55 protein-coding genes (1 of these 55 running past the window's edge) are annotated in these 56572 nt (G+C 68.7%); 36 read left to right on the top strand and 19 right to left on the bottom strand.

Features of this window, described 5'->3' with window-relative positions; all coding sequences use genetic code 11:
• Positions 1–70 precede the first annotated feature (70 nt).
• Positions 71–445, top strand: coding sequence for a hypothetical protein (locus BKH33_RS12435; protein WP_003781507.1), 375 nt, complete (start codon positions 71–73; stop codon positions 443–445).
• Between the two features lie 362 nt (positions 446–807).
• The gene (gene ftsY / locus BKH33_RS12430; RefSeq protein WP_003781525.1) at positions 808–1977 is read left to right on the top strand and encodes a signal recognition particle-docking protein FtsY; all 1170 of its coding nucleotides are present in this window, start codon (positions 808–810) and stop codon (positions 1975–1977) included.
• A gap of 131 nt (positions 1978–2108) precedes the next feature.
• Here the strand turns inward: ftsY and BKH33_RS12425 are convergent, their stop codons facing one another.
• From BKH33_RS12425 to BKH33_RS12410, 4 genes are all read right to left on the bottom strand, one after another.
• On the bottom strand, positions 2109–2720 hold the full coding sequence (locus tag BKH33_RS12425) for a response regulator transcription factor (protein ID WP_003781497.1): 612 nt from the start codon (positions 2718–2720) through the stop codon (positions 2109–2111).
• Between the two features lie 78 nt (positions 2721–2798).
• Positions 2799–3956, bottom strand: coding sequence for a sensor histidine kinase (locus BKH33_RS12420; protein WP_003781532.1), 1158 nt, complete (start codon positions 3954–3956; stop codon positions 2799–2801).
• A 22-nt stretch (positions 3957–3978) separates the two neighbouring features.
• Entirely contained in the window at positions 3979–4707 is a 729-nt protein-coding gene (locus BKH33_RS12415) for an ABC transporter permease (protein ID WP_081391560.1), read from the bottom strand.
• Positions 4708–4847: 140 nt separating this feature from the next.
• On the bottom strand, positions 4848–5852 hold the full coding sequence (locus BKH33_RS12410) for an ABC transporter ATP-binding protein (RefSeq protein WP_043538973.1): 1005 nt from the start codon (positions 5850–5852) through the stop codon (positions 4848–4850).
• A 362-nt stretch (positions 5853–6214) separates the two neighbouring features.
• Between BKH33_RS12410 and ffh the strand changes: the two genes are divergently transcribed.
• Positions 6215–7903, top strand: a complete 1689-nt coding sequence (gene ffh, locus BKH33_RS12400; protein WP_003781494.1) for a signal recognition particle protein — start codon at positions 6215–6217, stop codon at positions 7901–7903.
• Between the two features lie 68 nt (positions 7904–7971).
• On the opposite strand, the gene BKH33_RS12395 is transcribed toward ffh, so the two are convergent.
• From BKH33_RS12395 to BKH33_RS13760, 6 genes are all read right to left on the bottom strand, one after another.
• The gene (locus BKH33_RS12395) at positions 7972–8373 is read right to left on the bottom strand and encodes a nuclear transport factor 2 family protein (RefSeq protein WP_003781523.1); all 402 of its coding nucleotides are present in this window, start codon (positions 8371–8373) and stop codon (positions 7972–7974) included.
• A gap of 44 nt (positions 8374–8417) precedes the next feature.
• On the bottom strand, positions 8418–9029 hold the full coding sequence (locus tag BKH33_RS12390) for a response regulator transcription factor (protein ID WP_003781477.1): 612 nt from the start codon (positions 9027–9029) through the stop codon (positions 8418–8420).
• The gene (locus BKH33_RS12385) at positions 9026–10120 is read right to left on the bottom strand and encodes a sensor histidine kinase (protein WP_076142782.1); all 1095 of its coding nucleotides are present in this window, start codon (positions 10118–10120) and stop codon (positions 9026–9028) included. The genes BKH33_RS12390 and BKH33_RS12385 overlap by 4 nt, the downstream gene beginning before the upstream one ends.
• A gap of 143 nt (positions 10121–10263) precedes the next feature.
• Complete coding sequence (locus BKH33_RS12380) at positions 10264–11148, bottom strand: hypothetical protein (protein WP_003781534.1); 885 nt, start codon at positions 11146–11148, stop codon at positions 10264–10266.
• Between the two features lie 50 nt (positions 11149–11198).
• Entirely contained in the window at positions 11199–12218 is a 1020-nt protein-coding gene (locus BKH33_RS12375) for an ABC transporter ATP-binding protein (protein WP_003781475.1), read from the bottom strand.
• Between the two features lie 100 nt (positions 12219–12318).
• Positions 12319–12918 carry a hypothetical protein gene (locus BKH33_RS13760; RefSeq protein WP_143228577.1) on the bottom strand — a complete coding sequence of 200 codons (600 nt, stop codon included), beginning with the start codon at positions 12916–12918 and terminating at the stop codon, positions 12319–12321.
• Between the two features lie 1082 nt (positions 12919–14000).
• Here BKH33_RS13760 and rpsP point away from each other — a divergent pair.
• The 12 genes from rpsP to BKH33_RS12310 all read left to right on the top strand — a co-directional run bounded on the left by rpsP (position 14001) and on the right by BKH33_RS12310 (position 24574).
• The gene (gene rpsP / locus BKH33_RS12365) at positions 14001–14474 is read left to right on the top strand and encodes a 30S ribosomal protein S16 (protein ID WP_003781530.1); all 474 of its coding nucleotides are present in this window, start codon (positions 14001–14003) and stop codon (positions 14472–14474) included.
• A 1-nt stretch (position 14475) separates the two neighbouring features.
• On the top strand, positions 14476–14712 hold the full coding sequence (locus BKH33_RS12360; protein ID WP_003781480.1) for an RNA-binding protein: 237 nt from the start codon (positions 14476–14478) through the stop codon (positions 14710–14712).
• 318 nt (positions 14713–15030) lie between these two features.
• Positions 15031–15579, top strand: a complete 549-nt coding sequence (gene rimM, locus BKH33_RS12355; RefSeq protein ID WP_003781528.1) for a ribosome maturation factor RimM — start codon at positions 15031–15033, stop codon at positions 15577–15579.
• Positions 15576–16997 carry a tRNA (guanosine(37)-N1)-methyltransferase TrmD gene (gene trmD / locus BKH33_RS12350; protein WP_003781498.1) on the top strand — a complete coding sequence of 474 codons (1422 nt, stop codon included), beginning with the start codon at positions 15576–15578 and terminating at the stop codon, positions 16995–16997. Before rimM ends, trmD begins: the two co-directional genes overlap by 4 nt.
• The gene (gene lepB / locus BKH33_RS12345) at positions 16994–17899 is read left to right on the top strand and encodes a signal peptidase I (protein ID WP_003781484.1); all 906 of its coding nucleotides are present in this window, start codon (positions 16994–16996) and stop codon (positions 17897–17899) included. The genes trmD and lepB (BKH33_RS12345) overlap by 4 nt, the downstream gene beginning before the upstream one ends.
• 241 nt (positions 17900–18140) lie before the next feature.
• Positions 18141–18488: a 50S ribosomal protein L19 gene (gene rplS, locus BKH33_RS12340; RefSeq protein ID WP_003781493.1), complete on the top strand. Its 348-nt coding sequence runs from the start codon at positions 18141–18143 to the stop codon at positions 18486–18488.
• A 120-nt stretch (positions 18489–18608) separates the two neighbouring features.
• Positions 18609–19808, top strand: a complete 1200-nt coding sequence (gene lepB, locus BKH33_RS12335; protein ID WP_003781510.1) for a signal peptidase I — start codon at positions 18609–18611, stop codon at positions 19806–19808.
• Entirely contained in the window at positions 19805–20524 is a 720-nt protein-coding gene (locus tag BKH33_RS12330; RefSeq protein WP_003781479.1) for a ribonuclease HII, read from the top strand. The genes lepB (BKH33_RS12335) and BKH33_RS12330 overlap by 4 nt, the downstream gene beginning before the upstream one ends.
• A gap of 85 nt (positions 20525–20609) precedes the next feature.
• Positions 20610–20918: a DUF2469 domain-containing protein gene (locus tag BKH33_RS12325; protein ID WP_003781502.1), complete on the top strand. Its 309-nt coding sequence runs from the start codon at positions 20610–20612 to the stop codon at positions 20916–20918.
• Positions 20919–21072: 154 nt separating this feature from the next.
• Entirely contained in the window at positions 21073–21663 is a 591-nt protein-coding gene (locus tag BKH33_RS12320) for a YraN family protein (RefSeq protein WP_003781536.1), read from the top strand.
• Positions 21654–23222, top strand: coding sequence for a YifB family Mg chelatase-like AAA ATPase (locus tag BKH33_RS12315; protein ID WP_076142778.1), 1569 nt, complete (start codon positions 21654–21656; stop codon positions 23220–23222). The genes BKH33_RS12320 and BKH33_RS12315 overlap by 10 nt, the downstream gene beginning before the upstream one ends.
• Positions 23219–24574 (top strand): DNA-processing protein DprA, encoded by a 1356-nt coding sequence (locus BKH33_RS12310; protein WP_076072340.1) that lies wholly within the window; start codon positions 23219–23221, stop codon positions 24572–24574. Before BKH33_RS12315 ends, BKH33_RS12310 begins: the two co-directional genes overlap by 4 nt.
• A 60-nt stretch (positions 24575–24634) precedes the next feature.
• On the opposite strand, the gene BKH33_RS12305 is transcribed toward BKH33_RS12310, so the two are convergent.
• Positions 24635–25384, bottom strand: coding sequence for a hypothetical protein (locus BKH33_RS12305; RefSeq protein ID WP_003783915.1), 750 nt, complete (start codon positions 25382–25384; stop codon positions 24635–24637).
• Positions 25385–25688: 304 nt separating this feature from the next.
• Here BKH33_RS12305 and BKH33_RS12300 point away from each other — a divergent pair, with 304 nt between their 5' ends.
• From BKH33_RS12300 to BKH33_RS12290, 3 genes are all read left to right on the top strand, one after another.
• Positions 25689–26600 (top strand): DMT family transporter, encoded by a 912-nt coding sequence (locus tag BKH33_RS12300; RefSeq protein ID WP_003783956.1) that lies wholly within the window; start codon positions 25689–25691, stop codon positions 26598–26600.
• Between the two features lie 79 nt (positions 26601–26679).
• Positions 26680–27039 (top strand): ArsR/SmtB family transcription factor, encoded by a 360-nt coding sequence (locus BKH33_RS12295; protein ID WP_003783921.1) that lies wholly within the window; start codon positions 26680–26682, stop codon positions 27037–27039.
• Between the two features lie 53 nt (positions 27040–27092).
• Positions 27093–28016: a tyrosine recombinase XerC gene (locus tag BKH33_RS12290; protein WP_003783943.1), complete on the top strand. Its 924-nt coding sequence runs from the start codon at positions 27093–27095 to the stop codon at positions 28014–28016.
• 117 nt (positions 28017–28133) lie between these two features.
• Here BKH33_RS12290 and BKH33_RS12285 read toward each other — a convergent pair whose 3' ends face one another.
• Both BKH33_RS12285 and BKH33_RS14200 read right to left on the bottom strand, forming a co-directional pair.
• Positions 28134–29219 (bottom strand): serine hydrolase domain-containing protein, encoded by a 1086-nt coding sequence (locus BKH33_RS12285; protein WP_050998529.1) that lies wholly within the window; start codon positions 29217–29219, stop codon positions 28134–28136.
• A 108-nt stretch (positions 29220–29327) separates the two neighbouring features.
• Complete coding sequence (locus tag BKH33_RS14200) at positions 29328–29978, bottom strand: murein hydrolase activator EnvC family protein (protein WP_003783924.1); 651 nt, start codon at positions 29976–29978, stop codon at positions 29328–29330.
• Between the two features lie 659 nt (positions 29979–30637).
• On the opposite strand from BKH33_RS14200, the gene rpsB reads away from it, so the two are divergent.
• The 13 genes from rpsB to BKH33_RS12215 all read left to right on the top strand — a co-directional run bounded on the left by rpsB (position 30638) and on the right by BKH33_RS12215 (position 43815).
• Positions 30638–31489, top strand: coding sequence for a 30S ribosomal protein S2 (rpsB, locus tag BKH33_RS12275; RefSeq protein WP_003783935.1), 852 nt, complete (start codon positions 30638–30640; stop codon positions 31487–31489).
• Positions 31490–31595: 106 nt separating this feature from the next.
• Positions 31596–32435 (top strand): translation elongation factor Ts, encoded by an 840-nt coding sequence (tsf, locus tag BKH33_RS12270; protein WP_003783941.1) that lies wholly within the window; start codon positions 31596–31598, stop codon positions 32433–32435.
• A gap of 263 nt (positions 32436–32698) precedes the next feature.
• On the top strand, positions 32699–33451 hold the full coding sequence (gene pyrH / locus BKH33_RS12265; RefSeq protein WP_003783955.1) for a UMP kinase: 753 nt from the start codon (positions 32699–32701) through the stop codon (positions 33449–33451).
• Between the two features lie 156 nt (positions 33452–33607).
• Positions 33608–34165 (top strand): ribosome recycling factor, encoded by a 558-nt coding sequence (gene frr / locus BKH33_RS12260; protein ID WP_003783960.1) that lies wholly within the window; start codon positions 33608–33610, stop codon positions 34163–34165.
• Between the two features lie 76 nt (positions 34166–34241).
• A complete protein-coding gene (locus tag BKH33_RS12255) occupies positions 34242–35171 on the top strand; it encodes a phosphatidate cytidylyltransferase (RefSeq protein WP_003783928.1) in 930 nt (309 codons plus the stop codon).
• A 72-nt stretch (positions 35172–35243) separates the two neighbouring features.
• Positions 35244–36503, top strand: coding sequence for a dual-specificity RNA methyltransferase RlmN (gene rlmN / locus BKH33_RS12250; RefSeq protein WP_003783913.1), 1260 nt, complete (start codon positions 35244–35246; stop codon positions 36501–36503).
• Positions 36500–37045: a DivIVA domain-containing protein gene (locus BKH33_RS12245; RefSeq protein ID WP_043539501.1), complete on the top strand. Its 546-nt coding sequence runs from the start codon at positions 36500–36502 to the stop codon at positions 37043–37045. The genes rlmN and BKH33_RS12245 overlap by 4 nt, the downstream gene beginning before the upstream one ends.
• A 50-nt stretch (positions 37046–37095) precedes the next feature.
• Positions 37096–38397 (top strand): 1-deoxy-D-xylulose-5-phosphate reductoisomerase, encoded by a 1302-nt coding sequence (gene dxr, locus BKH33_RS12240; protein ID WP_003783926.1) that lies wholly within the window; start codon positions 37096–37098, stop codon positions 38395–38397.
• A complete protein-coding gene (locus tag BKH33_RS12235; protein WP_076142777.1) occupies positions 38394–39728 on the top strand; it encodes a M50 family metallopeptidase in 1335 nt (444 codons plus the stop codon). Before dxr ends, BKH33_RS12235 begins: the two co-directional genes overlap by 4 nt.
• Before the next feature lie 92 nt (positions 39729–39820).
• Positions 39821–41002 carry a flavodoxin-dependent (E)-4-hydroxy-3-methylbut-2-enyl-diphosphate synthase gene (gene ispG / locus BKH33_RS12230; protein ID WP_003783958.1) on the top strand — a complete coding sequence of 394 codons (1182 nt, stop codon included), beginning with the start codon at positions 39821–39823 and terminating at the stop codon, positions 41000–41002.
• Between the two features lie 49 nt (positions 41003–41051).
• Positions 41052–42041 carry a GNAT family N-acetyltransferase gene (locus BKH33_RS12225; protein ID WP_081388495.1) on the top strand — a complete coding sequence of 330 codons (990 nt, stop codon included), beginning with the start codon at positions 41052–41054 and terminating at the stop codon, positions 42039–42041.
• Positions 42042–42151: 110 nt separating this feature from the next.
• Positions 42152–42442 (top strand): hypothetical protein, encoded by a 291-nt coding sequence (locus BKH33_RS12220; protein WP_003783917.1) that lies wholly within the window; start codon positions 42152–42154, stop codon positions 42440–42442.
• Positions 42439–43815: a tripartite tricarboxylate transporter permease gene (locus BKH33_RS12215; protein WP_043539500.1), complete on the top strand. Its 1377-nt coding sequence runs from the start codon at positions 42439–42441 to the stop codon at positions 43813–43815. Before BKH33_RS12220 ends, BKH33_RS12215 begins: the two co-directional genes overlap by 4 nt.
• A gap of 169 nt (positions 43816–43984) precedes the next feature.
• On the opposite strand, the gene fni is transcribed toward BKH33_RS12215, so the two are convergent.
• Genes fni through mvk form a run of 4 tightly spaced genes read right to left on the bottom strand, consistent with a single transcriptional unit; the run spans position 43985 to position 48238 of the window.
• A complete protein-coding gene (gene fni, locus BKH33_RS12210; protein WP_003783962.1) occupies positions 43985–45073 on the bottom strand; it encodes a type 2 isopentenyl-diphosphate Delta-isomerase in 1089 nt (362 codons plus the stop codon).
• Positions 45070–46257, bottom strand: a complete 1188-nt coding sequence (locus BKH33_RS12205; RefSeq protein WP_003783947.1) for a phosphomevalonate kinase — start codon at positions 46255–46257, stop codon at positions 45070–45072. The genes fni and BKH33_RS12205 overlap by 4 nt, the downstream gene beginning before the upstream one ends.
• Positions 46248–47279: a diphosphomevalonate decarboxylase gene (mvaD, locus tag BKH33_RS12200; RefSeq protein ID WP_076072319.1), complete on the bottom strand. Its 1032-nt coding sequence runs from the start codon at positions 47277–47279 to the stop codon at positions 46248–46250. The genes BKH33_RS12205 and mvaD overlap by 10 nt, the downstream gene beginning before the upstream one ends.
• Positions 47276–48238 carry a mevalonate kinase gene (gene mvk, locus BKH33_RS12195; protein WP_003784638.1) on the bottom strand — a complete coding sequence of 321 codons (963 nt, stop codon included), beginning with the start codon at positions 48236–48238 and terminating at the stop codon, positions 47276–47278. The genes mvaD and mvk overlap by 4 nt, the downstream gene beginning before the upstream one ends.
• A 256-nt stretch (positions 48239–48494) precedes the next feature.
• Here mvk and BKH33_RS12190 point away from each other — a divergent pair, with 256 nt between their 5' ends.
• A complete protein-coding gene (locus BKH33_RS12190; protein WP_003784625.1) occupies positions 48495–50330 on the top strand; it encodes a proline--tRNA ligase in 1836 nt (611 codons plus the stop codon).
• 620 nt (positions 50331–50950) lie between these two features.
• On the opposite strand, the gene BKH33_RS12185 is transcribed toward BKH33_RS12190, so the two are convergent.
• Both BKH33_RS12185 and BKH33_RS12180 read right to left on the bottom strand, forming a co-directional pair.
• Positions 50951–51205, bottom strand: coding sequence for a hypothetical protein (locus tag BKH33_RS12185; RefSeq protein ID WP_003784630.1), 255 nt, complete (start codon positions 51203–51205; stop codon positions 50951–50953).
• 1 nt (position 51206) lies between these two features.
• Positions 51207–52226: a hypothetical protein gene (locus BKH33_RS12180; RefSeq protein ID WP_003784629.1), complete on the bottom strand. Its 1020-nt coding sequence runs from the start codon at positions 52224–52226 to the stop codon at positions 51207–51209.
• A 117-nt stretch (positions 52227–52343) separates the two neighbouring features.
• On the opposite strand from BKH33_RS12180, the gene BKH33_RS12175 reads away from it, so the two are divergent.
• The 4 genes from BKH33_RS12175 to infB all read left to right on the top strand — a co-directional run.
• Entirely contained in the window at positions 52344–52853 is a 510-nt protein-coding gene (locus tag BKH33_RS12175; RefSeq protein ID WP_003784636.1) for a ribosome maturation factor RimP, read from the top strand.
• 196 nt (positions 52854–53049) lie between these two features.
• Positions 53050–54090, top strand: a complete 1041-nt coding sequence (gene nusA / locus BKH33_RS12170; protein ID WP_003784634.1) for a transcription termination factor NusA — start codon at positions 53050–53052, stop codon at positions 54088–54090.
• Positions 54091–54208: 118 nt separating this feature from the next.
• Positions 54209–54541: a YlxR family protein gene (locus BKH33_RS12165; RefSeq protein WP_003784627.1), complete on the top strand. Its 333-nt coding sequence runs from the start codon at positions 54209–54211 to the stop codon at positions 54539–54541.
• Between the two features lie 91 nt (positions 54542–54632).
• Positions 54633–56572, top strand: partial view of a translation initiation factor IF-2 gene (infB, locus tag BKH33_RS12160; RefSeq protein ID WP_076142776.1) — the 5' portion only. 1030 nt of this gene lie beyond the right edge of the window; the window shows 1940 of its 2970 coding nt (coding positions 1–1940); its start codon is at positions 54633–54635; its stop codon lies beyond the right edge, outside the window.

The following is a 56572-nucleotide window of genomic DNA, read 5'->3' as shown; positions in this document are numbered from 1 at the left end:
TGTTGTCGATTGGACGACAAATGCGTGCGAAGTCTAGTCAGATCGCATTTCGCAAGGCAGAATCCTAGCCATGGGTGCCATGATTCTTCCTCTCGTCGTTGTGCTGGTTGCCGGCCTGCTTGTGCTCGGCATGGTCTGTGCTGAGCGCTTCCCGATCCGCTCCTGGCCCTCACGCATTCGCAGTCTGGTTCGCAATGCGCAGGAGGTGCGTCAGGAGGAGCAGGATGTCGAGGTTGAGGTCGTGCCTCAGGAGGCCCGCCTCTCCGACCTCATGACGCGTGAGGGTCCTGCGCCCTACGTGGGTACTGACTCCTTCGGCGGCCTGGTGGGCGTTTTCGAGAAGGCGATGGACGGTGCGGAGAGGACTCGGGGCTCCGTCGGCTCGCGGCGTCGCGGCCAGGTGCACGAGCCGGCGGCCAGCGGGCTGTCGCAGCCGCAGGGGTGAGCTTCTCCGGCCCGGTTCGTGAAAACTATGCCCTGCATTCATTTTCACGACTCATCGGGTCCGAGGTGGCAACCTCTGGATATAGTCCCGGCCCCGAGAGGTCGTCATCCCGGTATTGACTGCACCTACCTCTTGCGTCTTGATCATGCCCTGACGTGAACAGATAACGCCTTTGCGCGCATTGATATGGAGGGCCTCGGTCCTCTCCGCCTGCGGTACGCCAATCGGTGTGCCGCAGGTTTTCTATTGTCACGACTCGGCGTCGCATCACGTCGGTGATTCCCGTGAGGTCGTGCCGCTGAGAGATGGTCGGGGGAGAACAACCCTGCCGCAGCAGGTCCGCTATCGGGCATGATGGGCCTATGGAACCGATCCTCATCGTTCTCGGCATCATCCTGATCATCGTCGTCGGCGGAGGTCTGTGGCTCTATGCGGGCAGGCGGCGGGGCCAGGTCCCCGACGAGGTCAGCGCCCACAAGCCCATGTCCGTCGAGGACCTCCTGCCCTCTGAGGAGGACGAGGAGCCTGCGGGGGAGGGTGCTGCAGAGGCTGAAGCGAGCACGGCGCCGGCCGCGACGCTGGAGTCGCCCGAGTCCATCCCCGGTCGCATGCAGCGTCTGCGCGCCCGCCTGGCCGGTGCCGGCGGCTTCGGCAAGGCGGTCCTGTCCGTCCTGTCCCGCGGTGACCTGACCGAGGAGGACTGGGAGGAGATCGAGGACACCCTGCTCACCTCCGACCTCGGTATTGAGGTCACCACCTCCCTCATGGACGATCTGCGTACCCAGGCCAAGATCCTGGGAACCTCCGACCCCGAGGCCGTGCGCACCGTCCTGCGCGCCGAGCTGCTCAAGCTCGTCGACCCCAGCCTGGACCGCTCCCTCAACCTGGAGCGTCCCACTCCGGCCGACGGCGCCCAGGGAACGCCCGCGGCCGCCATCCTCATGGTGGGTGTCAACGGCACCGGCAAGACCACCACCTGCGGCAAGCTCGCCCGCGTCCTAGTGGCCCAGGACAAGACCGTCGTCTTGGGTGCGGCCGACACCTTCCGGGCCGCGGCCGCCGAGCAGCTGAGCACCTGGGGCGAGCGTGTGGGCGTCGACGTCGTGCGCTCCGAGAAGGAGGGTGCCGACCCCGCCTCCGTCGCCTACGACGCCGCTCGCCGGGCGGCCGACCAGGAGACGGACGTCGTCGTCGTCGATACCGCCGGGCGCCTGCAGAACAAGGCCGGCCTCATGGACGAGCTGGGCAAGATCAAGCGCGTCATGGAGAAGATCGCCCCGGTCGGAGAGATCCTCCTGGTCCTGGACGCCACCACAGGCCAGAACGGCATGCGCCAGGCCCAGGTCTTCTCCGAGGCCGTGGGCATCACCGGCATCGTGCTCACCAAGCTCGACGGCACTGCCAAGGGCGGCATCGTCGTCACGGTTCAGAAGGAGCTGGGCGTGCCCGTCAAGCTCGTGGGCCTGGGGGAGGGCGCCGACGACCTGGCCCCCTTCGACCCGGAGGGCTTCGTCGACGCGCTGCTGGGCTGAGCCGCCGGGCTGATGAGCCCGAGCGAACCACTGCACAACGTCCCCGGCACCCGCCTCGTCTCAGAGCGTGGGTGGCCGGGGGACGTTCGGGCCGGTCGAACGAGTCTTCCGTGCCCTCGTCTTAGCCAGTGCTACTCAATGATCCACCCCTTCTGGGCGGCGATGTGCACCGCTGCGGCGCGGGTGGGTGCACCGGTCTTGGCCATGGCCTGGGACAGGTGGTTACGGGTGGTTCCCTCCGAGAGATGGACCCGCCGGGCGACCTCGGAGACGGTGGCGCCGTCGGCGGCGGCCTGAAGCACCTCGGTCTCCCGGGCGGTCAGCGGGGAGTCCCCGAAGATGAGCGAGTCGGCAGCCAGCGCCGGGTCGACAACGCGCATCCCCGAATGGACCCGACGCACCGACTCGGCCAGCTCGGTGGCCGGAGCATCCTTGACGACGAAGCCGTGGGCCCCGGACTGGATGGCGCGCCGCAGGAATCCGGGGCGCCCGAAGGTCGTGACGATGAGGACCCTCGTGGCCGGCAGTCGCTCCAGGAGCCTCGCGGTCGCGCTCAGCCCGTCGGTGCCGGGCATGTCGACGTCCATGAGAACGACATCGGGCCGGTGCTCGAGTGCGACGGGTAGGACATCGTCCCCGTTTCCGACCTGGGCGACGACCTCGATATCGGTCTCCAGGGCGAGCAGTGCGGCCAGCGCCCCGCGCACCATGGCCTGGTCGTCGGCCAGCATCACTCGGATCATCGCTCAGCTCCGTTACTCAAGGTTCCTCAGGGCCGACGACATTGGTGCTCGCCGGAGTTCGGGGTGCGGGCGACCGGGTCACTCGGTCGCGTCGTGCGTCATACGGGAGGATAGACGGCGGGCGCGTACTCTCAGGACGGTGCCGCTGCCGCTGGAGGGGGCCTCGATGGTGAGGTCGGCGCCGTTGTCCTGACAGCGCTGGCGCAGCCCCTCCAACCCGTGACCGTCGCCGGTGCCGGTCGAGTCGAGTCCGATACCGTCGTCGGCCACCTCAATGGAGTCGGTGGTCAGCTTCACCTTGCAAAGTGAGGCGTGGGCATGGCGCACAATGTTGGTGACGCCCTCGCGCACCACCCAGGCGAAGAGCTCGCGCAGCTCAGGGTCGACGACCTCGACGGTCAGCGGAAGGTCGGCGCGGACACCGGCCGAGGTCAGGACGCTCGTGGCCCGGGCCAGCTCGCCCGCCAGGCTCAGCTCGCGGTAGCTGTTGACGGTGGCGCGCACGTCGGCCAGGGCGGAGCGTGCCAGGGACTGCACCTCGTCCAACTCCGTCCTGGTCTGATCGGGAGCGACGTCGACGAGTCGGGCGGCGAGCTCCGACTTCAGAGCGATGACCGTCAGCGAGTGCCCCAGGATGTCATGCATGTCCCGGGCCATGCGGTTGCGCTCCTCGTTGATCTCCAGCTCGTGAGTGCGCTGCTCCAGAATGCGGGCCACACGCCGCTGCTCCATGATGTAGCGCCCGAAGGTGCAAGCGCCGCCCGCGACGAGCAGAGCGATCCACGCGTCTTCGCTCGCGGACCAGGACGGAATCATCCTGGGAATGAGGAACAGGGTGCCAGTCAGGATCGCGATAGGCCCGATGGCCGCCTGCCAAGGCAGTGAGAAGGCCAGGACGACGGCCAGGAAGACCACCAGCTGCAGGCCCGGCGATCCCACGCCGAGGGCGGCCCCGCTCGCTGTGAGTGCGCCGATGATGATGAGCGACAGGCCCAGGCGGCTAGGCCAGGTCAGCCCTTGCCGGATCCGCCTCATACTGAGCGAGCAGGCGGTAAACAGGCATGCGCAGGAGACGATGGCACTGACTGTGCCCCAGATTCCTCCGTTGGACCCTCGTGCCACGCCGGCACGGACGACCGGAACCATGGAGGCGGCCCACACGATCCCCCAGCCGAACGCCACAACGCGGGTGCGGCGCGCCCGCGCCTCGGCCAGGGAGGAGGCGCGGGCTTTCATGACCCTGATGGTACTCACGAGCTCACACCCGGGCGGTGTCCCGGCTCATCCTCCAGGCGGCCCCACCCAGGAAGACGGCGAGCCAGGTCAGGACGTTGACCACCCACCACCAGGAGAAGGTCTCTGCGCCCATGGGCCACAGCGCCAGGTTGTGCAGCCCGTACATAGGGGTGAGGCTGCCGATGCGATCCATGGTGGAGCCCGGCGTTAACGGGATGAACATGCCCCCGAGGAAGGCGAGCAGGGCCATGAGCGGCCCGACCACCTGCATGGCGTTGTCCGAGGGAAGGAGGTAGCCGACGAACAGTCCGAAGGCGACGAAGACCAGGGAGCCCAGCCAGATGATGAGCGCCGAGGTGATCCAGGCGCTCACGGGCATGTGAGCGTGACGGTAGGGACCGCAGGCGTAGACGGCGCCGATGGCCAGGGCGCCGATGAGCATTCCGACGATCACCTTGACGGCGATGTAGGCGATGGGCTTCAGCGGCGTCAGGCGCAGCTGACGGCTCCAGCCCGAGGCCCGCTCGGTGCTCACGGCCGCCCCGGCCCCGGTGGTGGTCATGAGTGCGCCATACAGGGCCATGCCGATCATCATGTTCGCCACGACGTTGCCGTTGCCGTAGGGCGTTGAGGAGTAGTCAGTGGTGGTGAACATGAGGAAGAAGGCCACTGGCAGCAGGACGGAGAAGATCATGGCCCGGCGGTTGCGCAGGCGCCGGCGTGCCTCGAGTGACAGCAGGGTCAGGCTCAATCCGCCCAGGGGCGGTGCTGCGCGGGAGGAGAGATCGAGGCGGTCGACTGCTGACAAGGCGGAGGAGGACTCAGATGAAGAAGACATTGCGGTTCCGGTGGAAAGCGTGGGAGAAAGGGTGTCGGTGCTGCTGGTGCGTTTCATGCTGACGCTCCCAGAGTGGGAGCTGCGGCGCCGTCGCTGGTCAGGGCCACGAAGGCGTCCTCCAGGCCGTGGCTGGTGATCTCCAGGTCCTTGGCCAGGTGATCGTTGAGAAGGAGTGCGGCAACGGCGTCGGTGTCGGTCGAGCTCAGAGTGAGTGCGCTGCCCAGGACCTCGATGTCGTGGACCCGGCCACGGGCCTGCAGATCGGTCAGGGCGCTGCGTAGCTGCTCGGCTGTGCAGGTCAGGGTGGCTCGCAGGCTGCGGCCGCTCACAGAGGTGCGGATCTCGGCCGCGGTGCCGTCGGCGATGATGCGCCCATGACGCATCAGGATGATCCGATCGGCGAAGGCGTCGGCCTCCTCAAGGTAGTGCGTGGCGAAGATGATCGTGCGTCCGTGCGCGGCGTCAGCGTGGATGGCCTCCCAGAAGCCGCGGCGTCCCTCGACGTCCATGCCGGTGGTCGGCTCATCGAGGATGAGCAGAGCCGGGTCGCTCACCAGTGCCATGGCGAAGCGCAGGCGCTGCTGCTGGCCTCCTGAGCACTTCTTGACGATGCGTGAGGCGAAGTCGATGACCCCCGCGCGCCGCATGGCCTCCTCGGTATCGATCCGGTGGGAGAAGAGGCTCGCCGTCAGCTCCACCGTCTCGCGCACAGTGATGTCGGGGAGGAGCCCGGCGGTCTGCATGACTGCGGCGATCAGACCTCGGTTGACCGCTTGGCGCGGGCTCATTCCAAAGGTGCTCACCTCTCCGCCGGTGGGGCGACTGAGTCCCAGGATCATGTCAATCGTCGTCGTCTTGCCGGCGCCGTTGGGCCCCAGGAGGGCGACGACCTCGCCTGGGCGGATGGTCAGGTCGATTCCGTCGACGGCGATGACGTCTCCGAAGGACTTGTGCAGGGCGGTCAGCCTGACGGCGTCTGCGGGCTCTGCCGCGGGAGTCGTCATGGGAACCTCCCGGAGTGAGGGCTCCTGGGCGGACCGGGTCGTTGTTGTGCTCATGGCTCAAGACTCGTCCCACGTCGGCTGCGGTCCATGGCTCATCGGTCACTACTTGCTCATGACATATCTCAGGGGTAGCCAGATGGTGAAATACCGCAGGATGTCGGGAGAAAACCCGCGTTCGGAGTGGGAGAGGGCGTCAGGGGGAGCCGGGGCCCAGAGGTGTGACGTGGCGGAGGCTGCCGGCTGGTGAGTGTGGGCTCAGTCCCGGTCCGGGCGCGGGGGAGAGGGCGGGCCCCGCTTGCCGCTATCCTGGGGCACAGTCGAGGTGATCGCCATGGACCACGGACATGGACGTTCCACCCTCATCCGCCCACAGTCTCCCGACCAACGCGCCCGACGGCGCCAGGAAGGACCATCGCGTGTTCGGCAACCTCTCCGATCGCATCACCGCCTCCTTCAACCAGCTGCGCGGCAAAGGTCGTCTCACCGAGGCCGACGTCAACGCCACGGTCACCGAGATCCGCCGCGCCCTCCTGGAGGCCGACGTCGCCCTGCCCGTGGTGCGCGCCTTCACCTCCGCGGTGCGGGAGAAGGCGGTCGACGCCGCCCGCTCCCAGGCCCTCAACCCGGGCCAGCAGGTCGTCAAGATCGTCAACGAGGAACTCATCGAGGTCCTGGGCGGCGAGACCCGGGAGATCAACTGGGCCGACCGCGGCCCCACGATCATCATGCTCGCCGGTCTCCAGGGCGCCGGTAAGACCACCCTGGCCGGGAAGCTCGGCCGCTGGCTGCGCGACCAGGGCAAGCGCGTCCTGCTGGTGGCCTCCGACCTCCAGCGCCCCAACGCCGTCACGCAGCTGAGCGTCGTCGCCGAGCGCGCCGGGGTGCACGTGTGGGCGCCCGAGCCCGGTAACGGCGTGGGTGACCCGGTGGCCGTGGCCCGTTCCGGCGTCGAGCAGGCACGCACTAACGGTTACGACGTCGTCGTCGTGGACACCGCCGGCCGCCTGGGCGTGGACGCTGAGATGATGGACCAGGCGATCCGCATCCGTGACGCCGTCGTCCCCCACGAGATCCTCTTCGTCCTGGACGCCATGGTCGGTCAGGACGCCGTCAACACCTCGGTCGCATTCCGCGACGGCGTCGGCTTCACCGGCGTGGTCCTCTCCAAGCTCGACGGCGACGCCCGCGGCGGTGCGGCCCTGTCCGTGCGCGGCGTCACCGGTGCCCCGGTCCTGTTCTCCTCCACTGGCGAGGGCCTGACCGACTTCGAGCGCTTCCACGCCGACCGCATGGCCTCGCGCATCCTGGACATGGGTGACCTGCTCACCCTCATTGAGCAGGCCGAGCGGACCCTGGACCGCCAGGAGGCCGAGGACGCCGCCGCCAAGCTCGCCAAGGGCACCTTCACCCTCGACGACTTCCTGGGCCAGCTGCGCCAGATCCGCAAGATGGGCTCCATGAAGAAGCTCCTGGGCATGATGCCCGGCATGGGGCAGATGCGTGAGGCCCTGGAGAACTTCGACGAGCGCGAGGTCGACCGCATCGAGGCGATCGTGTGCTCCATGACTCCGGCCGAGCGCAAGGACCTGTCCATCCTCAACGGCTCGCGCCGCAGCCGCATCGCCAAGGGATCGGGCACCACCGTCCAGGCCGTCAATGAGCTCGTGGACCGCTTCGAGCAGGCCAAGAAGATGATGGAGGCCATGGCCTCCGGCGGAGGCATGGGCGGACTCGGTGAGGGCGGTCCCATGCCCGGCATGGGGTCGCTGCCTGGCATGGGCAAGCACTCCAAGGCCCGTCAGGCCCCCAAGGCCAAACGCGGCAAGGGCGGTAAGAAGGGCCGCAGCGGCAACCCCGCCAAGGCCGCCCGCCAGGCCAAGGAGGCTGCAGCCGCTAAGCAGGCCAAGATCGAGGCCGGTCAGGGCGGCGCACCAGCAGCCGGCTCCTCCTTCGGACTCGGCGGCGGCCAGGCCGGCGCCTCCGGCTACGGGATCATGCCCCAGGCCCAGCAGCAGGCTCAGGCCGGTGCGCAGCCCTCGGGCGACGACGTCGCCGATGCCATGGGCGCCCTGCCCGAGGACCTGCGCCGCCACCTCGGGCTGTAGGCTCAACGGCCCGCGGCGCCTGGGAGCCGAGCTGCGGGCTCGGACGTCATCGGGTCGGCCGGAGGTGGTCAGTCATCAGGAGACAGGGCAGTCGCACCCTCGATGACGGTGCCCTGGTGGAATACCGCCTGCCAGATCGAGTCCCGGCGACGGTAGAGCGTGGATCTGCGGGTGACGCGACTCGGCGTACGTAAGGTGTAGAGGACCTGGACGACGTCGTCGGCAAGGATGCGGGACTCAGCCTCCTCGATTCTGTATCCATCGGCGAGGGAGTCCGCATGCGTTCCCTCCAAGCGTCCCAGGACGATCTCCTTGACCTCGCTGCGGCTGTAACGTCGTCCCGAGGCGCCGACCTCGTCGAAGTCCTCCGCGATCTGCTCATCGAAGGAGCCGGCGTCCCAGATCAGCTCCGGGTGGTGGAAGATCGGTTCTCGTCGGATCAGTTCATGCCGCTGTGATGAGCTCTCCATCCCTTACCTCTCGTCGTGACGTCGACGGCTTGGACGTGACTGGGCTAAAGCCAGCCGTTGGTCTCGGCGGTGCGGGCCGCCTCGGTGCGGTTGCGGGCGTGGGTCTTGGCGATCGCCGAGGACAGGTAGTTGCGCACCGTGCCCTCGCCCAGGCGCAGTCGCGTCGCGATCTCTCGGGCATCCGCGCCCGTGGCTGCAGCCTGCAGAACCTCCTTCTCCCGCTCGGTCAGCGGGTTCGGCCCGAGCAGTACCGACTCCTGGGCGAGCTCGGGGTCGATGACCCGCAGACCCGCATGAACCTTACGGATCGCCTCAGCCAGCGCCTCGGGCGGGGTGTCCTTGACGATGAAACCCGCCGCCCCTGCCTCCATGCCCCGTGAGAGGTAGCCCGGGCGACCGAAGGTCGTCACGATGAGGCACCTGCACGATGCTCCAGAGGCGACGACCTCCGCGGTGGCTGCCAGTCCGTCGCGCCCCGGCATGTCGATATCCATCAGGGCCACATCCACGGCGTGCTGGCGTACCGCGTCCAGGACCTCGTCGCCCCGCCCCACCTGGGCCACCACCTCCAGATCGCTCTCCAGTCCCAGAAGCGTCGCCAGCGCTCCACGCACGAGGGCCTGGTCATCGGCGATGAGCACGCGGATCGGGCTCACGGCAGCCTCACCTCCAGTCTGGTTCCGCCGGACGGCACGTCAGCGGAGTCTCTCTCGACGGCGCTGGATGAGTCAGTGCGACGGGTGATCGGACTGGTCATGGTGAGGGAACCGCCCTCCTGCTCAATGCGGGAGCGCAGGCCCTCCAGCCCGTTGCCGGGTTTGTCACCGGCCAGGCCGACGCCGTCGTCGCTCACCCGCAGCATCCCTGGTGCCAGGTGCACGGTGACGTTGGTGGCGCGCGCGTGCCGGACGACGTTCGTGGTGGCCTCGCGCAGGGCCCAGGCCAGAAGTGCCCGCTGACGCTCAGGAATGTCCTGGGCGCTACCGATCATCTCCACATCGATCTGGGCGGCGCTCAGGGCGGTACGCGTGGCCTCCACCTGGTTGGCCAGGTCCGGGGACCGCAGGCGCGTCACCGTGGAGCGCACGTCGGCAAGGGCCCCGCGGGCCAGGGTGATGACCTCGTCGAGCTCCCGGGAGGCGGCGGCCGGGTCACGCTCGATGAGCCGGCGGGCGACCTCGGCCTTGAGAGTGAGGACCGTCAGGGAGTGCCCCAGGATGTCGTGGACATCGCGCCCCACTGCCTCTCGCTGCGAGATGAGGGCGAGCTCGCGCTCGGCGGATGTTCTGCGCTCCTGGAGCTCCACCGCGATGCGGGCGATGATGATGGTCAGTCCCGATAATGCAGCGCCCAGCACCATCCAGCGCGACTCCGGATGCGTGTTCCACGCCAGAGAGACAGCCGTCAAGAGAGCGACCGCGGTGATGACGGTTGGGATTCCCCGACGCAGCGTTGTGGAGAACAGGACCAATGAGCAGAAGAAGGGGAAGAAGTAGGCGGTCCACCAGCCCAGAGCCGGCAGTGCCAGCGCGCTGAAGAGAATCAGGGCCGCCAGCTTGCCCAGAAGGACGCGAATCGGGAGATCAGGCAGAGGATCCCCCGCCCGTACCGCGCGGGTGTCCTGTGTGGAGAAGGCCCAGACGTAGGCGACGATGAACCCCATGACTCCGGCGATTCCCAGCAGGCGCTGCCACGGGGCGAAGGAGCCGAGGAGAAGATGGACGAGGGGGATGACCAGGAGGAACACCCACACCGTGGCGTCCCAGACGATATGACGGCGATAGCGGTGCCAGGAGCGGGAACGGGGTCCTTCCTTCTGTGATGCCGAGGTCTCCACGGCAGCATCATTGTGAGAGGGTTGTGATGTCGTCATCGTTGTCGTCACCGAGCTCATTGGCGCCTGGTCGCCCGGCGTCGGGCCCCGATCACGAGTAGCCCGAAGATGAGTGTCCACGTCACCAGGTTAGCCAACGGCATCCACAGCGGGTCCTGGATACCCGCCGGTCGATCCGGTACGTAGATCCATCCCTCGCCCAGCGGCCACCGGGCCAGCGCCGTCGACCCGTACATCGGGGTGAAGCGGCTGATCGTCAGCAGCGTGTGGTTCAGCGGCATGAAGGTGTTGCCGATGAAGGCGAACAAGGAGACCAAGGAGGTCGCGATACCGATCGATGCCGAGGACGGCAGCCACATCCCGGCGGCCAGCCCCCACAGGACGAAGGGCAGGACCCCGATCAGGCAGATGAGGGGACTGGCGGCCCAGACCCAGCCCTCCGTCTGCGAGTCCGTCAGTGCCCCGGCGGTGAGGACCACGATGACCGGAAGAGCCGCTGTTCCCACTGCGGTTCCGGTCTTGACCACCAGGTAGCCACGCAGACCGCCACCGGTGACGGCCATCTGCCGGCCCCAGCCCGCAGACTGCTCGACAGCGGCCGTCGCCGAGGCGCTGGTGGCACCCAGGCAGGCACTGAAGGAGGCCATGGCGAGCATTACCGAGGCCGAGACGTTGCCGTGGGCGTGCGGACCGTAGTCCCCAGCGGACGCGTTCAACCGACCGAAGACGAGGTACATCGCCAGAGGGAAGGCGACAACGAAGAAGAGGTTGGCCGGCTCGCGCAGGCTCCGGAAGAGGTCGAGCCAGAGGTAGGTCAGGAGAGGGCGTGCGGGCCTGAGCCCTCCCGGACGAAGTGATCGATCTGTGAGCCCGCCCGCGTCGGGATCGACAGGGGAGTCGGATACTGGGGAGTCAGAGGATGTCTGGGACGTCGCGGTCATGATGCGGCCTCAATGCATGTGGTGATGGTGGTCAGGGTGATGGGTGTGGGCTAAGGCGCCGACGGGGCTGCGCCGTCAGAGCCGTCGGAGGTCAGAGCGGTGAAGACCTCGTTGAGGCTCGCGGCGCCGATGCCCAGGTGCTCGGCGGGGGTGGTACTCAGCAGCCAGCGGGCGACGGCGTCGGAGTCCGTCGTGCGCAGCTCCACGTGCTCACCGTGGACGACCGCGTGCAGGATGCTGCTGGCCGCGGGACAGTCGGCCAGGTGCTGACCCAAAGATTCCTCGGAGATCCCGGGCCAGGTGGCGGTGACCAGGGCGCCATCGCCCAGGGCTCGGATCTCATCGACGCTGCCGTCGGCGACCAGGCGGCCACGGGCGATGATGACGATGCGGTCGGCGAAGGAGGCCGCCTCCTCCAGGTAGTGGGTGGCGAACAGGACGGTGCGGCCGTGGCGGGTCTGGGTGCGCATCGTCTCCCAGAAGGCGATCCGGGCGCTGACATCCATTCCGGCGGTGGGCTCGTCCATGACGAGAAGGTCGGGGTCTGGCAGCAGAGCAAGGGCCAGGCGCAGGCGCTGGCGCTCGCCTCCCGAGCAGCGGCTCACTCTGCGGGTGAGGACCTGGCCAAGATGCGCCTGGTTGACGACGTCGTCGAGCCTGGAAGCGCGCGAGACGCCGTCGCAGTGCCGGGGCTGCATCGAGGCCACGACCCGCAGGGTCTCCCCGACGGTGAAGTCGTCCAGGAGACCGCCGTCCTGGAAGATGACACCAACGCGACCTGCCTGGACCGCCTGGTTGGGAGAGGTCCCCAGAAGCTCGATCGTCCCTGCGTCGGGCCGGGTCAGTCCCAGGATCATGTCGAGGGTGGTGGACTTGCCAGCGCCATTGGGGCCCAGGAAGGCGACCACCTCTCCGGGCCGGATGGTCAGGTCGAGGTTGTCGACGGCGACGAGGCTGCCGAAGAGCTTGCGCAGGCCACGGGAGTCAATCGCGGGGGCTGGAGCTGTGCGCCCGACCTGAGGGCAGGATCCCGGGGAGTGAGTGACGGGGGCTGTGGTGGTTCGGGTCATGGCCCCAGGCTCCCGCCGGCCCGCGGCTCCCGGTACTGAGCGCTGTCACCGCAGCCGCATGACAGGTGTCATACGGCAACGGCTCGACTTGATGCGGCTGTTATTGGTGATCGGGAGAATATCCCACCAGAGTGGTTCCCTCGGCGGCAATGATAAGGTCTCCTCGCGGTGCGATCGCGATCCTGCGTTCGGTCACCCTTCCTTGGGCGATGTCGACGATGCAGGCCGTGCTCTGTTTGGTACGGGATCGTGTTTTCATGATGACAAAACGGCCGTCAGGACTAACGGTCCAGTTGTTCTGCACGTACCCATCGGTAAGTCTCGAGAAATTACAGTGTGAATCGCCAGGAAGAGATACTGGCTTGCCGTTGAATCGGCATCCGCCGTCTTGCGTGCACACCAGAGATGTGTTCGCCCAGGAGATGTCTTCCGACTCATAAGCGCGGCGGAGCTCGCTAATCTTAGGGGTGCCGGAGCCTCCCTCTAACAGTGCTGCTTTTGCCGAGGAGCGAGCGGTCGGGGTGGAAAACGATCCTGTTGGGGTGCCATCGGGGGTGAGGGTTGCGTTGTCCTTCCATGATCTAATACGGATCCACCCATCGGCTGCAGCAATAAACTCAGGGTGATCTGATGATGACTGTGAGTTGTGGGGTGTTCCGTCGGTCAGTGATACGAAATGAGTGGTGTTGTCGATAGGCATTTTAATGTATCCACTGCTTGTGTCGCCGACATGTTGAATCTCCCACGAGTGGACCAACCTTCCTGCGTACGCCTGGGACCAGCGTTGGGTCGGGGTCCCGTCGTTCATATCCCATGCGGAGCACGTGATTGGTTCCGGTGAGCAAGCCACGATGAGCTCGCTGGTGATATAAACTGGAGTGGCCGTCTTGTCCCAGCCTGTGTCTGTCGCTGCGCCTGTCTCAAGGTCAATGAATTGGCGAGAGTAAATGAGCGAGGTGCTGTTGATTCCCGCTGGAGTGCGTGTTGAGGGTGGTACTTCTATGGTCAGTATCGGTTGGCCGTTAATAAGCTTGTAAATGCGCGCCGAGGTGGTCCTGTCGATATCGTTCTCGTAGATAACGATGTGGCTCCCGTTCGATAAAAGCTCCACCTCTCATTCGAGTCCCACGGTGCCTTCATGCCGGTCTCAATGCGCCACTGCTCCGGCCAGGAGTCGTTCGTTACTTGTGGTGTGGCTGTGGCCGCCGAGGGAGCGCTGCTTGCTTGAGACGAGTCTGTGGGAGAGGGGCGCGTCGCAGCGTTCTCGCTGGGATGGTCGTTGGGGGTGCACTCGGGTCTGCAAGGTCTTGGAGGTGGGCGACGGTGCCTATGCCTATCACAAGCGCGACGACCAGGATGAAGATCCCAAGAGAAGGGGGTGCAGGCTGTCGCAATGACTGGAAGGAATGGCGCGTTGGAAAACTTTCTCTGGAGCGTGGCGGCCGGATCGATGTTGGGGCGCCGGGAGGGCGGATGCTCCGAGAAGGCGGTTTCATGACCGTATTGTCATCCATGGCGTGTGGCGTGCGAAGCGGTTGAGTTCCCCATCGAACCCGCTGGTTGTCTGTTGCCTGTGGGCGATCTCGCACCGAGTGGTGGGGCGGTGCCCCGGCTCGGACTGGCGACGCCGTCGGACGCTCTGGCAGAATGTCCGGCTGTACTCGATTGGACGTCGGTCCCTCTCCCGGCCCCGGTCGCGTCTCGGCTCACGCCGGAAACCGTTGCTTGACCCCACCGGGGACCAGCGCGCGCCAAACCATCCAGAACCAGGAGTTCAACCAAGTGGCAGTCAAGATTCGCCTCAAGCGCATGGGTAAGAAGTTTGCCCCCTTCTACCGGGTCGTCGTCCTCGACTCCCGCAAGAAGCGCGATGGTCGTGTCATCGAGGAGATCGGTGTCTACGACCCGATGCAGGAGCCCTCGCTCATCCGCATCGACTCCGAGCGTGTCCAGTACTGGCTCGGTGTGGGCGCCCAGCCCTCCGACGCCGTCTACAAGTTGATCAAGATCACCGGCGACTATCACCAGTTCAAGGGCCTCAAGGGTGTCGAGAGCACCCTCAAGGTCAAGGACGCCGACGCCGCGACGGTCGCCAAGGAGGCTGCGGTCAAGGCCGCTGCCGACGACGCCGAGAAGCGCAAGGCAGCCGCCGCCAAGGCCAAGGCCGAGCAGGAGGCCGCTGCGGCGGCCGAGGCTGCTGAGGCCACTGAGGCCGAGGCTGAGGAGACCGCCGAGGCCGCCGCTGAGGAGGCCTGAGATGCTGGCCGACGCCCTCGAGCACCTCGTACGGGGCATTGTCGACAATCCCGACGACGTCACCGTCACCTCTCGGTCGCTGCGCCGCGGCGACCTGCTGGAGGTGCGGGTCAACCCCGAGGACCTCGGCCGAGTCATCGGCCGCTCGGGCCGTACTGCTCGAGCGCTGCGCACAGTGGTGGGAGCGCTGGCGGACTCGTCAGTGCGCGTCGACGTCGTCGACACCGACCGTCGCTGAACGCAGGGTCTTCAGGTCGGCACAGCTGACCGTGTCGGTCTCGGCAGGTCTGACCGATCGACACGAGTGCCCGGTTCCCATGAGGGGGCCGGGCACCGTCGCCTTTCGGCGGCTGATCTGCGTCCTTAAGCCCCGGCTGATCTGTCCGGTCGGCCGAGCAGGTAGGAGACAGACCTGGGCGGGGGCGTTCAACCTCACGCCATCGGTGCTCCACCTCATCCCTGTGGCCGATGGGAACGTCAGCCGGGGCGCGGTAGGTTGGCGTCAGACATCCAGATCCCTTGCCAACCGTTCCACGTCCCGATCCCAGGAGGACAGGTGCTGCTCACCCTCGCCGTCATCGGTCCCGCCCATGCCCTCAAGGGCGAGGTGCGTCTCGAGATCCGTACCGATGACCCCGAGGGGCGCCTCGCGCCCGGAACCACTGTCCCCACCGAACCGGTCCAGGCCGGGCCCCTCACGGTCAGTCGTCTACGCTTCGACGGTTCGCGCTGGTTCGCCGCCTTCGAGCAGGCGCGCGACCGTACAGCCGCCGAGGCCCTGCGGGGAGTCCGGCTCCTGGTCGAGACCGACGACGCCTCCGACGACGCCATGAGCTCGGAGGAGGATGATGAGTCCTGGTACCGCCACGAGCTCGTCGGGCTGCGAGCGCTCAGCGTCTCCGGCGAGTTGCTGGGAGAGGTCACGGACCTGGAGCCAGGCGTTGCCCAGGACCGACTCGTGGTCACCACCCCCGAGGGCGATGACGTGGCCGTTCCCTTCGTCGCCGCGCTCGTGCCGGCCATCGACCCGGAGACCGGCACCGTGACCCTGGACCCGCCCGGTGGGCTGTTCCCCGGACTCGGTGAGGTGGAGGAGGCCCGGTGAGGATCGACGTCGTCACCATCTTCCCCGACTACCTCAAGGTTCTGGACCTCTCCCTCATCGGGAGGGCTGCCGACCGAGGCGACCTCGACCTACGCGTCCACGACCTGCGCGACCACGCCCATGATCGTCACCGCACCGTCGACGACACTCCCCTGGGCGGCGGCGCTGGCATGGTGATGAAGCCCGACGTGTGGGGCGAGGCCCTCGATGACGTGTTCGCCGGGGATGCCGCCACCGCCGGTCGTCAGGTCCTCATCATCCCCACCCCCTCGGGTGAGGTCTTCAGCCAGCGCACCGCCGAGGACCTGGCCGGTGCCGACTCCCTGGTCTTCGCCTGCGGCCGCTACGAGGGCATCGACGCGCGCGTTCCCGAGCACTACGCCTCTCGCGGTGTCGAGGTGCGTGAGCTGAGCATCGGCGACTACGTCCTCAACGGGGGAGAGGTCGCCGCCGTCGTCATGATCGAGGCGATCGCCCGCCTCCTGCCCGGTGTCCTGGGCAACCCCCAGTCACTGGTCGAGGAGTCCCACGGAGCCGCGGGCCTGTTGGAGTACCCCGTCCACACCCGCCCCACCCGGTGGCGCGACCTGGACGTGGACCCCGTCCTGCTGTCCGGCGACCACGCCCGCATCGCCCGCAGTCGGCGGGACCAGGCCATTGCCAGAACCGTCAGTCGTCGCCCCGACATGATCACGCGCCTGGACGCCGCGCTCCTGGACCACGAGGACCGTGCCACCTTGGCGGCCCTGGGATGGGCGACGCCGGTCGGGGCGGCTCATCCGGTGCCGGTGCGCATCCGGCCCGCCACCGCGCGCGACGCCGAGGCGCTGGCAGACCTGGCCGCCCGCACCTTCCCCGATGCCTGCGAGCATGTCATCGCCCCCGAGTCCATCACCCGGCACATCGCCACGAACCTGGTTCCCGAGCTGTTCTCCACCTGGGCCGGCGACGAGCGCGTCGACCTCGTCGTCGCCGAGCTGCTTGCGCCGTTGCCCGGCATACGAACATCCGGTGAGACGGAGACCACCGAGACGTCAGGAGGTCCCAACCTGGTGGGCTACGCCGCCGTACTGCGGGAGGAGCACGACGCAGCAGGTGAACCTCCCCCCGGGATCGATCCTCGTCCTGCCTGTGTCCGGGCTCGTCCGGGACAGGTCGTCGGTGAGCTGTCCAAGGTCTACGTCGACTCCGCCATGCGAGGCTCGGGACTCACCCCGGCGCTCATCAGCGCCGTGACACGGCAGGCCGCCGCCCGCGGGGCGAGCCTGCTCTGGCTCGGCACCCACATCACCAACAAGCGCGCCCAGAAGGCCTACAAGCGGGCCGGCTTCCGCCAGGTCGGGACTCGCACCTACAACGTCGGAGGCCAGGATGCTCACGACGTCGTCATGACCCGGCGGACAGGAGAAGGCCTATGAGCAGTCACAACGATCAGAATCTTCAGGACACGGCCGACAGTGCCGGTGACCCTGTCACCCAGGCCGGCTCCCAGCGCCCGAGTGACGGTGAAAGCAAGGGAAACGGCCGGGGCGACAGAGCCGCTCGAGGGGACAACGGTGGAGCGGCAGAGTCCGCCTCTGTGGGTAGGCGGATCGCCTACCGCCTCAAGCAGTGGGGCATCACCTTGTCCTACCTGGTGGTCGCCGTGGTGATCATCGCCCTCATCCGCACCTTCGTCATCCAGAGCTTCACCATCCCGTCGGGATCCATGGAGGACACCCTCAACGAGGGCGACCGCGTCACTGTGACCATGTACGACTCCAACACCGTGGAGCGAGGCGACGTCGTCGTCTTCACCGATCCTGATCACTGGCTGATGACGCAGGAGCCCACGGGTCTGCAGGGCGTGGCCCAGGACTTCCTCGTCGCGATCCGCATCTTCCCCCAGAACGCCGGTCACCACCTCATCAAACGCGTTATCGGCATGCCCGGAGACCACATCGTCGCCGACGGGAACGGGTCCCTGAGCGTCAACGGCGTCGAGCTCCACGAGGACTACCTCAAGCCCGGGCGATCGGCCTCAGACCTCGCCTTCGACGTCACCGTGCCGGAGGGCTACATCTGGGTCATGGGTGACAACCGATCCAACTCCTCGGACTCCCGCTACCACCAGAACGACGCCCACCACGGCTTCGTGCCCATGGGTAACGTGGTCGGCGTCGCCAAGCACGTCGTGTGGCCCTACTCCCACTGGTCCGGCCTGAGTTCTGGCCGCCAGGTCTTCTCTCAGGTTCCCCAACCGATATCCACTCCGACGGCGCTCCCCACCGATCCGGCCGAGCCGGCACCGGCAAGTACGCTGGCGGGCTCCGGCGGATGACCGATAGACATGCTCCGGAACGTGAGGAACGCGTGAACTCAGGCACGACTGGGGTAGCACGCTCGTCCGGTACGCGAGCCTGTGGCAAACTGAGCGGGCACCTGGGTCCTGCGGCTCCTCTGCCACTGGGGAGGAAGTCGCTTCGAAGGAGCTCAGGGGCGTCCACCTCCGGCGCTGCCCCGAACGGCGCGGCGCCGCCGAACCAGCACTCCTGACCAGTGGCACGGGTGTGGAGAGAAACATGAACCTGATCGACGAGATCAACGCCGCATCACTGCGCGACGACATCCCCTCCTTCCGTCCCGGGGACACCCTCAAGGTCCACGTCAAGGTCGTTGAGGGATCCCGTACCCGCGTCCAGGTCTTCCAGGGCGTAGTCATCGCGCGCCAGGGCGGCGGCGTCTCGGAGACCTTCACCATCCGTAAGGTCTCCTTCGGCGTCGGCGTCGAGCGCACCTTCCCCGTCCACACGCCCTCCATCGAGAAGATCGAGGTCGTCACCCGCGGTCAGGTGCGTCGCGCCAAGCTGTACTACCTGCGCGACCTGCGCGGTAAGGCCGCCAAGATCAAGGAGCGTCGCGAGGACTGAGCGCCCGCGCTCTCAAGACGGCGCCCGGAGCCTACGGGCTCCGGGCGCTCGTCATCTCTGACCGCCGTATGGCGGCGAATAACGTACATCGCGTACATCGACTGACAGGGAAGGAGCACGGTGAGACCGGCGCAGGATGAGGCCGACGACGTCGGACTGGACCTGAAACAGGCCGATCCCTCGCAGATCGGCCGGGCCTCCAGGTCCGCCATCACCCCTTCCTGCAGCGCCCCGTCCGCAGACTCTCCCCAGGAGGGCGGTGAGTCTGCGGAACCGGAGGACGCGCCCTCGAAGCCGGAACTGTTCGATGACAGCGAGGAGTGGGACTACGACCCGTTCATCGATCCCGATGCCGACCCCGAACCCGACGACGAGCCCGTGGATCTGCCTCCCTCGATCCAGCCTCGTCGGCACGTGGCCCCCGCCATCCCTCCGCCTGAGACCAGCTCCCTGGGGCAGCGGCTGACGCGGGCGCTGCTCGTCCTAGCAGTCATCCTCCTGGTCCCCGCCCTGTTCAAGGCCTTCGTCGTCCAGACCTACGAGATCCCCTCGGGGTCCATGGAACGCACCCTGCGTGACGGGGACAAGGTTGCGGTCACGATGTTCGACTCCGACCGCATCGACCGGGGCGACGTCGTCGTCTTCACCGACCCCGACGACTGGCTCCATGTCGAGGAGCCGACGGGACTGCGTGGCGCCATCCAGAAGGTCATGGTCTCCGTGAGCCTCCTGCCCGAGCACACCGGTCACCACCTCGTTAAACGGGTGATCGGTGTGGGAGGCGACCACGTGGTCGCCGACGGGAAGGGAACGCTGAGCGTCAACGGCGTCATGATCAAGGAGCCCTACGTCAAGGACGGCCAGTCCCCGTCCCTGACGTCCTTCGACGTCACGGTTCCCCAGGGATACGTATGGGTCATGGGGGACAACCGCGGCAACTCGGCCGACTCGCGCTACCACCGCGATGATGCCCACGGTGGTTTCGTGCCCCTGAAGAATGTCGTCGGGGTGGCCAAGGTGGTCTACCAGTGGACGAACCCGAGCCGGTGGGGGTGGCTGCAGGGCGGGGAGCAGGCCTTCTCACAGGTACCGGCTCAGGACACCTCTGCGCCCTCCTCATCCTCCTCCCGGACCAGCCCCGCGTCAGACGACGGTCGGACGGCGTCTGAGGAGACGACGCCCTCCGACCCCGAGGTCGAGGACGGCACGGTCCCGGACGACTCGCAGGGCGACACCGGTGAGGCGACGAACGGCTCCGAGCACACCGGACCGGGCCGGATCGACTCGGAATCGGGGACAGATCTGGAACGGACGTGGTGAGCCCCCGGTCCCGGCCCCGTCCCGACCGGTGCCTGGAGAAGGATCTGCTCCAGGCCCATGAGTACGTCGGCGGACTGGACGAGGTCGGTCGTGGAGCGCTCGCCGGGCCGGTCAGCGTAGGACTGGCGATCGTAGGACGCTGCACCGACGACGACTTCCCCGAAGGACTGGCCGACTCCAAGCAGCTGACGGCCCGTGCGCGCACAGGCCTGGTCGACCCCGTGCGCGACTGGCTGGTGGACTCCGCCGTTGCCCACGCCTCGCCCGCCGAAATCGATGAGCACGGCATCGTCGGCGCCCTGCGGTTGGCGGGTCTGCGAGCCCTGCAGCGCGTTGCCGAGCGCGGTCACGCCCCTGGCGTCATCATCCTCGACGGCGTCGCCGACTGGCTCACTGTCCCCCAGCCGGACCTGCTCACCGCCCTGGAAGCACGGCCGGCATCGACGGCACCCGGTCCCGCCGCGGATTCTCCTACGCCGCCGGTGCGTATGGAGGTCAAGGCCGACGCCCGCTACGCCGTCGTCGCCGCAGCCAGTGTCCTGGCCAAGGTCGAGCGAGACTCGCTCATGATCGACCTCGCCGATCCCGGTTACGGATGGGCCTCTAACAAGGGCTACGCCTCACCGGCCCACATCAAGGGCCTGGCCGACCTGGGGGCCAGCGACCAGCACAGGCGCAGCTGGCACCTGCCAGGACTGGACCAGCATCACGGCTGACGCCTCGGGCCGACATGGCCGGGGCAGGCCGACTCGCCCCCGCGGCCTGCCGGGTCCAGGCGCCGTCGGCAGGCATGATGGCCCGGTGAGCGCAGAAGACCTCGAGTCCTATGAGAACGAGCTGGAGCTCTCGCTGTACCGTGAGTACCGCGACGTGGCCTCTCTGTTCTCCTATGTCGTGGAGACCGAACGACGCTTCTACCTGGCCAATGCCGTCGACGTCCAGGTACGTACCAGCGGTGGGGAGGTCTTCTTCGAGCTCACCCTCGAGGACGCGTGGGTCTGGGACATCTACCGCGCCTCCCGGTTCGTGAAGTCCGTCCACGTCGTCACCTTCAAGGACGTCAACGTCGAGGAGCTCACCAAGCTCGAGATGGACATCCCCTCCTCCTAGCACCACACCCCGGCTCTCGTTGAGCCCTGTCCGCTGAGCAGCAGGGTGCCCAGGGGGCCACAGGACGGCTTCTGCCAGCGCCCTCCACAGACCTGATGGGGTCGCTGCGCGGACCGGCGGATCCGGCCTCAGGCTAGTGGCGGAGGTGATTCGCATGACCGAACCGGTCACAGCAGTCGCAGCAGGCAGAACGGTGATCGCCGCGCGCTCCAGCGCCGCCCTCCCCGCCGTGCCCGCCGAGCCCACCGGGAATCGAGGATCCGCAGGAGCCCCAAGAGCCCCAGGAGCCGCGGCCGGTCCGTCGTCCCGCCTGCGCACCGGACGCTACGGAGAGGAGCTGGCCGCCACCTACCTGGAGGACATCGGCTGGAAGGTCCTGGAGCGCAACTGGCGCCCGGAGCACGGGCTGCGCGGAGAGCTCGACATCATCGCCCTCGAACCAGCCCCCGGTGGCCGGGAGCCAGGAGATGAATCCATCGGCTCGGAGCAGATGACGCGGACGTCGGTGCGACCGACGCTGGTCGTCGTGGAGGTCAAGACCCGCAGCTCCCTGCGTCAAGGACCGCCGGCCGCTGCGGTCGACCCCCGCAAGCTCGCCCGGCTTCGAGCCCTGACGGCCGCCTGGGTCACCACCCACGAGGTTCCTCGCGCCGGCCTGCGCCTCGACGTCATCTCCATCCTCCTGCGCGACGCGCGTCCTGCGCTGCTGCGCCACCATCGGGCGGTGGGCGCGTCATGGGGCTAGCACGCACGCTCGCGGTCACCCTGACCGGGTTGACCGGACACATCGTCGACGTCGAGGCCCACGCCACCCAGGGCCTGCCCGGATTCACCCTCGTCGGTCTGCCCGACGCGGCTGTGCGCGAGTCCCGTGAACGTGTCCGAGCCGCCTTGAGCACGTGCGGCGTCACCTGGGGCGAGCAGCGCCTGACCGTCAACCTCTCCCCGGCGGACCTGCGCAAGACCGGAACCGGGCTGGACCTGGCGCTGGCGCTGGCCGTGCTGGGAGCTCGTGGCCGGCTCGGTCGGTCAGCTGCCGGGGCCCTGGGGCGCACCGTGTATATCGGCGAGCTCGGTCTGGATGGCTCGGTGCACTCGGTGCGCGGCATCCTGCCCTCCGTCCAGGCGGCGGTAGCAGCCGGGGTGAGGGAGATCGTCGTCGGCCAGGAGGCCGCCGCCGAGGCCGAGCTAGTTCCTGATGCTCGGGTGAGCGCCATCAGCCACATCGGTCAGCTCGTGGAGCGCTACGGAGGGCGCCTGAGTGAAGGCGTGGCCGCCGCGGTGGAGCAGATCTCCGAGGCCGGGAGGGACGCCCCTGCGGTCCTGGCCCGGGATGACGAGCCGCCGGACCTGGCCGACGTCGTCGGGCAGGCGGAGGCCCGCCAGGCCCTTGAGGTCGCGGCGGCCGGGGGCCATCACCTCATCATGGTGGGGCCGCCGGGGACGGGAAAGACCATGCTCGCCGAGCGCCTCCCCTCGATCCTGCCGCCCCTGGAGCAGTCCGACGCCGTCACCGTCACCTCCATCCACTCCGTGGCCGGAACCTTCAACCCCGCCCACGGCCTCATCACCCGGCCGCCGCTGCGCGCTCCGCACCACACCGCCACCCGGGCCGCCGTCGTCGGAGGCGGATCTGGCCTACCGCGCCCCGGGGACGTCTCCCTGGCCCACCGCGGCGTGCTGTTCCTCGACGAGGCCCCCGAGTTCAGTGCCGGGGTCCTGGACTGTCTGCGTCAGCCCCTGGAGTCCGGGACGGTCACCATTGACCGTGTGGGAGGACGGGCCAGCTACCCAGCCGCCTTCCAGCTCGTTCTGGCAGCCAACCCCTGCCCGTGCGGCAAGGCCGGTGGCCGGGGACTGGAGTGCACCTGCACGTCCCTGCAACGGAGGCGCTACTTCTCGCGGCTGTCCGGACCGCTGCTGGACCGGGTGGACATCCAGGTCGAGGTGGCAGCGGTCAGTGCCACGGATCTCGCCTGCCCGGCGAGCGGCGAGTCCAGCGCCGTGGTGGCGCAGCGGGTGCTGCGGGCCCGGCGTGCCGCGGAGCGCCGACTGGCGGGTACTCCCTGGCGGCTCAATGCCGAGGTGCCGGGCTCCTTCCTCAGGGGACCCGACGGCGGACTGAGTGCACCGCTCAGCCGCCGGCTCATGAGCGCCCTGGAGCGTGGGGACCTCTCCCTGCGCGGGGTGGACCGGGTCCTCCGACTGGCCTGGACCCTCGCCGACCTCGAGGGTGCCGAGGCGCTCACCCTCACCCATATCGGAACCGCTCTGGCCCTGAGGACCTCAGGAGTACGACCGTGACTCTCAGACTCACCAGCAGCCTGCCCTATGACATCGATGACCCGGCGCTGGTCCGCGCCACCTGGTCCCGCCTGGCCGAGCCCGCCAGTGCCGCCGCGACGATGCTGGTGGACCGGCTCGGGCCGAGCGCCGCCCTGAGGTGGCTGCTGGAGGAGGCCATCGACTCCTCTGGGCGTGTGCGCAGCGCTCCGCGCCCGCCGGTGCCGGAACCACCCCCGGGTGCCTCCCGCAACGGAAGCGCCGGCGCCCACTGGGCGCAGGTGGCCGCGCGGTGGGCGCCGCGTCTGGAAGGACTCGACATCCGTCGCGAGCTGGACGTGCTCGACCGCCTCGGGGGGAGCCTCGTCCTTCCAGGAGACGCCTGGTGGCCTCCGGGGCTCGATGAGCTGGAGCAGCCGCCCTTCTGCCTGTGGGTGCGTGGTGACCCGTCGCTGCTGGTCAGTGGCAAGGAGCTGGAGGACAAGGACGTTCGGGGAGACGGGGACAGGATCGTTGAGGACGACGACGCTCAGAGAACCTCGAGTGCCGGCCGGCCTGTGCGTGAGCACCGGATGCCGACAGGGCCTGCCAGCGGGCTGTGTCTGGCTCTGGTGGGGGCCCGAGCCTCCACCCGGTACGGTGAGGGGGTGGCTGCGTCCCTGGCCTCGGGAGTGACGGCCAAGGGTGGTCTCATCGTCTCCGGGGGTGCCTTCGGTATCGACGCCTGCGCTCACCGCGGGGCGCTGCAGAAGGGCCCCACCGTGTCGGTCTCCGCCGGGGGAGTGGACCGCCTGTACCCGGTCGGGAATACCGAGGTGCTGGAGGCGGTCATTGCTGCCGGGGCGCTGGTGGCGGAGGTTCCGCCCGGCTGTCAGCCCGGCCGTCACCGGTTCGTCTCGCGCAACCGTGTCATCGCGGCGATCTCCGGGGCGACGATCGTGGTGGAGGCGGCCTGGCGCTCGGGAGCCCTGTCCACCGCGCACCGCGCTCTCGAGCTGGGCAGACAGGTCGGCGCGGTTCCCGGGCCGGTGACCTCCATGTCCTCGGTCGGTTGCCACCGCCTCCTGCGCAAGGGGGCGGTCTGCATCACCGATACCGATGACGCCCTCGAGCTCCTGACACCGCTTGGTACCGTCGATGCCGATGCCGTCAAGGAGCAGGATCCCAGGCTGGCGGGAGACGGGCTGCTGGACGGACTGGACCCGGCCGCCTCCATTGTCCTGGACGCCATGCCGGCCCGAGCCTCGGCGACCACCGAGGCCATTACCCGCTCCTCGGGCCTGTCTTCGAAGGAGACCACTGCGGCCCTGGGGGTCCTGGAGCTCATGGGGAAGGCAGAACGCACTTCCGCCGGCTGGCGGCGACGTCGTTAGTCTTTGGAAACCGGTGCCGGCGCCGGTGGCTACTCGTCGGTGCCAACCGGGTGCACGTCATCAGAAGGCGGTCCTGGAGGACGCCAAGAGCTCCTGACGGGACCGTTGGGCCTCCTGGTCCAGTAGCGGAAGGTCCTCGATGGTCACGAGCCGGGCCGTCAGCGCGTAGTCGACCAGGGCAGTGCGCCTGTAGGAGGCGTGCATGCGTGGGCCGCCCCGCATGCCCTTGACTCCGATGCGGTCGAGCTTGTCGCAGACGTTGTCCAGCGCCCGGTTGAAACGGGTGATCTTCCAGCCCAGGCGGGCAGCCGCGTCGGCGTTGCGAGGCAGGTCGACGGGGCCGGTGCCGGTGCGTCGCAGCCAGGGCTCGGCCAGGGCCAGTGTCACCAGGTGCTGGTTTCGGGTCAGATTCACCATGCCCACGGTGGTCTGGCCGTCGCCGAGCGGCACGTCCCTGCTCTGGGAGAGCTCGTAGCCGGGGAAGGGGACCTGCAGGAGGATCTCGTAGGTCGTGGAACCTGCAGTGAAGACGATTGCCATGTCCGGAAAGACCAGGGGGACCCTGGAACCGGGAGCCACCCACGAGCGGGAGGTACCGGAGCGTTCGGTGATGGTGGCACCGATCCGGGAGCCGATGTTGGCCACCCACCACAGACCGGCGTCGTGCTCGATGATGAGGAAGCGCCGATGGAGGAAGAGGTTGTCCTCATCAAGCACGAGATCGCCCTCTCGGCCGATCTGGAAGGGGACTTCAGGCGTGATCCGAAACAGCTCGCCAACGAAGTCGAGGAGCAGAGGCTCTCCACTCATCGTCGTTACTCCTTCAGATGTCAATGTCAGACGGTCCTGGATGCCTGGGAACGGTCGCGAAGGGCGGCGACATCCTCACTGTCAGAATGCCACGACCGTCCGAACGGTAGAAAGGGCTTGCTACCTATTGACGGCTGGCGCTCACCCTGTTAGCGACCCCGAAAGATCGATCTATCGCATATTGTCGATGTATGGGTTATGGTGCTGGTGCGAGGTGCGTCGCCGGGCTGGATGCGGGCACCAGCCTCCTGAGGCCGGTGCGGTCGGTGTCAGAAGCAATGAGAGGTAAGAGGAAGGGGGCAAGATGGTGCAGCATCTGAGCCGTGCTGCCGGTGGTCGGGCGACAGGAGGAGCGATCGCGTGCGCGGTGCTCGCGGTGGGATGTCTGGCGCTCGGGGGAGTGTTTGTTCGGCTCAGTGAGGCAGGGCCGATCGCAACCGGCGGCTTCCGGTCCCTGATCTCCGCCCCCATGCTGTTCCTGCTCGATATCGGTGCCGGTCTCCGGCGCGGCACCCAACAGCAGGAACGCATGCCTTTTCGTGACCATATCACCATTGCTCTGGGTGGAGCCCTCCTGGCGATCGACCTGTGTCTGTGGAACGTGTCGTTCTTCTACACCACGCTGGCGGAGTCCAATCTCCTGGCGAATCTTGTTCCCTTCGCCGCGGCGATCTACGGGTGGGTGCTCTTCAGGGATGTTCCAGACGTCAGGCTCGTTCTTCCGGCGATCCTGGCGATTGGGGGACTACTGCTCCTGACTCCGGTCGGCGTTCATACGGACCCGCGCCACCTGCTCGGAAATGTGATGGCCTTGACCACGGCATTCTTCTACACGGGATTTCTGGTTGTCGTCCAGGGACTGCGAAGGCGGTACCCCGCGCTGCGCATCATGGCGGTACTCAGTCTCTGGTGCGCTGCGGTGTGTCTCGTGGTGGCGATACTGCGTGGAGAGAGTCTGCTTCCGCACTCCGTGACCGGCTGGCTGCTGCTCGTTGCCCTGGCGCTTACATCTCAGATACTCGGGCAGACCCTCATGGCGCACGCCATGCACTTCATGTCGCTGCAGCTCGGGTCGCTGTTCGCCCTGCTCCAGCCCGTGGCCGCAGCCGTCTATGCCTATCTCCTCTTCTCAGAGGCCCTGACGCTCTCTCAGCTCCTCGGCGTGGTGATCCTCATCGTCAGCATCTACTGGGCCAGGATCGTCCTCGGTTCGTGATGTATCTCGGCGTCAGAACGTCGGATTCCGAGCGGGTGATATGCTCGCCGGAGCCTCGAGCGGCGGCGGAAGGAGGGAGATGCCGGAGAACGCACAAAGCCATTTGGAAGGTCGTTCGGAACGTGTTGACCTGGGCGGGATGGTGGACGCTCTCAAGGTTCTCGCTCACCCGGTGCGCCTTCAGATCCTTCAGTGGCTCCGCGACCCTAGGGCGGAGTTCCCCATTGAGCAGGGGATCGCGGACCCTGATGAGTACGGGGTCTGCATCAAGCAGATCACTGACAAGGTTGGGCTTGCCCAGTCGACCGTATCGGCCTTTATGCGCGCCTTGGAGCGTGAAGGGCTGGTGACCTCTACGCGTATTGGGAAATGGACCCACTACAAACGCAATGAGACGCGTATTGCCGAGGTCCGCTCACAGGTCGCCACGCTGATATAACTCATCTCCCCATTTCATTCGCTTGCGACAACCGCCATCAAAGGGAGTCTGCCATGCCAAGGACGCGCGCCGATCTCCTCGCCTCCTACCGCGGGTACCTGGCCCTGCAGCGGGACCTGTCTGAGCACACCGTGCGAGCCTATCTCGTCGACATCGGCGACCTCCTGAGCTTCCTTGGCGTCGGTGGGGGCGATGCCGAGCCCGTCGAGGCGGCCCTGGCCACCCTCGATCTGGCGGACCTGCGGGACTGGCTCGCCGCGCAGGCCGCGAGCGGGCACTCGCGCGCCACCCTGGCTCGCCGCTCGGCCTCGGTGAGGACCTTCTCCACCTGGGCCTTCGAGGAGGGCGTGCTCACCTCCGACGTCGCCGCGCGCCTGCGTGCGCCCCGCGTCGACAACCGCCTGCCGGGAGTCCTGACGGCCCAGCAGGCCGCACAGCTCCTCAAGGTTGCTGCAGAACTCGCCGCGGACGGGAACGCCCTGGCCGCACGCGACCTGGCCATCATCGAGACGCTCTACGCAACCGGCGTGCGCGTCTCCGAGCTCGTCGGCCTCGACGTCACCGACCTCGACCACTCTCAGCGAACGCTGCGCGTCCTGGGCAAGGGGCGCAAGGAACGAACCGTCCCCTACGGGCTGCCCGCCGCCAGGGCCCTGGAGGGCTGGCTGAGCCGGCGCGCAGAGATCTGCGCTCCCGACGCCGCAGCGGCGCTCTTCCTGGGGATGCGAGGACGACGCATCGATCCCCGCGCGGTGCGCGACGTCGTCCACCGCCTGTGCGCCGCCGCCCAGGTCCCCGATCTCGGCCCGCACGGACTGCGCCACAGCGCAGCCACCCACGTGCTGAGTGGGGGAGCGGACCTGCGCAGCGTCCAGGAGCTGCTCGGCCACTCCTCTCTGGCTACCACCCAGCGCTACACCCATGTCTCGGCCGAGCGGTTGCGCAGCGTCTACGAGCAGGCCTTTCCCCGCGCCTGAGACGGCGAGCACGTCCATCCGACGGCACCGTGGCGGGCTGACGCCGTGTGAGGTCTGGGCCCCACGGACACCCCAATGCGCGCCCGATCCGAGGGCCCGCCAGTGGGGGAGTGCGGCTCAGGACAAGCGGGCCAGGCGACGGGCGATCGCGATGTGCAGCGCGAAGCTGCGCTGCATCTGCGCAGTGCTGTGGAGGTTCATGACGACATGGACGCGCTGGTGCGGGTAGAAGAAGCTGTGTACCGCCCACAGGCCCAGGCCTCCCACCGGCTCGGGAAGGCCCCGCAGGACCAAGGGTATGAACTCACCGAAGCGGATCGTGGCCAGGCCCGTCCCGTAGTGGAGGCCCGCGCGCAGGCGGGAGCGGGGCCGGGCCAGGCGCGCCAGCAGATCCCGGTCGAGCAGGTCTCCCTCATGCAGGGCCTCCTGGAACCGCACCATGTCCTCCAGGGTTGTCACCGCGCCGCCGTCAGCGGACCCGACGGACAGCGCCCTGGCATGGCTGATCTCCGCACCCTTGACCCAGACCGGAGCGATCTTCAGACCTGCCAGCTCCTCATCGGTGGCCGTGGAGTGCGGCTGACCCGTGCGCGTCATCCCCGCGGGTTGGAACACCTGGGTGCGCAGCACCTCGTGGGCGGACAGGCCGGTGACCTCCTGGAGCACGCACTGAGCCAGGGCGTAGTTGGTGTCCCCGTAGGCGAAGCTCTGACCAGGACGGCCCAGGGACGGCAGCCCCGCGCACTGCGCTACCACCTCGGCCAGGTCCCACCGGCGATCGGGTTGGCGCATGAGGCGGTCCAGCGAGCACTCGGTGGACCGTCCTCGAGGTGGCTGCACCGGGTCGGGCAGTCCTGAGCGGTGGCTGAGCAGACGGCTCAGGGTCAGCTCCCGGGACAGAATGACGCCGGGAGCGGCGGGTAGCGCGGACAGATCGATGCCCGGGGCGAGCTCGCCGATCGGCGCATCCAGGGACAGCAGTCCCTGCTGGGCCAGGCGTGCCGCCGCGACCGCCACGAAGGGTTTTCCTGCGCTCGCGGTATGGAAAGGCCGGTCGATCTCACCGAAGGAGAACCTCACCCCCGGGGCGATGATGAGCACCTGCGGGGCCGGCAGGTCTGGGCGTCGCTTTGCGACCATCCTCTGCAGCCTGGGCCGCAGGGAGGTCTCGAACCAGTGCTGGAGGGACTCGGAGGGCCTCATGTCTCCGCCTCTCTCAACGAGATGTCTTTGAAGGGGTTGTGCCCGAAAGCTCACCACTGTCCACGACGTTCCATCATCGGAAGGAGTGGTGGCGAGATCAAGCGCCGATCACCGACTCTCCCGGACCGGCTTGAGGCGGATGACGGCCGGTTGCAGCAGGCGCAGCGGGTTGATGTACGTCTTAGGGCCGGTGCGCGCGCCCCAGTGCAGGGCGCAGACCCCGTCCGAACGGTGCCCGGGCAGCAAGGTGCCGATGACCTGCCCCGCACCGACCGCCTCACCCGCGCTGACGTTCGGTTCCACCGGTTCATAGGTGGTACGGATCCCATCGCCATGGTCGACGGAGACCACTGGGCGCCCGGCCACCATGCCGGCGAATGCCACCGTCCCGGCTGCGGCGCTGCGGATCTGTGCGCCTTCGGCGGCCGCGAGATCGACTCCCCGGTGCCCGCGTCCCCACACGACGGCAGGCGGATCGAAAGCCTCCACCACGGTGGCCGGTGCGCCGGTCGGCCACTGGTAGCGTCCCCGCGGGCGCAAGGGCCCCGGAGACTGGCCCACGCCCTCCTGAGTGCTCGTCCCCGCCTCCTCTGCGAACCGGGCGATGAGGCTGGCACTCGTGAAGAGTGAGGTCAACGAGGTCAGTGAGGGCGCTGCTCCGGCCGGCCCGGAGGGAGTACCCATCAGCTCGGGAAACGCCGGGTCATGGGACTCCGGAGCCGAGACTGCGGTTACGGCAGCGCTGGTGACTGTGCTCATATCCTGAGTCGGTTGCGTGTCTGGGAGCGCGGCGAACGACCCGCAGACGACCAGGGTCGTTGCTAGCGCGGTGAGGCGGCGGGGCAGGAGACGGGGGAGATGGGGAATCGTGCGTTGTGCTCGGGATTGCCGGGTTTGCGGGGGATGTTCTAGGTGCATGCCCTCAGAGTGCGCGCCGATCGGCCTCAGCCGCTGAGGACGTCGTCGGCCCTGTGGGAAACCCTCCCAGGAAGCAGTCTGTGGTGACCGGAATGACTCTGCATTCCAATGAATCGGCCTCGGCAGCGGGGGCAGCCCTGTGGTAACCTCGCCTCCGCAGCATTCTGCGGATCGCTCCGGCGTCAGCGGGAGATGGACCCAGGGTGCTGACTTCGCGTGCCTGCACCCGAGCACCTCGGGACGTCCCTCCGGGCGACACGGTCGCGGTCCCGGTCATCACGGTTCGCCACGGTGAACGGGTGGCCGTGCGTCGCAGGCGCCAGGCCCCATCCGCGCCGGCTCACTCGCCGGTCACCGGTTCGGTGCGCGCCCTCAAGCGCGCGGAATCACAGGGGAACAACCCAGAGAAACACCCCGGGACGCGCCCGAGCGCACTGCTTGGCCGTCCCCCGAAATGATCGTGCGTCGAGCAACCTCTCGGCACACACGGAAGGACCGTCATGGCCGTCGTCACCATGCGCCAGCTCCTTGATAGCGGTGTCCACTTCGGGCACCAGACCCGTCGCTGGAACCCCAAGATGAAGCGCTTCATCCTCACCGAGCGCAACGGCATCTACATCATCGACCTCCAGCAGTCCATCGAGGGCATCAACACCGCCTACGACTTCGTCAAGGAGATCGTCGCTCGCGGCGGCAACATCCTGTTCGTCGGGACCAAGAAGCAGGCCCAGGCCGCCGTGGCCGAGCAGGCCCAGCGTGTCGGCATGCCCTACGTCAACCAGCGCTGGCTGGGCGGCATGCTCACCAACTTCTCCACCGTGCGCGCCCGCCTGGACCGCATGAAGGAGCTCGAGCAGATCGACTTCGACGACGTGGCCGGCTCCGGCCGCACCAAGAAGGAGCTGCTCATGATGCGCCGTGAGAAGGACAAGCTCCAGCGCACCCTGGGCGGTATCCGCGACATGAGCAAGCTCCCCGCGGCCGTGTGGGTCGTGGACACCAAGAAGGAGCACCTGGCCATCTCCGAGGCCCAGAAGCTCGGGATCCCGGTCATCGCCATCCTGGACACCAACTGCGATCCGGACGAGGCCACCTACGGCATCCCCGGCAACGATGACGCCATCCGCGCCGTCACCCTGCTCACCCGCGTCGTCGCCGATGCCACCGCCGAGGGCCTGCTGGCCCGCTCCGGTGGCCGCGCCCGCACCGGTGAGGAGGCCGAGGTCGTCTCTGCCGACGCCGAGCCGCTGCCCGAGTGGGAGGCCCAGCTCCTCGCCGGCGCCGAGGCTGACGCGCCGACCTCCGAGGTCGCCGAGGCCGCTGCCGAGGCTCCTGCCGCTGAGCAGGCCTGAGCGCGCGCCCACGCTTTTTGTTCACAGCGCGGCGTCCACGCGCTGTGAACACCTTTCACACGTTTTTTCACACGTCTATTAGTCACTGACTGACCAGGAGACATTCATGGCGAACTACACCACTGCTGACATCAAGGCGCTGCGCGAGAAGACCGGCGCCGGCATGCTCGACGTCAAGAAGGCCCTCGACGAGGCCGAGGGCGACGCCGAGAAGGCCATCGAGATCATTCGCGTCAAGGGTCTCAAGGGCATTGCCAAGCGCGAGGGCCGCGCCGCCTCCGCCGGCCTCATCGCCGCCAAGGTCGTCGACTCCGGCGACGGCCAGGTCGGCGTCCTCGTCGAGATCAACGCCGAGACCGACTTCGTGGCCAAGAACCAGAAGTTCCTCGACTACGCCGAGCAGGTCCTCACCGCCGCCCTCGACTCCGGCGCCACCGACGCCGATGCCCTGGCCGAGGTCGAGGTCGACGGCTCCACCGTCAAGGAGCTCACCGACGGCATGCAGGCCGTCATCGGCGAGAAGATCGTCGTGCGTCGCGTCGGCCGCCTCGAGGCCGACAAGATCGAGCTCTACCTGCACCGCACCAACCCCGACCTGCCCGCCCAGGTCGGCGTCCTGGTGGGCACCGACGCCAAGGCCGCCGAGGTGGCTCACGACGTCGCCATGCACATCGCCGCCTATTCCCCGGAATACGCCACCCGCGACGACGTCCCGGCCGAGGTCGTGGACAAGGAGCGCGCCATCGCCGAGGAGACGACTCGCGCCGAGGGCAAGCCCGAGAAGGCCATCCCCAAGATCGTCGAGGGGCGCCTCAGCGGCTTCTTCAAGGAGAACGTCCTGGTCGATCAGGCCTTCGCCAAGGACCCCAAGACCACGGTCGGCAAGGTCGTTGAGGCCACCGGCGGCGAGCTGACCGGCTTCGTCCGCTTCCGCGTCGGAGCCTGATCCGGGTACCGCCGGGCCGGCTCGCCGGAGAGCAGCCGGTGTTGTCGGGTCGGTCGGAGACTGACGGGGCGGGGTCACGAGCACGATGCTCGTGCCCCCGCCCCGTCTCGTCCCCGATTCGTCGACGGCTGGTCCGGCATGTCGTAGGGCATAGTCGCATGGCGTGTCTGACCGCCGGGGGTGACTCTCATCGGGGCCCGGTGCCGTCTCGGACGGGGTAGGCTGTGCGAAGCCTGCCCACCGAACCCAGGAGACATAACGCAATGAGTCAGGAACCGGCTCGTGACGACCGCGTGGCCCACGGCACGCACCCCAGACGTGTTCTGCTCAAGCTCTCCGGTGAGGTCTTCGGCGGCGGATCGATAGGTCTGGATCCCGACGTCGTCTCCGACGCCGCCCGTCAGATCGCCGACGCCGTACGCGCCGGCGTCCAGGTTTCCGTCGTCGTCGGAGGCGGGAACTTCTTCCGTGGTGCCGAGCTCTCCTCGCGCGGCATGGACCGCGCCCGCGCCGACTACATGGGCATGCTGGGAACCGTCATGAACGCCCTGGCCCTGCAGGACTTCATTGAGAAGGCCGGGGTGCCCGCCCGCGTCCAGACCGCCATCGCCATGGGACAGGTCGCCGAGTCCTACATCCCCCTGCGCGCCATCCGCCACATGGAGAAGAACCGCGTGGTCGTCTTCGGCGCCGGCGCCGGCCTGCCCTACTTCTCCACGGACACGGTCTCGGCCCAGCGCGCCCTGGAGACCCACTGCGACGAGCTGCTCGTGGGCAAGAACGGGGTCGACGGCGTCTACACTGCCGACCCCCGCAAGAACCCCGACGCCAAGCGTCTCGACAACCTCACCTACGAACGGGCCCTGGCCGACGGCCTCCAGGTGGTCGACGCCTCCGCCTTCGCCCTGTGCCGTGACAACGGGCTGACCATGCGGGTCTTCGGCATGGGAGCGCCCGGCAATATCACCCGGGCCCTGCTGGGTGAGAGAATCGGGACACTCGTCAGCTGCGGCTGAGCCGGCTGCGGGCCCAGCGGGACCGACGACGGACCGGCGCGGGCCCCTCGCCCGTTCCCGCACGGACGACCGGCGCATCCTCGCAAACCCCGCGCCATCCCCGCGATGGCCGCTCACGACCTTAAGAACCCACGACCGCCCAGCAAAGGAAGCACCATGATCGACGACGTCATGCTCGAGGCCGAGGACAAGATGGACAAGGCCCTCCAGGCCGCCAAGAGCGAGCTCGCCTCCATCCGCACCGGCCGCGCCAACCCCTCGATGTTCAACGGGATCGTCGTGGACTACTACGGCGCCCCCACCCCGCTCCAGCAGCTCGCCTCCCTGACGATCCCCGAGGCCCGCACCGTCCTGGTCAGCCCCTTCGACCGCTCGGCGATGAAGGACATCGTCACCGCCATCCGCGAGTCCGACCTCGGTGTCAACCCCACTGACGACGGCACCGTCATCCGCGTCACCCTGCCGGCACTGACCGAGGAGCGTCGCAAGGACTACGTCAAGCTCGCCCGCTCCCGGGCCGAGGACTCCCGCGTCCAGGTGCGCGGTATCCGCGGCAAGGCCAAGAAGGAGCTCGAGGCCATCAAGAAGGACGGCGAGGCCGGCGAGGACGACGTCAAGCGCGCCGAGCACGAGCTCGACGGCCTCACCAAGCGCTTCGTCGAGCAGATCGACGCCGCCCTGAGCGCCAAGGAGAGCGAGCTCCTCGAGGTCTGACCCGACCGATCCCGGGGCCGGCGGCCCCTGCGAACGCCGGTTCCCGCCCCTGTCCCGCCGACCCCCTGTGAGCCCCGTGACGACTCTGTTGAACCCGCGCCCCACGCGCAACCACGACCCCCTGCCCGCCACCGGGCGGGCAGGGCGAAACCTGCCCGCTGCCGTCGGGGTGGCGGTCGTGCTCATCGCCGTGGTCCTGGGGTCCCTGGCCTTCTACAAGGTCGTCTTCGTGGGCGTCGTCGTGCTGGCCGTGTGCGGGGCGCTGTGGGAGCTGGCGGCTGCTTTCGCCCGCAAGAATATCCGCCTGCCGTTGGCACCCCTGTGGCTCGGAACCCTGGGCATCTCCGTATGCGCCTGGGAGCTGGGGGCGGAGGCGGCCTTCGGGGCCTACGTGGCCACCACCGGTGCCTGCGTCCTGTGGAGCTTCATGGACCATGCCGAGGCGGAGACTGGCACCGTCCTGGAGCAGGCCGGCCACGACATCCCCCGCACCGAGGCGCACGACGAGGTCCGCCGCTCGCGTTCCAGCGCCGCTGCCGCCTCGGTCTTCGCCGCGACCTACCTGCCCTACCTGGCCGGCTTCGCCGTGCTGCTCCTGGTCCAGGATCACGGAGTGGGAAAAGTCATGATGCTCATCGCCCTGGCAGCCGCCAACGACACCGGTGGGTGGCTGGCGGGCATCACCTTCGGCCGTCACCCCCTGGCTCCGTCGGTCTCGCCCAAGAAGTCCTGGGAGGGTCTCATGGGCTCCCTCATCGCAGCCGTCGCCACGGGGGCCGGCTGCGTCTGGGCCATCGGCGGCCCCTGGTGGACCGGGGCCGCGCTGGGGGCCTGCACCGTGATCGTCTCCACCCTGGGTGACCTGGGCGAGTCCCTGCTCAAACGCGACCTGGGGCTCAAGGACATGGGCACGCTCCTGCCCGGGCACGGAGGAATCATGGACCGTCTCGACTCCATCCTCGTGGCCGCTCCACTTGTCTACGCCTTCACCCTCCTGGTGAAATAGGGACTGCATGCCGCACCCACCCCTATCGACCAGCCCGGCCCTCCCCAGCCCCGGGACACGAGGAGCACGAGCGTGAGTCTTTCGCGAGTACAGCGCCCCCGGCGCCCGCAGCCCGTCAGCATCACCGGACGGCCGCGCGACGGCCAGGTCCAGGTCATGCCCACCGACCAGCCGCCCGAGGGCGCCACCAGTCCCGATGCCAGGCCGCGCCTGTCCTTCGCCGTACCGGCGGCGCGGGGCAAGGCCCCCCGTCACCTGGCCGACCTCGACCTGAGCGGTCGCAAGGCCGCCTGCAAGAGCTCGGGCCTGCCCTCCTTCCGGGCCGACCAGCTCTCACGGCACTACTTCACGCACTTCACCCGCGACAGCGCCGACATGACCGACCTGCCCGCCTCCCAGCGCGAGCAGCTGTGCGCCGAGCTGCTGCCCGAGCTCATCGCCCCGGTGCGCGCTCTGCGAGCCGACGGCGGACGCACCATCAAGCACCTGTGGGAGCTGCACGACGGCGTCCGAGTGGAGAGCGTCCTCATGCGCTACAAGGACCGCACCACCTTGTGCGTCTCCTCCCAGGCCGGCTGCGGCATGGCCTGCCCCTTCTGCGCCACCGGCCAGATGGGCCTGACCCGCAACCTGTCCACCGCGGAGATCGTCGAGCAGGTGCGCCACGCGGCCCAGGCCTCCGCAGCTGGCGAGCTGACCGGGGGACCGGCGCGGCTGTCCAACGTGGTCTTCATGGGGATGGGCGAGCCGATGGTCAACTACAAGAACGTCATCGGTGCCCTCCACCGGCTCATTGACCCGGCCCCGGAGGGCTTCGGCATGTCGGCCCGCGGCATCACCGTCTCCACGGTGGGGCTCGTTCCTCTCATCCGCCGGCTGGCCGGCGAGGGGCTGCCTGTGACCCTGGCCGTCTCGCTGCACGCCCCCGACGACGAGCTGCGAGACGAGCTCATCCCCGTCAACTCCAAGTGGAAGGTCGGCGAGCTGCTCGACGCCGCCCACGACTACTTCCTGGCCACCGGCCGGCGCGTGTCCATCGAGTACGCGCTCATCAAGGACATGAACGACCACGCCTGGCGCGCTCAGATGCTCGCCGACGAGCTCAACCGCAGGGACACCGGATGGGCCCACGTCAACCCCATCCCTCTCAACCCGACTCCGGGCTCCATCTGGACCTGCTCGGAGGTTGCGGTTCAGGATATGTTCGTTGACACGCTTCGACGTGCCGGAATTACCACGACAGTGCGAGACACTCGAGGCAGCGACATCGACGGTGCCTGCGGTCAGCTCGCGACCGAGGTACTCAACCAGGAGAGGGCCAAGACGACATGAGCGACATGTTCCCCAAGTCAGCGCTCCTGCGACCGGGCTACCGCCCCGAGCAGGTCGATCGCTACTTCGAGACGGCTCACGAGATCTACGACTCCGGCGATCTCGACGAGATGGACTCCGAGGGCGTGCGCACCGTCGCCTTCGACGTGGTCCTGCGCGGCTACCAGCCCCAGGCCGTCGACGCGGCCCTCGACCGCCTCGAGGTCGCCTTCCTTCAGCGCCGTCGTGCCGCCTTCGTGGCCAAGAAGGGCCGCCAGGCCTGGATGGACCAGGTCACCCAGCTCGCCACCACCCTCTACCCGCGCCTCCTGCGTCCGGCCGGTGAGCGCTTCGCCCCGGCCTCCGGGCAGGGGTATGACAAGACCGATGTCGATGCCCTCATGGACCGCATCGCCGGCTACTTCGACTCCGACACCACCCTGACCTCCAGCGAGGTGCGTGGAGCGGTCTTCCGCCGTGCCCGGGGGAACAAGGCCTACGGGGAGCCCAGCGTCGATCGCTACCTGGCGCGCGTCGTCGAGGTCCTCCTGTCTGTTGAGTGAACCGAGTAAGTCGAGTAGATCGAGTACGTTCTGAGGAATCCCGCCGCCCCATGACCGGCCACGCACCGTCACGTTCCTGTTCCCCGCAGTCCCCTCGCCGACTGGTCCTGCTCGGATCCACCGGATCGATCGGTACCCAGACCCTTGAGGCCCTCGCCCGTCTGGGCCAGGCCTCCCCCCGGGTGGTCGCTCTGGCCGCCGGTGGAGGCCGCCTGGAGCTCCTGGCCCGACAGGCCCTGGCCTGGGACGTCCCCGTCCTGGCCATCACCGGCGGGGGAGAGGAGCTCGCCGAGCATCTGCGCGAGGCACTCGCGATCGCAGCCGCCCAGGCCGGTCGCCCCGACCCGGTCACCACGATCCTCACCGGCCCCGATGCAGCGACCACGGCAGTCGAGACCGCAGGGCTCGGGCCCGATGACACGGTGGTCAACGGCATCACGGGCTCCGTGGGCCTGCTGCCCACGCTGGCGGCCCTGCGCAGCGGCGCCCGCCTGGCCCTGGCCAACAAGGAGTCCCTCGTCGTCGGAGGCGCCCTGGTCCGCGAGGCGCTCACCCGGCCCGGCCAGGTCGTCCCCGTGGACTCCGAGCACTCCGCCATCGCCCAGGCCCTGGCCAGCGGCCGTCACGAGAAGGGTCTGACCAGTCCCGTCGTCAGTGGGCACAGCGAGGTGCGCAGGCTGGTCCTGACCGCATCCGGCGGCCCCTTCCGCGGTAGGAGCCGGGAGAGTCTCACCGGGATCAGCGCCGCCGCCGCCCTCAAGCACCCCACCTGGGACATGGGACCGGTGGTGACCGTCAACTCCTCGACCCTCATCAACAAGGGCCTCGAGCTCATCGAGGCCCACCTCCTGTTCGACGTGGTCCCCGAGCAGATCGACGTCGTCGTCCACCCCCAGTCGGTCATCCACTCCATGGTCGAGTTCACCGACGGCGCCACCATCGCCCAGGCCTCCCCACCCGACATGCGCCTGCCCATCGCCCTGGGGCTGACCTGGCCCAAGCGTCCCGACCTGTCCGGCCTCGTGACACCCAACGACTGGCGTGATCCGGTCAGCTGGACCTTCGAGCCCCTGGATGGTGAGGCCTTCCCCGCCGTCGACCTGGCCCGCAGCGCCGTGGCCGCATCGGCCACCCACCCGGCCGTCCTCAACGCCGCCAACGAGCAGGCCGTCGCCGCCTTCCTGGGCGGCCGGATCGAGTGGCTGGACATCGTTGAGATCGACGCGGCCGTCGTCGGCGAGCACGAGGGGCTGTCCGCTCCGGGCCTCGACGACGTCCTGGCCGTGGAGACCTGGGCCCGCACCCGCGCCGACGAGCTCATCGCGGCACGAAACGGAGGAACGCACTCGTGAGTACCACCCTGGCCTACATCCTGGGCATCGTCATCCTCATCATCGGGATCGGTGTCTCGGTGGCCCTCCACGAGCTCGGGCACATGATCCCGGCCAAGAGGTTCGGCGTGAAGGTACCGGAGTACTTCATCGGCTTCGGACCGAGGATCTGGTCGGTCAGGCGCGGCGAGACCGAGTACGGAGTCAAGGCCATCTGGCTGGGCGGCTACGTCAAGCTCGTCGGCATGCTGCCGCCGGCCAAACCCGGAAAGCCGGACCGGCGCCGCAAGGACGGCAGCCTGGGCATGGTGGGCGAGGCGCGTGCCGAGGCCCTCGAGGAGATCGGGCCAGGCGAGGAGCACCGCGCCTTCTACAGCCTCAGCGTCCCCAAGAAGCTCATCGTCATGGCCGGGGGGATCCTCACCAACCTGGTCCTGGGAATCCTTCTTCTGGCAATCGCCATCGGAGCGGTCGGCATCCCGGGGCGCACGACCACGCTGTCGAAGGTGGAGCCCTGCGTCTCGTCCAACGTTGATGAGAACGTCCCCTGCCAGGACTCCGACCCGGCCGGCCCCGCCAGCGCCGCCGGTATCAAGGCCGGCGACCGGGTCGTCTCCTGGGGCGGGGTCGAGGTCTCCACCTGGGAGGAGCTCCAGGCCCGGATCGCAGCCGGTGGAACCAACCCCACCCAGGTCGTCATCGAGCGCGACGGTGCCACGCGTACCGTCAGTGTCACAGCGGTCGAGGCCCAGCGGACCGTTCGCGACTCCCAGGGCGCCCCGGTCAAGGACGCCACCGGTGCCGTACGGACCGAGGCCCGCCCCTACGTGGGGATCGCCCCCTCCCTGGGAACCATTCCGCAGAGCCCGGCCAAGATACCGGGCCTCATCGCACAGGCCGTCGGCGGCACGGTCAAGGCCATCGCCACCCTCCCGGTCGGGCTCTACCACGCCGTCCAGGCCGGACTGGGCATGGAGCAGCGCAGTGCCGACAGCGGCGTCGTCGGCCTGGTGGGCATGGGGCGCATGGCCGGGCAGGCCACCAGTGGCGGTGCGACCGGAGGCGGGCAGGTTCCCCTGTCGATGCGTGTCAGCAGCATGCTCGTGCTGCTGGGCAGCCTCAACCTGGCGCTGTTCGCCTTCAACCTGGTGCCCCTGCTGCCCCTTGACGGCGGACACGTGGCCGGCGCCTGCTGGGAGGGCATCCGGCGCATGATCGCCAAGGCGCAGGGGAAGCCTGATCCGGGACCGGTGGACACGGCCAAGATGATCCCGGTGGGACAGGTCGGCTTCGGCCTGCTCATCGTCATGGCCCTGGTCCTGGTGTGGGTGGATATCGCCGCTCCGCTGTGAGGTCCATGATGGCGGGGTGCTCCGGTGCCGGCGGGAGCGATGCCACACGCCCGCGGTACAGGGCCGGGCAGGGTGGATGACATACTGGTCGGGTGACTGAAGCGATCGCTCTTGGCATCCCCACCATGCGTGCCCAGGCCCCGGTCCTGGCGCCGCGCCGACCAACTCGCAAGATCAAGGTCGGCAGCCTCAACGTCGGCGGAGACGCGCCCATCACAGTGCAGTCCATGACCACTACCAAGACGCACGACATCGGTGCCACGCTCCAGCAGATCGCCGAGCTGACGGCCTCGGGCTGCGACATCGTGCGCGTGGCCTGCCCCACCGACAAGGACGCCGAGGCGCTGCCGATCATCGCCAAGCAGTCGCGCATCCCCGTCATCGCGGACATCCACTTCAACCCCAAGTACGTCTTCGCCGCCATCGAGGCCGGCTGCGGCGCCGTGCGCGTCAATCCCGGCAACATCCGCAAGTTCGACGACCAGGTCGCCGACATCTGCAAGGCCGCCTCCGACGCCGGTGTTTCCCTACGCATCGGCGTCAACGCCGGAAGCCTCGACAAGCGCCTGCTTAAGAAGTACGGCAAGGCCACCCCCGAGGCGCTCGTGGAGTCCGCCACCTGGGAGGCCGGACTGTTCGAGGAGAACGACTTCCACGACTTCAAGATCTCCGTCAAGCACCACGACGTCGTCACCATGGTGCAGGCCTACCGGCTCCTGTCCGAGGCCGGCCAGTGGCCCCTTCACCTGGGCGTGACCGAGGCCGGCCCCGCCTTCCAGGGCACGATCAAGTCCTGCGCCGCCTTCGGCACCCTGCTCGCAGAGGGCATCGGCGACACCATCCGCGTCTCCCTGTCGGCGCCTCCGGTTGAGGAGGTCAAGGTGGGCACCAAGCTCTTAGAGTTCATGGGTCTGCGTCAGCGCCAGCTCGAGATCGTCTCCTGTCCCTCCTGCGGTCGGGCTCAGGTGGATGTGTGGACCCTTGCCGAGGAGGTGGAGGCGGGACTCAAGAAGGTCACCGCGCCGTTGCGCGTGGCCGTCATGGGCTGTGTCGTCAACGGCCCCGGCGAGGCCCGTGAGGCAGACCTGGGCTGCGCCTCGGGCAACGGCAAGGGGCAGATCTTCGTGCGTGGCCAGGTGGTTGAGACCGTCCCCGAGGACCAGGTCGTTGAGACCCTCCTCAAGCACGCCGAGGTCATGGCCGCTGAGATGGCCGAGGAGCTCGGTGAGGATGCACTGGCCGGCACCGCTCCCATGGTCTCCGCCGCCGGTTGAGGACCGGTGAGGGCGGGAAGCGCAGAGCTCCCGCCCGGGCCTGACGGACATGGGCTTCCTACGGCACCGTGATCACGAACGCGATCAGCGTCGCGCCGATCGCCTGACACCGGTCCCCGCCGACCGGGTCTCGGGCGTCATGTCGCTGTGCGCACTCGATCCGGTCAGCGCCGTGAGCCTGGTCCAGCAGATGCAGCGCTGGTCTCGTTGGGGACGCGGCGACGTCGTCGCTCTGGGAGGACTGGCCCGTCCTGTCGCCGCGGCCTGGTCGGTGGGTTCTCTCATGCTCTTCGGCCTGGCCGGACGCCCAGAGCACGGTCTGCGAGCCGCGGATGCCGGTGAGATCTGGGCGCTGGCCGAGCACGCCCGCCCTCGCCTCTCCAGGCGCGGCTCCGTGTCGGGACCGGCTCGAGACGTCGCCGCGATCTGGGGTGGGCTCAGCGAGCAGGGAGCGCGTGCCCGCCATGAGCGCTGGAAGCAGCCGGTCCTGACCGCGCCCCGGGTGGGCGGGGGGCTGGGGAGTGCGCACCTGCGTCGTCGTCCGTCCCTGGCCTGGGTGGGGCGGTCGGTCCGTCTCGCCCGTCCTGATGAGGACGGACTGGTGCTGCCCGCCTCGGTGGACATGTTCAGCGGGGAGCTCGGCTACGACCCCACCGTGGACGGTCCCGGTTACGGCCGCCACGTCAGCTGGCTCATCGAGCAGGGACGCAGCTACATCGTGCTCGATGACGGTGCCGGTCACCCGGTTCAACCCGGCTCGCCTCGGGCCGTGGCCTTCAAGGCTGATGTCGGGGCCCTGTGGCGCTCCCCGGCCGGTTGCGTCGCCCAGCTGACCGGGGTGTGGACGCGCCCCGACCTGCGCGGGCGAGGAGTCGGGGCGGCGGCTCTGGCCAGCGTCGTGGACGCCGTACGTCGCGATCATGTCGGGGCCGACGGCGTTGTCAGCCTCTACGTCAACGACTACAACGCCCCCGCCCTGGCGCTCTACCGGTCTCTGGGGTTCGTGCAGGTGGGTCTGTTCGCCACCGTGCTCCTGTGAATGTTCCCGGTGGGACCGCAAGGACGATGCTGTTTTGTTACACGGCGCCTGCAAAGTCATGGTGAACAACATATGGAGCGTCTTGGGCGGCTCGCCTACGATCACCAATCGTGCGCAGTACTGATGACGTCGACTCCGAGAACACGGAGCGTCAGAACAATATCGAGGTATGGAATGACCTCGTATCACCCAGAGACTTGATTGTCTGTCTCCTGATATCGGTGATATGCGTCGTCGCGGCGGTGCTGTTCTCCGTTTATCTCGGAGGCAAGCCGCTGTTCTGGGGGCTGGGGGCCTCCACCATCGGTTTTATCGCCTGCTGCTTCCTTGTGACTCCTAAACGTGAGGTCACCATTGTCGATGAGCTGAACGTCGGGGCGAGTGAAGGGGGAGACCGGTGACTGTGAGCCTTCTCCTCATGATGGTGGCCGCCATCCTGGCTGCCGTGGTCCTCTACACCTTCATCGGTTTCATCCCCGGGACCGATGAGACCGGGGTGCTGGCCCCCGTCACTCTGGCGATCATCCTGGCTGGGGCACCACCGCACGTAGTGCTCGCCTTCTTCATCTCCGCCGTGGTCACGCTCAACCTCATGAACGGGATCCCGACGGCGCTGGTGGGACTGCCCGGCGGAGTCATGTCCGCTCCGCTCATGGATCACGCCATGGTGCTGCGCAACAAGGGCCTGGCCTCAGACACGATCCGGAAGATGGCGGTGGGGTCGGCCATTGGAACCCTTATCTCCATTCCCCTGAGCTTCCTCCTTGCCGGTCTGCTGCTGCCCATGGCCGACTGGATCAAGTCCAACTCCGATATCGTCCTGGCTGCCGGAGCCGTGATTCTGGCCCTGCTCGGAAAGAACCGAATTCTCTCCCTGGTATCGATTCTTCCCATGGCACTTCTGTTCCAGGCGCTTCCGGCGCTCTACCGAGGGGCGGGGATTATCCCTGAGAAGGCCAGTGTCAATACCTCCTTCTTCCTCGGGATCACCGTGGGGCCTATGCTCCTGACCCTCCTGGAGCTGCTCAATGCCAAGCGTCGGGAGGCACTGCCGCACGGCAATCGCACCAAGGCCGAGCTGCTGCGATCCGGTTTCGAGCGACAGGCGTTGTGGCCGGGGCGGCTCATCACGAGGTCCGAGGGCTGGTGGAGTGCCGCCATGGCCGCCGTCTCCACCCCGCTGTTCATTCTCAGCCCGGTGGGCCTGACCTTCCTGCTGGGTGAGGCCTCCGTGGCCCGCCAGAAGGAGGACCGGGTGCCCCGCGCGCAACGTGCAGTGACCGTCATGAGCGCCCTGACCCACTCGACCTACCTGGCCGGCGTCATCATTCCGCTGGTGGCGCTCGGGGTCCCGATCTCCGGTGTGTCCGTCGGCCCCGCCGGTCCGCTGTTCAATGCGGGCTCGGTCTACACCAAGCAGCACAACCTGCACCACCTGCTGGACCTGCCCGGATTCATCATCACCGTGACCATCGGGGCTCTTGCCGCGGTTGCGATCACGTACGTCATCGCCGTGCGCTGGTCCTCGCAGATCACCTACTTCGTCATGCGTCGCATTCCCCACGAGGCGGTGCTGGCGCTGTTCGTCGCCTTCGTCCTCCTGCTGGCCTACATCGACGCCGACCAGAAGGCAGGCCTGGCCAATGTCTTCGGGGTCCTGCTTGTGGGAATCGCGTGCGGGTCGCTCAACCGACTGGGGGTCTCCTACGGCGTCCAGTTCATGTCCCTTTACGCGGCTCCCGGCATCGTCAAGGCCCTGGCCGCTCTGGCCTGATCTCCTTCTCGCGGGATGCGGCGGAGGTTGGGGACCGGCCTCCGCCGCACGTCTGTTGCGATCGGCCACGCGAGACTCCGATGCTGAGTCCTGATACCAGCACTCTATGAGTCAGTCGGAGTTTGGGGCAGAGGGGACGATCCCCCTTGACGGAAGCACCTGGTGACGGTTAGGTATCGCTGCGGTGCGCCAGACCGGTCAGATCGACGCCGAGCAGCCGGGCCCGCTCAGCGGTGCTCCCGGTGACGAGAACATCGGTGCGACGCAGCTGAGAGACATTGGCTGCTCCCAGCAGGGTCATGAGCGTGCGCACGTGCTCGCTCCAGGTGCGCAGCTCTTGGCGCAGGGCCTCGGGGCCCGCCTTGATCAGGGTGCGCAGGACGTGCCCGGAGGCGCCGACGGCGCAGGCGCCCAGGGCCAGCGACCGGACGACGTCGAGCGGGTTGCGCACGCCGCCGGAGGCCAGTACCGGCAGGCTGACCGGCTCCGATCCGCTCAGCGACTCCAGCAGGCACAGCGCCGTCGACTGGCCCCAGCCGACCAGGTAGGACAGGTCGCGCTGCGGTCGGCGCTCGTTCTCAATGGCGATGAAGTCCGTGCCTCCGGCCCCAGCCACGTCGACGGCCGCGATGCCGGTGCGCGCCAGGGCCTCGATCGTCCGGCGTGAGAGCCCGAAGCCCACTTCCTTGACCACCACCGGGACGGGCACGGCCGCAACGATGCCGGCGATCGCCTCGCTCCAGCCGGTGAAGTCGCGGTCGCCCTCGGGCATGACCAGCTCCTGGGCCGCGTTGAGGTGGATCTGCAGGGCGTTGGCCTCCAACATCTCCACGGCCTGCAGTGCCTCCTGAGGGCTGACGGTCGGTCCGACATTGGCCAGGACGAAGGCGCCCGGGGCCCGGTGTCGGATGACGTGGAAGCCGTCCGCCCGCTCGGGGTCACGCAGGGCCACGTGCTGGGAACCGCAGGCGATCGCGACTCCCGCCTCAGCGGCCGCCTCGGCCAGACCGGCATTGATAGCCGCTGTTGCCTGCGTTCCGCCGGTCATGGCGTTGATGTAGAACGGGACCTCCCAGCGGCAGCCCAGGACGGTGGTGCCGATATCGACCTGCTCGGCGCTGACCCCCGGCAGGCTGTGATGGATGAAGGAGACGTCGTCGAAGGCGCCGGCGCGGTCCTGACCGTGCAGACGCATCGCCAGCTCCAGGTGCTCGTCCTTACGGGAGGCCCGTTGCGAGGTGAGGGGCTCGTGGCTCATGGGGTGACCTTAACGGGGGAGGCGGTCGAGGAATCAGCACGTGCCTCAGCGGGGTCGGCTGCGCAGGCAGCGGATGAGTCCTGGCTGTAGACCGACAGGTCCAGAGGGCGTATCCCGGCCGTCTCCCACGCGGCTCGCAGTGCAACCAGGTCCGTGGCCGGTGGGCACAGGGCGATTCCGCAGTCCCCGCCTCCGGCGCCCGAGCTCTTGGCCGTGGCCCCGTGGTCGAGCGCGATCTCGACCAGTCTCGCCAGCTCGGCGGTCTCGATGGTCCGGTCGCCGATCCGGCTGAGCCCTGCCAGAAGAGCCCTGTTGCGCGCGATCTGGCGCATGATCCGGGCGGCGTCATCATCTTCGATCGCGGTGATGAGACGAGCCAGGCAGTCCTGGCTGTCGCGCAGGAAGACGGTGTAGTCATCGGCCCCGTGGGATCGGGTCTGGACGTCGGCGACCAGGGCCGGGGTGGAGGCGGGCGCGCCGGTCCAGCCCACCTGAAGCCGCAATGAGGGAGACGGCAGGCGGCGGACGCTCAGACCTGGCCAGTCCGCCTCCGCGAGATCGCTCATGCCACCGGCCCCGGCTCGCTGCCGGGCCCGGCGCAGCCATGAGCGGTCGGGGGAGGTGTAGGCCACCCACCCGGTCATGGCGCTCGCGGCGATGTCTCCTCCTGAGCCGATCGGCTGGACCGTGTCACTGGCCAGCATCGCCAGCTTGTAGACGGTCAGGTCGTCGGCGGCCATGCCGTAGAACGTCGCGACGGCGCGCACCGTCGCCACCGTCACCGCCGATGATGAGCCCAGTCCCAGCTTGCGCCCGTCGTCCTCCTCCAGCTCGCTGGAGACGCTCAGGTCGAAGGAGCGTGGCCGGCCGCCACCCTGGGTCACCAGCGCCTCAACGACTCGGATCGCCGAGATGATGTAGTCGTCCTCTCCTTCGACTGCCTCGGCCTGGCCGTCCTGCGGTCGGCGGCGCCAGGGCCTGGAGCCGTTGGCGTAGAGCCGTGAGCTGATCGTGCCCGCGTACTCTCCGGCGGGGGAGCAGGGCGTGATGCGTACGGTGATGAATCGGTCGACGGCGACCAGGACCGCTCGGTGGCCGGGCTCGACGACGGCGTACTCTCCGGCGATGTAGAGCTTACCCGGCGCCCTGGAGACGACATCGCCGCCGTGAGAGGTCAGGGGCATGGGCCCTCCTCGACACGCACCCCGCCGCCGGGACGCCTCACTGAGACGGTGGTGCCGGTCAGACGGTCTCGCAGCGCGGCGGCGACCTCCTCGGCGCGGGCGCCCTCGGTGAGGACCTTGACGTTGGGGCCGGCATCGATCGTTGCCCAGACGGGCAGCCCCTCCTCGCGCATGGCGCGGATCGCTTGCAGTGCCGCCACGGTCGGCGGCAGCCAGTAGATGATGCCCGGGCGGGCCGCGATCATCGTGGCGTGCATGCCCAGGGCGTTGCCCTCGACGATCTCCCCGAGCCGTGCCAGGTCGCCCGCCCGGACCGCTTCCAGCGCCACCTGAAGGTCCCTCCCGCTGGCCTCGACCCAGGCGGGGAAGAGAGGGGAGGACGACATGGTGGCCCGCATGGCCCGGGTCGAGCTGATGGGCTTGTAACGCTGCGAGAGCACGACGACGACCATTGCCAGGTCCATCTCGCAGGCGACCGGCTCGGCGTAGGAGGAGGCGTCGTCGTGGCCCGCGTTCCACAGGACCAGCCCGCCGAAGACGGAGCGGGTCGCCGAGCCCGAGCCGCGTCGGGCCAGTCTGGAGAGCTCCCGGCCGTCGAGATCCATGCCGGCGGCCCGGGAGGCCGCCGCCGCAAGCGCCGCGAAGCCCGCCGCCGAGCTCGCCAGGCCGGCCGCCAGCGGGACCGAGGCCCGGGAGGTGACGGTTGCCGGGGCGGTGACGCCTGAGCGGGCGCGCACCAGGTCGAGGAACCGGGTCACTCGCCCCAGCTCCACGGCGCTGGGGGAGGCCCCGTTGATCGTCACCGAGTCTGCGGCGCCGTCCCCGCCGTCGAAGGAGACCGTCGTCGTCGTCCGGGTGCCGCCGAGGGTGAGGGACAGGCTCGAGGTGGCGGGGATCGCCTGTGCCTCATCGACCTTGCCCCAGTACTTGATGAGCGCGATGTTGGTGTTCGCGCTGGCCGTCGCGGTCGCGATGGCGGACGGGGAGGAGCCGGCAGCGGCTCCGGGGGGTACGGCGGTCACTCGTCCACCTCGCTGATGCGCATCCGGTAGTTCCAAGTCGCCGGCGCCCCCGCCCGTTCCAGAGCGGCGCGCACCCGGCGCGCGGCCGGCTCGCCGGTCACCAGGGCGATGACGCAGCCGCCGAGCCCCCCGCCGGTGAGTTTGGCGCCCAGTGCCCCGGCGGTGCGGGCGGCCTCGGCGAGATCGTCGAGGACCGGCAGGCTCAGGCTGAGCTCGGCCAGGACCGTATGCGCCTCGTCCATGGCGGCTCCGAGGGTGGGGGCGTCGGCCTGGTCCAGGGCCATGATCGCGTTCTGGGTGAGTGCCCCCAGGCGGTTGATGCGCGGACCGATGTTGTCCGGATCGTTCTCGTAGCGCCGGCGCAGCCCGCCGACGGCCTCCCGGGTGGAGCCGTGGACGCCGGAGTCGGCGATGACGAGGGAGGCGTTCTCAATGCGCTGGCTCAGGGGCCGCATCTGCCCTCCCTGGAACCGGATGGGGCATGGGGAGCAGGTGGCGGCGGCGTCGAGCCCCGAGGGCTTGCCGTGAGCGATCTGCTCGGCCATCTGCGTCAGGGCGAACAGCTCGTCTGCGTCGGCCTCGCGCCCGCAGGCGTCCAGAACCGCACGGATGATCGCGCCGGCCGCCGCGGCCGACGAACCGAGCCCGCGCTCATGGGGGAAGTCGCTGACGGTGGTGATCTCAAGGGCCTGGTCCAGGCACCCGGAGAACTCCCGGGCCACCTCGAAGGCTCGTGCCACGCTGGCGAACCGGGGTCCGGCCTGCGTCAGGGGGCCCGAGTAGTCCAGGCTGGTCAGCGTGGAGGGGCCCGAGGCCGGTCTCGCAGTGGCTCGCATCCGCAGGTCCTGCAGTGGTACGGCGACGGCGGGGTGGCCGTAGACCACGGAGTGCTCACCCAGAAGAATGGCCTTCGCCCACGTCTGGCCGTGTCCCTCGCGCAGGGAGGAGTGCCTGTCCATATGCTTCCTTGCCTGTGGTCCGCGAGCAGGGGGACGTGACGCGGGCCGAATTCAGGGATAAGAGGGTCGACGAACCCTCCGATGGGATGGAGCGTATCGGGCCCTTCTCGAGGGCCGCAAGTCGTCCCTGACCAGCGTCAAGGCCTCCGGTTCGCCCGGTGCGGCGTCGTTGGTCAACCGGTCCCGAATCGCGTGATCTCGTACGGTCGGTCGGGCTCCGTTGGGGCCGTGGCGTCAGAACCCGTAGGATCACCCCGTGCTGCACAGACTCTCCACCTCCTTCATCCGAACCCTGCGCGAGGATCCGGCCGACGCCGAGGTCGCCAGTCACCGGCTGCTCGTTCGTGCCTGCTACATCCGCCGGGCCGCCCCCGGGGTGTACACCTGGCTGCCGCTGGGCCTGAGGACGCTGCGAAAGATCGAGGACATCGTGCGCCAGGGGATGGATGCCATGGGCGGCCAGGAGGTCCACTTCCCGGCTCTCCTGCCGGCCGAGCCCTACCAGGCCACCGGACGCTGGAACGACTACGGCCCCACCCTGTTCAAGCTCCACGACCGCAAGGACGGGGACTACCTGCTGGCTCCCACCCACGAGGAGATGTTCACCCTCGCGGTCAAGGACCTCTACTCCTCGTACAAGGACCTGCCGGCCATCGTCTACCAGATCCAGACCAAGTACCGCGACGAGGCCCGCCCCCGCGCCGGCATCATCCGCGGACGCGAGTTCGTCATGAAGGACTCCTACTCCTTCGACATCGACGACGCCGGGCTGGCCGCCGCCTACCAGGCCCACCGTGACACCTACGAGCGGATCTTCGCCCGCCTGGGTCTGGACTACGTCATCGTCAACGCCATGGCCGGTGCCATGGGCGGCTCGCACTCCGAGGAGTTCCTGTACCCCTGCGAGATCGGCGAGGACACCTTTGTGCGCTCCTCAAGCGGCTACGCGGCCAACGCCGAGGCCGTCACCACCGTGGTCCCCGATCCCGTGGACGCCTCCGGCATCGGCCCGGCGCGCGTCGTCGACACCCCCGACACCCCGACCATCGACTCCCTGGTCGACCTGTGCAACGAGGCCTACCCGCGGTCGGACGGGCGGGCCTGGACGGCCGCCGACACGCTCAAGAACGTCGTCGTCACCCTCATCCACCCAGATGGTGAGCGTGAGCTGCTGGTCGTCGGCGTGCCCGGGGACCGCGACGTCGACATGAAGCGCCTGGAGGCCGCCGTCGCCCCCGCCGAGGTCGAGATGGCCGGCGACACCGACTTCGAGACCCACCCCGAGCTCGTGCGCGGCTACATCGGCCCCACCGCCATCGGCCCCAACTCGCCGCTGCGGCGGGTGGAGAGGCTCGACGACGGGACCGAGGTCCTCACCGGCTCCGTGCGCTACCTGGTCGACCCCAGGATCGTGGAGGGAACCAGCTGGGTCACCGGTGCCAACACCGACAAGAAGCACGTCCTCGACCTGGTCATGGGGCGCGACTTCACCGCCGACGGCACCATCGAGGCCGCCGAGGTCCGCGAGGGCGACCCCGCCCCCGACGGCTCCGGCCCCCTCCACCTGGCCCGCGGCATCGAGATCGGACACATCTTCGAACTGGGACGCAAGTACTCCCAGGCCCTGGGGCTGACCGTCCTGGATGAGAACGGCAAGGCCCGCGTGGTCACCATGGGCTCCTACGGCATCGGCGTCAGCCGCGTCATGGCAGCGCTGGCCGAGGCCAACCACGACGACAAGGGGCTGTCCTGGCCGGTACAGATCGCCCCCTACCACGTGCAGGTCCTGGCCACCGGTAAGGACCAGGCGGTCTTCGACGTCGCCGAGCAGATCGCCTCGTCCCTGGACACCGACGGCGTCGAGGTCCTCTACGACGACCGCCGCAAGGTCTCCGCCGGCGTGAAGTTCGCCGACGCCGAGCTCCTCGGCCTGCCCTACACACTGGTCGTCGGCCGGGACCTGGCCAAGGAGGGGACCGTGGAGATTCGCGACCGTCGCACCGGCGAGCGTCGCTCCGTTCCCGCCGACGCCGCTGCGGCCGAGCTCAGCGCCACCGTCCGCGCCGCCCTGGAGGCCGCTGAGAGCCTGTGAGAGGCGGCGCTGGTATCAGCGCAGGGCGTGAGAGGCGAACACCTCGGACCCGGCTGCCCCTCCTGGTTCCTGTGCTGGGTCCCGGTGGCACTGCCTCAACGCTGGCTTTGGCCCGAGCCCCTTCCTCGGGGCGGCCTACTGCACGGGGGTAGGGGTGTACCGACCAAGGGGTGTGCGTACTGCACGAGCCCCCACACCTCATGGAGTACCCCCGCCCCCTGCCCAGCAGTCCCCGACCCTCGTGCAGTGCACGCCAGGCACCGCCCAAGTAACCGAGCCCGCCCCTGCCGGCAGGGCGAGCAACGACTCTCGCGCCCGGGAAACCTGCTCCACCGGTGTCTTGAGACGCCATGACGTCCGGAGTTCTCAGAAGCCATGAGACAACACTGCGCGGTTGACTCTCAGGCCGTGGGAGCTGAACCTCGCGGAGTAGCCCCATCGCACCGGTTGACCGGCGGACTGGCCGAGCACCCTCAAAAGACGGAAGGGTCAGGATGCCACTGGGCCGGAGGCCCCAACGATCCGGTGCTGCAGGTGTGACGCGTTGCCGCCACATGCGAGACGACGAGTCCTACGGGGATCTCCATCGGAGCGGGGTGCGCTGGTGCTGCCGTCCCGGGTCACTCCGCTGTACGGCTGCGCCTCGGGGCCGTGTCTGCCTGGATGTCGGCCAGGAGCTCCTCGGTCTCCTTCTGCTCAACCACGTGCTCGCGGGCCGGGTTGAAGACATTGTCTATGGGACCCAGGATGGCTCCGCGCGGGTCAGGCTTGCGACGCCGCCAGTAGATCCAGCCACGGCGCTCCATCCACAAGAAGAGCTGGTCCACGGCCGCCAGGGCGGCGACGACGGCCAGGACCGCTACGAGGAGGCGCACGTCAGGCGGCGTAGCCGGGCAGGGAGGAGAAGTCCGCGCCCCAGGCGGTGGCGCGGCGGGCGGCGTCGACCGCGCCGGTGACGGCCGCCTCGCGGGCCGGCGTGGAGGCCTTGGCGGAGCCGGCTTCCTGCACCTCTGACGACACGACGGCGGACCACACCTGCCGGGCCCAGGACACCTGCACGCTCACACTGGGGTCGGAGGACTCGGTCGGGGAGGCGTATGCGGCCAGTCGGGCGTCCTCACTGCCTGCGGCGACAGCGGTGTTGACGACGGCGGTCGCGGCCTTGGCGTCCTCGGTCGCCTGCTTGCGCTGGGGCTCATCACTTCGCGCCGCGATCTCCTCCATGGCGTAGCGGGCGGCGTCATAGGAGGTCAGGAGGCCGGCGCTGATCTTGCTGCCCTGGGCCACGTCCACACGTGGTGTGTCCGCCGAGCCGGCCTGGGCGAAGAGATCGTGCTGAAGGCTCCAGGCCACCGTCAGCGAGGTGAAGAGCCGGGCATCCTGCTCCGAAGCAGCGCCGATCGCCGCCCGGCGGGCCATGGTTGAGCCGTCGGCCAGGGCTGTGGCCAGGTCCTGCGCGGAGGCGCCTGCCGAGGCCGACGGAACCGGAGCGACCGTGGGGTAGGAGGACGGCACCTGCGAGGGCCACGGCTGCCACACTCCGCCCAGCGTCTCGAGCTGGGCATCGGCGGTCTGCTTGACGCCCTCGGCCAGTGAGACCGTCGTGCCCTCCGTGCCGCCGCTCTGCGCGACCACGCCCGCGGTGGAGGAGATCAGGGCCGCCTGGCGTGCCAGACCGTCACGAGCGGTCTCTGCGGGCGAGGCGGTCGGCAGGGATGCCGGTGAGCCCTTCCCCAGGCGCAGTCCGCATCCCCCCAGTGCGACCACGGCCGATGAGCCCAGGGCGAGTACCGCGGCGCGGCGCGTCATGCGGCGGCCTGAGGCTGCGTCGTCGGAGCCGGTGGGTACCTGGAGGCCGTTCGTCTGGGTGGGGTGGGCGGAGCGAGGAGTCTTCACTCGGGAATCCTCCCACAGACGACGGGTAGCATGATCCCGACCTTGACCAGGCCTCGACCACATCGACCACGTTTCGCTCGAGCCGTCCGCTCGGGCCCGTACGGGAGGAAGAACGACATGGCAGCCCACGACCCTCGGCAGAGGGCTGATGCTCTGGCCCGCAGCCTCACCGACCTGCTTGCTCCTGTCGTCGCCGACACCGGGCTCCACCTCGAGGGAGTGGAGACCACCCGGGCGGGCAAGTACTCGGTTGTGCGCGTCTTCGTGGACCTGGCCGACGGCCCGGGTGACCTCGACCTGGACGCCCTGGGGCCGGTGACCGCAGCCGTCTCACAGGCCCTCGATGAGGCCGACCCTGTCAAGGGTCAGTACACCCTTGAGGTCTCCACTCCCGGAGCCGAGCGCGAGCTGAGCACCCTGCGTCACTTCAGACGTGCCGTTGGTCATAGTGCCCGCCTGCGTGCCGCCGGTGAGGAGCTCACCGGCGTCGTCACGGCGGCCGACGCTGACGGTGACGACGGTGAGGGTGATGGCGACGGCCTGGTCAGCATCGAGGTCGACGGCGTCGAGCACCGCATCGCTCTGAGGGAGATCTCCGAGGCGCAGATGGTGGTAACCGGGCTCTAGATCCGTTGCAACAGGCCGAAGGATTATAAGATGCCTGCTGCGGATAGCCTCCGGGAATAATGTATGACCTGATAACTGATAGGTTGATGGACCGACCCGGGAAGACGTGTATGGACCACCCGGCCCGTCACGGGCTAACGTCGTCGGAGAGCCCAGCGCACACCCGCCTAGCGGACCAGAGAGGACCCAAGGACCCATGGACATCAATATGCCGGAGCTGCGAGGTGCTGCCGACGAGCTGGGCATTGACCTGGACAACCTGCTTCCCGCTATCGAGGACGCCATCCTGGGTGCCTACTCCAAGGTCCCCGGAGCGATCCGGGGCGCCCACGTCGAGATCGACCGCCGTTCCGGGCACATGAGCGTCCTGGCTCCGGAGGTCGATGAGGACGATCAGCCCACAGGGGAGTACTTCGACGACACCCCTGACGACTTCGGCCGCATCGCCCAGGCGACGGCCCGCAGCGTCATCGTCCAGCGCATCCAGGACCGCCGTGACTTCGAGGTCCTGGGGGCCTTCAAGGACAAGACCGGTGAGCTGATCTCCGGCACCGTCGAGCAGGGCCGGGACCCCCGTATCGTCTACGTGCGTCTGGACGAGGAGCACGAGGGCATCATGCCTCCCCATGAGCAGGTTCCCGGTGAGCGCTACCGCCATGGTGACCGTGTGCGCGCCTACGTCACCGACGTCTCGCGCGGCACCCGCGGGGCCCAGATCATCCTGTCTCGCACCCACCCGGGTCTGGTGCGCAAGCTCTTCGAGCGCGAGGTCCCCGAGATCTCCTCCGGCGACGTCGAGATCGTCTCGGTGGCCCGCGAGGCCGGGCACCGTACGAAGATGGCCGTGCGCTCCAAGATTCGCGGTGTGAACGCCAAGGGTGCCTGCATCGGTCCCATGGGGCAGCGGGTGCGCGCGGTCATGACCGAGCTCGGTGGAGAGAAGATCGACATCGTGGACTACTCGGAGGACCCGGCGCGTTTCATCGCCAACGCTCTGTCGCCGGCCCGTGTGGCGGCCGTGGGCGTCATTGACGCCGAGGAGCGCACCGCCCGCGCCATCGTCCCCGACTTCCAGCTCTCGCTGGCCATCGGCAAGGAGGGGCAGAACGCCCGCCTGGCCGCCCGCCTGACCGGGTGGAAGATCGATATCCACGCCGACGCCGAGTCCGGCGAGATCACCCCCGGCCAGGGCTCCCAGTCCGACGACGTGACAGGTGCCTCAGGGCTGGGCGACTGAACCGGCCTTCCCGGGGATGTAGACTTTCCGGCGGACCTTTGCGGGTCCTACGCCGGGACGTCCCGGTTGTAGCTCCCGCGTCAGCGGTTGCAGAGCAGCGGAAGGACACCGACGGACGGTGGCGACCACCCCTCACGTGCCCGAGCGCACCTGCATCGGCTGTCGGCAAAGGGCCCCGCGGGCGCAGCTGCTGCGTCTCGTGCTGACGCCGAGCGGCGAGCTCGACGTCGATGCCCGGGCCGTCAGACCCGGGCGCGGTGCCTGGATCCACCCGGATCCCGAGTGCCTCACCCTCGCTGAACGACGACGCGCCGCTTCGCGTGCCCTGCGCACCGGCGGGCCACTGGACGTGGCCCGGGTCCGCGGGTTCCTGGAGCGGAGGATGGTCAATGACGGCGAGATCCCCGCTGCCCGACCGGGTGAGCGGACCACCGATAGCGAAGGCGGGTAGGAAGCCGATGGGCACCCGATGAGTACCCAGCGATGAGCTGCCTCTAGAAGCACCCACCCCTGTCCGGGGTGGGAAACCGGACAGGAGAAAAGTGGCTAAACCACGCGTTCATGAGCTCGCCAAGGAGCTCGACCCCACTGGCAAGAAGGTCACCTCGAAGGTGATCCTGGCCTGGCTCAAGGACCAGGGAGAGTTCGTCAAGGCGGCCTCCTCCGCGGTCGAGCCCCCCGTCGCTCGCCGGGTTCGCGAGCACTTCGCCGCCCAGGTGCAGGAGGCACCGGCGGACACTCAGGCCGACCATCCGGCCAAGGCCGCCTCCCCGGCTCCCAAGCCGGGCAAGGCCGCCCCCAAGCCCGGAGCGGCCGCTAAGCCGAAGCCCGCAGCCGGTGCTACGGACGCGACGGCTAGCTCCGCCGCTCCCAGGACGGGCGCCGGTGCTCCCAAGCCCGGCGCCCCGGCGGCCGGCCCCAAGCCCGCAGCCTCGGCTCCCAAGCCCGGTGGCAGTGCTCCGGCCGGAGCGGGTGCCGCGAAGCCCGGGACCCAGGGCGGTGCCTCCACCCCCGACGACGCCCCCAAGGCATCCAGGCCCGGTGCCGGTGCTCCTAGGCCGGCGGCTGCATCCGGAGCGCCCACGCCCGGTCCTCGCCGCAACGCCCCGACGCCGGGGCCGCGTCCCGGGGCTCCGCGTCCCGGCAACAACCCCTTCGCCACCTCCCAGGGCATGCCCCGTCAGGGTGGCCAGGGAGGCCGAGGCGGCCAGCGCTCGGGCCAGTCACGCTCGGGTGCGCCGCGTCCCGGCAACAACCCCTTCGCCACCTCCCAGGGCATGCCCCGCCTGGGCGGCTCGGGCGGTCCCCGTCCCCAGGGCGGCCCGCGCCCCGGCGGCCCCCGTCCTCAGGGCGGTGCACGGCCTCAGGGAGCCGGTCGTTCCGGTGCCCCGCGCCCGGGCGGTCCGCGTCCCAACCCGGGCATGATGCCCGGCCAGTCCTCCATCGGCCGTCCCGGCGCCCCGGCGCGTGGCGGTGCCGGCGGCGGTGGCCGCGGCTCGCGTCCCGGTGGTGGCGGCCGTCCCGGAGGCGGCGGTGGTCGTCCCGGAGGCGGTTTCGGCGGGCCTCGCGGTGGTCGCGGTGGCCGCGGCTCCACCCAGGGCGCCTTCGGACGTGGCGGTGGCGCCCCGCGGGGACGCAAGTCCAAGCGGGCCAAGCGCCAGGAGTTCGAGCAGCAGAGCGCGCCGTCGATCGGCGGTGTCATTGTCCCGCGCGGTGACGGCTCCACCCCGGTGCGTGTGCGCCAGGGCGCGACGCTCACCGACCTGGCCGAGAAGATCAACGCCAACCCTGCGGCCCTGGTGACCGTGCTGTTCCACCTCGGTGAGATGGCCACGGCCACCCAGTCCCTCGACGAGGACACCTTCGCCCTCCTGGGCGCCGAGCTGGGCTACAACGTCCAGATCGTCTCGCCCGAGGACGAGGACCGAGAGCTGCTGGAGTCCTTCGACATCGACCTCGAGCCCGATGAGGACGACGCCAACCTCGTGCCGCGGCCCCCGGTGGTCACGGTCATGGGACACGTCGACCACGGTAAGACCAAGCTGCTGGACGCGATCCGCTCCACCGACGTCGTCGCCGGCGAGGCCGGGGGCATCACCCAGTCCATCGGTGCCTACCAGGTCCGCGTCAACCTGAACGACGAGGATCGTTCGATCACCTTCATCGACACCCCCGGTCACGAGGCCTTCACGGCCATGCGTGCCCGCGGTGCCGAGGTGACCGACATCGCCATCCTGGTGGTGGCCGCCGACGACGGCGTCATGCCCCAGACCGTTGAGGCCCTCAACCACGCACAGGCGGCCAATGTGCCGATCGTCGTGGCGGTCAACAAGATCGACAAGGAGGGCGCCAACCCGGACAAGATCCGCGGCCAGCTCACCGAGTACGGTCTGGTCCCCGAGGAGTACGGCGGCGAGACGATGTTCGTGGACATCTCCGCCAAGCAGCGTCTCCACATCGACGAGCTCCTCGAGGCCGTCCT

It is taken from the genome of Actinomyces naeslundii (genome assembly GCF_001956585.1).
Lineage (GTDB): Bacteria > Actinomycetota > Actinomycetes > Actinomycetales > Actinomycetaceae > Actinomyces > Actinomyces naeslundii.
The sequence above is the reverse complement of the archived record's forward strand: the minus strand, read 5'-3'. Positions and strand labels throughout refer to the sequence as shown.

What these genes read in the sequence shown, in the direction of transcription:
- BKH33_RS12435 (WP_003781507.1), top strand. Translation starts at nt 71, where the DNA reads ATGGGTGCCATGATTCTTCCTCTCGTCGTTGTGCTGGTTGCCGGCCTG.
- ftsY (WP_003781525.1), top strand. Translation starts at nt 808, where the DNA reads ATGGAACCGATCCTCATCGTTCTCGGCATCATCCTGATCATCGTCGTC.
- BKH33_RS12425 (WP_003781497.1), bottom strand. Translation starts at nt 2,720, where the DNA reads ATGATCCGAGTGATGCTGGCCGACGACCAGGCCATGGTGCGCGGGGCG.
- BKH33_RS12420 (WP_003781532.1), bottom strand. Translation starts at nt 3,956, where the DNA reads ATGAAAGCCCGCGCCTCCTCCCTGGCCGAGGCGCGGGCGCGCCGCACC.
- BKH33_RS12410 (WP_043538973.1), bottom strand. Translation starts at nt 5,852, where the DNA reads ATGAGCACAACAACGACCCGGTCCGCCCAGGAGCCCTCACTCCGGGAG.
- BKH33_RS12395 (WP_003781523.1), bottom strand. Translation starts at nt 8,373, where the DNA reads ATGGAGAGCTCATCACAGCGGCATGAACTGATCCGACGAGAACCGATC.
- BKH33_RS12380 (WP_003781534.1), bottom strand. Translation starts at nt 11,148, where the DNA reads ATGACCGCGACGTCCCAGACATCCTCTGACTCCCCAGTATCCGACTCC.
- BKH33_RS12375 (WP_003781475.1), bottom strand. Translation starts at nt 12,218, where the DNA reads ATGACCCGAACCACCACAGCCCCCGTCACTCACTCCCCGGGATCCTGC.
- BKH33_RS13760 (WP_143228577.1), bottom strand. Translation starts at nt 12,918, where the DNA reads ATGCCTATCGACAACACCACTCATTTCGTATCACTGACCGACGGAACA.
- BKH33_RS12360 (WP_003781480.1), top strand. Translation starts at nt 14,476, where the DNA reads ATGCTGGCCGACGCCCTCGAGCACCTCGTACGGGGCATTGTCGACAAT.
- lepB (WP_003781484.1), top strand. Translation starts at nt 16,994, where the DNA reads ATGAGCAGTCACAACGATCAGAATCTTCAGGACACGGCCGACAGTGCC.
- rplS (WP_003781493.1), top strand. Translation starts at nt 18,141, where the DNA reads ATGAACCTGATCGACGAGATCAACGCCGCATCACTGCGCGACGACATC.
- BKH33_RS12320 (WP_003781536.1), top strand. Translation starts at nt 21,073, where the DNA reads ATGACCGAACCGGTCACAGCAGTCGCAGCAGGCAGAACGGTGATCGCC.
- BKH33_RS12315 (WP_076142778.1), top strand. Translation starts at nt 21,654, where the DNA reads ATGGGGCTAGCACGCACGCTCGCGGTCACCCTGACCGGGTTGACCGGA.
- BKH33_RS12305 (WP_003783915.1), bottom strand. Translation starts at nt 25,384, where the DNA reads ATGAGTGGAGAGCCTCTGCTCCTCGACTTCGTTGGCGAGCTGTTTCGG.
- BKH33_RS12300 (WP_003783956.1), top strand. Translation starts at nt 25,689, where the DNA reads ATGGTGCAGCATCTGAGCCGTGCTGCCGGTGGTCGGGCGACAGGAGGA.
- BKH33_RS12295 (WP_003783921.1), top strand. Translation starts at nt 26,680, where the DNA reads ATGCCGGAGAACGCACAAAGCCATTTGGAAGGTCGTTCGGAACGTGTT.
- BKH33_RS12290 (WP_003783943.1), top strand. Translation starts at nt 27,093, where the DNA reads ATGCCAAGGACGCGCGCCGATCTCCTCGCCTCCTACCGCGGGTACCTG.
- BKH33_RS12285 (WP_050998529.1), bottom strand. Translation starts at nt 29,219, where the DNA reads ATGAGGCCCTCCGAGTCCCTCCAGCACTGGTTCGAGACCTCCCTGCGG.
- BKH33_RS14200 (WP_003783924.1), bottom strand. Translation starts at nt 29,978, where the DNA reads ATGAGCACAGTCACCAGCGCTGCCGTAACCGCAGTCTCGGCTCCGGAG.
- rpsB (WP_003783935.1), top strand. Translation starts at nt 30,638, where the DNA reads ATGGCCGTCGTCACCATGCGCCAGCTCCTTGATAGCGGTGTCCACTTC.
- tsf (WP_003783941.1), top strand. Translation starts at nt 31,596, where the DNA reads ATGGCGAACTACACCACTGCTGACATCAAGGCGCTGCGCGAGAAGACC.
- pyrH (WP_003783955.1), top strand. Translation starts at nt 32,699, where the DNA reads ATGAGTCAGGAACCGGCTCGTGACGACCGCGTGGCCCACGGCACGCAC.
- frr (WP_003783960.1), top strand. Translation starts at nt 33,608, where the DNA reads ATGATCGACGACGTCATGCTCGAGGCCGAGGACAAGATGGACAAGGCC.
- BKH33_RS12245 (WP_043539501.1), top strand. Translation starts at nt 36,500, where the DNA reads ATGAGCGACATGTTCCCCAAGTCAGCGCTCCTGCGACCGGGCTACCGC.
- dxr (WP_003783926.1), top strand. Translation starts at nt 37,096, where the DNA reads ATGACCGGCCACGCACCGTCACGTTCCTGTTCCCCGCAGTCCCCTCGC.
- BKH33_RS12225 (WP_081388495.1), top strand. Translation starts at nt 41,052, where the DNA reads ATGGGCTTCCTACGGCACCGTGATCACGAACGCGATCAGCGTCGCGCC.
- fni (WP_003783962.1), bottom strand. Translation starts at nt 45,073, where the DNA reads ATGAGCCACGAGCCCCTCACCTCGCAACGGGCCTCCCGTAAGGACGAG.
- BKH33_RS12205 (WP_003783947.1), bottom strand. Translation starts at nt 46,257, where the DNA reads ATGCCCCTGACCTCTCACGGCGGCGATGTCGTCTCCAGGGCGCCGGGT.
- mvk (WP_003784638.1), bottom strand. Translation starts at nt 48,238, where the DNA reads ATGGACAGGCACTCCTCCCTGCGCGAGGGACACGGCCAGACGTGGGCG.
- BKH33_RS12175 (WP_003784636.1), top strand. Translation starts at nt 52,344, where the DNA reads ATGGCAGCCCACGACCCTCGGCAGAGGGCTGATGCTCTGGCCCGCAGC.
- nusA (WP_003784634.1), top strand. Translation starts at nt 53,050, where the DNA reads ATGGACATCAATATGCCGGAGCTGCGAGGTGCTGCCGACGAGCTGGGC.